This window comes from Neobacillus sp. (assembly GCF_031988165.1).
Classification (GTDB): domain Bacteria; phylum Bacillota; class Bacilli; order Bacillales; family Cytobacillaceae; genus Neobacillus; species Neobacillus rhizosphaerae.
The window spans coordinates 45,630-103,300 of record NZ_DALZYO010000017.1 but is presented as its reverse complement, the minus strand read 5'-3'; the positions used below and the strand labels follow the sequence as shown (position 1 = coordinate 103,300).

Genomic DNA, 57,671 nt, shown 5'->3' with positions numbered 1-57,671 from the left:
GAGTTTGAAGGAGGTAACCCAAACAATAAGAACTCTTTCCAAATCCTTTGGAAGGATGATCAGCATGTATCGATTGATGCAAGAGCATACAATAAATCAATGGAAATAGAATTCAAATAAAAAGAGCTGATAGATTTCACTCCAAGTAGGTGGTGCGAATCTCAAAAATCTTACTAAGTCTTTGTGTTTGTATACTTGGATCAAGATTTTCATTTGAAGAAATAGGAACAATCGAAGTTTATGAAGGTAAAATAGGTTTTATTGAAATATTCCCAAGTGATTTTGGTTACAAAATACGTTCATTACTAAAGAAAAACAGTGTACTTTATTGAGGTAACTGGGGATGAGTTCATGATCATAATGAGTTGCAGCGGCAGCTCGTTTTTTTATTTTGTTAATGGGGGAGGCGCAGGTTAGTAGAACAAGAAATTTTTCTCTCCAACAAGACTAGTAGGGATTCACATATTAGCCTTACTAAAGGGGGCATTCCTTCAATAGGGATGCCCCTATGTTTTTTATCACTAGGCACAGTAACCAATTGAAGCCTAAGTCATACACTATGACAAAAGATATTTCCTTAATAAACCCTTAGAGGAGCATACTGATGGACAAACGAACTATAAATCCAGTGGGTGGAAATGTACCTCAACCTATCCGAATTGATGGAGCTGGAGGGATTGATTCCGGCCCGCGTAATGTTATGCGGGATCTTCAAAATCCGAATATGCTCGTCCCACCCATTACGGATGCAGGGTTGCTTCCTAACTTGAAATTCTCATTCTCAGATACTTCTATGAAATTAGATCACGGGGGATGGTCCCGTGAGATCACGGTGAGAGAACTTCCGATTGCGACCACACTTGCTGGAGTAAATATGAGCTTAACGGCCGGCGGAGTACGTGAACTCCATTGGCATAAACAAGCAGAATGGTCTTATATGCTGTTAGGACGGGCACGCATAACAGCAGTTGACCAAAACGGACGAAATTTCATCGCCGACGTTGGCCCGGGTGATCTTTGGTATTTCCCTCCAGGAATCCCCCATTCGATTCAAGGGTTGGAGCATTGCGAGTTCCTGCTCGTCTTTGATGACGGAAACTTTACCGATCTTTCCACCTTATCCATTTCCGATTGTTTTGCACATACTCCAAAAGAGGTTCTGTCGGCTAATTTCGGAGTGCCAGAGAGTGCTTTTAACTCCATTCCTTCTGAACAGGTATATATCTATCAGGGGGAGGTACCAGAAGGTTCATTGGAAAATCAAGAAGTCCAGTCTCCCTACGGTGAAGTGCCTTTAAGCTTCAAGTACGAGCTGTTGAAACAAACAGCCATCAAAACGCCTGGTGGTAGCGTACGAATTGTGGACTCTTCTAACTTTCCAATTTCAAAAACAATCGCAGCAGCACTCGTTGAGATTGAGCCTGGTGGAATGAGAGAACTACATTGGCATCCCAATAACGACGAGTGGCAGTATTACCTTACTGGACAAGGGAGAATGACTGTATTTATAGGAAACGGTGCAGCTCGTACATTTGATTATAGAGCTGGTGATGTCGGATACGTACCATTTGCTACTGGACACTATATTCAAAACACCGGTACTGAAACATTATGGTTTCTAGAGATGTTCAAAAGCAACCGCTTTGTAGACGTGTCACTAAATCAATGGATGGCACTTACTCCTAAAGAATTAGTTAAAAGCAACTTAAATGTTGGCTCAGAATTGATCGATTCTCTTCGGAAAGAGAAGTGGCCTGTTGTCAAATATCCAGGGTTTTCATACTACCCAAAAAACAGGTAGATAATTGTAAAATTTAACTGACTACCGACCTACTTAAACCGATACATTTGAGCATTTGGTCATCCATAGAGTTGTGGAGGTGATTGCGATGTACAAGACAATTTACGACTACGCAGCTGAAATTACACAAGATGTTATAAAAGCAAGAGGGGAAGCTATAAATGGCGAAAAGGAATTAATAGAAACTTACCTAAGTGATGAAGCTGTTTCCAAGTTATATAAAAAAATATTCAAAGTTCAATATGACCATTTAATTCTTTATGAGGTTGGCGTGGGAAAGAATTATTTTCTCCCGCAATCAAACTACTGTCAACCAAGTGTTGGTTTTCAAAATTCAACCTTTCTATGAATTTCCTAGTTGTTTTACATCTACTCTAAGTTGTATTGTGAAAATTTTCACTTAAACTCCCATGAAAGTAAAAAAGCTCAAACCCAAAAAAGAGCATAACAAAATTGACCCAGTAAAAACGCTTTTTAAAAAAAGGCTGAGCCTTCTGAGTGTTTATTATTGAGTTGCAACCCAAGATAAATTTTGGGTAACTGATCCAAACGGAAATGAGTGGGAATTTTTCTATACAAAAACGGATGTAGAAAATATGAATCACAACGAATCAGTTTGTTGTAAATCTTCAGTTGAACTAAAAGAAGAACAGTTGAATTCTTCATGTTGCATATCAAATGTGCAAAAAGTAGAAATTGTTGTTGACTCTTCAAAGTGATGCTCTCAAATTTCATTTTTCCCCTTAGGGCCACTTTTTCTTAATAAGATGGCCTTTTTATTATGAAAAAAGTGTGGCTTTGAAATAAAGTTTGATAATTTATAACAAAGTACGATAATTTTAAAAAAAGTTTGATCATTTATAATAGAGATTGTTAAAAACCCTGTATTAATAGGGTTTTTCTTTTGACCCTAAAACTCCATGTGTATTGTTCAATTAAAGGGCCATTTAATGGAGTAAGGCTCTCAAACAAAACTGGATATTTATGTTAGAATTGAGGTGAGGTTGTGAAGAAATATACTTAAACTAAAGGGAGTTTAGTTGAACAAGAAATACGACTTAATATTTAATATATTTAACAAAAGTGTATTTAAGAAAACGAAAAACACCGACCTGCTATAGTCGGTGTTTTGTTTACAGCGCCAAGGGGGATCGAACCCCTAACCTCATCACTGCCTGAAATGTGCTCTCCCACTTTTGTGGAGTCTGCAAGGGTTTCAACGTCCTTTGCAGATGGTTCTTTTTTCAGTAAGAAAGTAAAGTAAGGCTAAAAGCGGCATAACAACTCCAATTAGAGATGTGAAACTCCAGCCGCCATGGGCATAAGACCAACCGCCCAAAGAAGAGCCAATTGCTCCGCCAATGAAGAATATAGACATGAAAAGCCCGTTCAGTCGGCCTCTTGCTTCACTCCCCAATGAATAAATCACACGCTGTCCAAGCACAAGATTTCCCGATACGGCCGCATCCAGCATAATAGCGGCAAGAATGAGCAGTGCGAGAGCCGTTGTTGAATTGCCTTGAAAAAGATATGCCAGCAAAAAAGACAAGGTGGCAATAACCATTGCCAGTCCGGTCAAAAATCCGGTCCAGCCTTTATCCGCAAGTCTTCCAGCTATCGGTGCTGCTATCGCTCCTCCCACACCTGCCAACGCAAACAATGCGATGCCTTGCTGGGACATTCCGAAATCATCCGCCAATCGTAAAGGAACCACAGTCCAAAACAGGCTAAAGGCTCCAAATAAATAAGCTTGATAAATGGCACGGCGGCGCAATATAGGCGTTTGTTTTAAGAGGGCGCCTAAAGAGACAATTAATTTAACGTAGTTTATCGTAGGTGAAGGTCTACGCTCAGGGAGAATACGTGACAACAGAACCGTCAATAGAGCGATAACAATCGCCGACAAAGCAAATACTGTTTGCCACCCCCAAATACTGGTTATAAAGCTTGCCACCGGTCTGGCAAACATAATTCCGAGTAAGAGTCCACTCATCACGTTTCCGACCACGCGGCCGCGCTGCTCTTCAGACGCTAAATGGGCGGCATAGGGAACCAGTATTTGGGCTACCACAGATCCCAGTCCAATAAACAGGGACGCAGTCAGGAAAAATAGCGCATTGGGGGCGAATGTTGCCGCAAGCAATGCACATACCACAACAATTAGTGATACTGCCACGAGGCGCCGATTTTCAATAATGTCACTAAGCGGTACGATAAACAGCAGCCCTGCAACATAACCGATTTGTGTTAAGGTGACAATTAATCCTGCTGCTGCGGAAGAAAGCCCTGTAGAGACACTGATAGGTCCTACCAGGGTTTGCGCATAATAAAGATTGGCAACAATAAGACCGCATGCAGACGCTAACAGAAACATAATCCAGCTTGAAATGCGTTTACCCTCGATAAATTGATTCGTTTGCATTGTAATCCTCCCTATTTTCATTTTTTTTGTGTGCGGCAGGGCTAGCAATATTCAGTACTGCCATCACAAATTAAATAATGAACGTATAGTTTAGTAATTCATGTTTAAATGATATACTGAACGTACAGTTTTGTAAATAGTTTATTTTTTTCTTTTCGTTGAATATTTAGTATAATGACCGTATAGTTTTTATTGTAAAGGGGAGGATTCGTGTGAAGGCCAAAAGAGGACGTCCACGTAATGTTGAAACGCAAAAGTCTATCCTTTCTGCTTCATATGAATTGTTGCTGGAAAATGGCTTTGGATCGGTAACTGTAGAGAAAATTGCTGAGCGGGCCGGGGTTAGTAAAGCCACCATTTATAAATGGTGGACCAACAAAGCAGCCGTTGTTATGGACGGCTTTCTATCTGCTGCTGCGGCAAGACTGCCGGTGCCAGACACGGGTTCAGTATTTAATGACATACTAAACCATGCCACTAGTTTAGCTCGGTTTTTGACCAGTCGAGAGGGTAAAATCATTAAGGAGCTGATTGGTGAAGGGCAATTTGATTCAGGGCTAGCGGAGGCATACCGGACCAGATACTTCCATCCTCGCCGGCTTGAGGCTAAGCATCTTATGGAACGGGGGGTTCAGCGCGGGGAATTGAGAGAAAATCTCGATCTCGATTTAAGCATTGACCTCATTTACGGGCCAATTTTCTATAGATTGCTAGTGATAGGTGAAAATTTGGATGATGTTTATGTTGAAAATTTAGTGAAATATTCATTTACAGGAATTAATTCGATTGAATAGATACTCTAATCTTACCCTTTGCTTTACTGACGAGGTGAATTCAAGGAAGCAGATCGTTAAGGTAGATTTCTGCAATAACTAATGATATTAAATTTCAGGTTACTCAAGTTATGATATGCCATAGGAAAGATGTTGTTATCTACTGGTTAAGAATGGAAAAATTCAAAGTAAGAGACTTTCCCTTGGAGGAAAAGGTGTTTGTTAGGGATTTTAAATAAATCAAGAAGTAGTTCAGAGTGAGATTTTTCGTGGTTTTCCAATTGTTGCATTTTGGAAAGAAGCTGAAAATGATTTTTTGAAAATTGGCATTCCCATTTCGAGAAGAAGAACCTACTGATTAGTTTGATACTAAACTAAACCAGCTAATAGAAGCTTTAGTAATCTTCCACAATCGGGCGCTTTCCTGTAGCAAGGATATGCGCTCATTTTTCATTTCAAGTCCATTTTCTGGAAATTTGTGATTGTGCAAATTATCAAACTCTAAAATAATTGTAAATGAATTAACGGGCAGGATTATGAAGTAGATGTAAAAACAAAATACTTAAATGGGGGAATTCCATATGAATAAATTTGGAGTTTTATCAATTCTAATGGTTTTGATAAGCGTACTTATGTTTTTTATTCTCAGAGGACCGAACCGAGATTTGCCGTTAATAATTATAATTTTAGGTTCTCTTTCACTACTCGGAATAATTTTTGCTGTAATTTCTAAGAGGTGGTTATCGGGGGCAATTGGTGTATTATCTAATGGTGCGGTGTTAGTTTGTGTATATTTCTTATTATTAGCTTACGGAATAGCTGGTTAGGTTTTCCATAGATGTATTCCATTAAAGGGCGCTTTCCTTGAACAAGGATAAGCGCTCATTTCCATTTAAGGGCCATTTAATTGAATATGGAAATTGATAATCTTCTCTTAAATATAAAAAGGTTAGAAAAAAGGGTGAAAATAAACGTGCAGTTTCTGAAATTAAGTAAAAAGGAGATAGAATTAATTTCTATCCCCATTTGTTTACTTTTTAAAAAATATCATCTACAACGAAATTATTTCTTCATAATCCCCTTTTAGTGAGACGGTAGGTAGCCACCCAAAATACAAGTGCCATAGCACTGACAGAGACACCAAATAAACATACCCCATTCCATCCATCGTTTGCGTATATGTTGGTTGAAACTATTGAGCCCGTTGCACTGCCAATAGAATAAAAAACCATGTATGCAGCAGTAAGTCGACTTCTTGCTTCAGGTCGCACTGTAAAAATCAAACTCTGATTGGTGACATGAACTGCTTGTACAGCAAGGTCAAGAAGGATAATGCCAATAACTAATACGAGAATTGAATAGTTAATAAAGTTAATAAAGAACCATGATGAGATTAATAACACTAAGGCTACGCCCGTTGTCAGTTGTCCTAATCCTCTGTCAGCTAGTCGCCCAGCACGTGCGGCAGCTAATGCTCCAGAAACTCCAGCCAGACCAAATGCTCCAATAGCAGTATGTGAAAATGAGTAAGGTGGAGAACTTAGCGGTAACACCAATGAAGTCCAAAAAGTACTAAAAACAGTAAAAATCAAAAGTGCCAATATCCCACGAATAAGCAGAATCCTTTCTTGAACAAATAACATTAGAACAGAATGTAACAACTTTGGGTAGGATAGAGATGGACGCTTGTAAACAGTACCCGGAAGTTCTTTGTGTAATAAGCCAATCAAAATCAGAATTAACACAGCTGAAGAAAGGTAGACAGAACGCCAACCTCCAAGATCAGCCATTATACCAGCAAACGTCCTTGCCAGTAAGATGCCAATGACAACTCCACTTGTAACGAAACCAAGTACTCGTCCACGTTCAGCAGGAACAGCCAACATTGATGCATATGCGACTAGAGTTTGTGTAACAGTGGCAAGCAAACCTACCACTGCAATACCAATGAAAAACACTATACTGGTAGGAGCTATACCAACAACAACTAAAGCAACAACTAACATTAACATTTGACCAATAATCACACGTCGTTGATTTAATAAATCACCCAGAGGGACCAATAACAGCAGTCCTAGTGCATAACAAATCTGAGTAATTGTAATTACGATTCCAATGGTCGAGGGTTCAATAATGAATTCACTTGCTATTGAGTCGAGTAATGGATGGGCGAAATAGATGTTAGCAACAGCCATACCACAAGCTATTGCTAATAATAGTTCTGTATATCGAGACATGGTTGAACTGGATGCTAATTGTAACTCATCCGTTTTTGTAGCAAAATCTTCAGTAATTTTTATTTTTTTTTCTTTAACCTTCAATTTATTACATCTCCTTTTCTTTTATTTTACCGTTAAGTATAATATACCATTCAGTACAAAATGATGCCTTGTAAATATAACTCTTAACTTAATTAGGTGTCAAGTTAGTTTTGAATTTTATCTATTGTTCATTAAAGAATTTGGCCAATTAACATATCAATAGAAGCACATCTTTTATTATTTCAAGTCGAGAGTTTAAATGAAAAACCATCCAATATTGACAAAAAGGATGTAAATGAATAAAATTAAAATGTACTGATTGGTATAATATAAAGAGGTTTTGATATGATTGAAAAAGGAAAATTTGATACGGACGTAGCAATTGATGAACTGAATCAATCAATAGATATAAATGAATTCAGTGATGAAACTTCTTTAAAAAATTCGCCTTCACCAATACAGACAAACGAACAGATTATAAAAAGATTCTTCGAAGTTGTCAGATCAGGTAACAAACCGGAACAAGCTGAAACTTTTATGGCAAAAGAGGTAAAAGCTCATCAAATGAATTCAGAAAGTATGGTGACAATAATAAGATCACCCAAGAATTATGCAAACCATATAAAAGAAATGTTGGATGTATGGGGAAACTTTAAAATTGAAATTCAAGAACCACTCACTCAAAATCAAAAAGTTTATGTTAGATGAAACAGGTTGGAATGCATATTGGAGAGTATGAGGGTTACCCTCCTACAAATAAAGAAGTTATTGAAATAGGTAGTGCCATATACCGACTAGAAGAACAAAAAATTGTGGAATATTGAATTCAAGTGGATAGATTTGGAGTTATTGAACAAATAAAAAATCATAAAGAACAAGATTAGATATTAGTGAGATACTCATTTTTTGTAAAGGAGGGTTACCGTGGTTCGACAGCGTGAATTTGATAAGGAAAAAGCATTGGATGATGCTATGGAACTTTTTTGGGAGAAGGGATATGCTGCTACATCGATTAGCGATTTAACGGCTAAAATGGGTATACAACGACCCAGTTTATACGCAACTTTTGGAGACAAAGAGGGATTGTTTGAAGCTGCATTACGTAAATATACAAATTTGCATGCCTCCCTCATAAGAACAAAACTGCAAAACACTAAATCTGTGAAGGAAGCATTTCGTTATCTATTTGAAGAATTGATAGAAGAAGAGTATAAGGAAAAAGTAAGTAAGGGTTGTTTTTGTATTAATACAATGGTAGAACTTGCCCCTCACGATGAAAAATTTGAAATACTTACAAGGGAGCATGAGATGTATCTTTCAGTCATATTTCAAGAAACCCTTCTAAAAGGTATTAAATCAGGTGAGTTAGAGAGCAATCTAGATGTTAAAGCCTTAGCCCAGACATTAGTTGTTACATTAATTGGAATTACTGTGTTATTGAAATCTCATCCAGAGCGATCATTCGTAGATAAATCTTTATCTATGCTATTATCATTAATAAAATAAATAGAAGAAAGTACCTGTTTATTTTCTAAAAAAAATGAAAATGGAACTAATTTACTCACCATTCATTACACATAAAAAAAAGGCAACCCACATATAAGTCATGACTAATATGTGGGTTGCCTTTTTTTAAAAACGTTTTTGGTTCTTTTATTTAATGGATGATTTTTATATTTACGCAGATTGAAAAAACCACTAAATTTGTTATAGCGATTTGGAAAAGGAAAGCGATTCCTTGTTATAAAAAGTAGTTTTCAGGTTTTTTTAATGTGCTTGCAATTTTCTTAATACCTTCTTCAATTCGATGTTCGTCAACATTCGAAACATTCAACTTCAAAATCCGTTCATGGTAAAAGTCATCTAAATAGTTCCTTTCAACTAAATCCAGATATATATGCTGTTCATGCAAATGATGTATAAATGATTTCATATTCACTTGCTTAGGCAACACAATATGACCGTGCATAACAATTTCTGATGATGAGTCGTACATAGATAAATGATTTTGTAGAGATTGATGCAGGATTTTCGCGCGTTCATGATAAATGTTACTTACATTCGTTTTATTATGTTCAAACATACCACTTTTCAAATAGAGATATAATGCGGCTTGTGAAATCATAGAACTGTCGATATCCGCTGTCATTTTGAAATTTTGAAAGGTATTAATGATAGCTTGTGGAAGAACTGCTAGACCCACTCTTAACCCCGGAAACATAATTTTTGAGAAACTTTTTAAATAGATGACTTGTTCGTGTAAATCCTCTGCAAAAAGAGGATCGTTCTTCAGATTGTATTCAAAATCTGCTAAATAATCATCTTCTATAATAAACACATTATATTGGTGAGCTAACTGTAAAATAGCCTCTTTTTCTTTTTTGTTGTATGACGTCCCTAAAGGATTATGAAAACGTGGCATTGTATAAAAAAATTTAATATCTTCTTCATGAAATATTTGTTCTAGTCGATTTAAATCAATACCTTTCGCTGTACGTTGGATGCCTACTGCTGGCAGGCGATAGGTTTTTAGCATATCCAAATATAAATGATAGCTTGGTTGTTCAACTAAAATGGTAGAACGATTATTTGGAAACGGCATAATACTCAGCAAAGAAAGAGCCTGTTGAACACCGGAAGTGATGAAAATCTGTTCAGAACGCGTGAATACTTGATAAGATTCTAAGAGTTTTTTAGCTTCTGTAATTAGTAAGGGCAAACCTTTTGGGGTGCCATAGCGAAATAATTCTTCTTGATAGGTATCAATTGCTTTATTAATACAATGTTGAAAGTCTTTATAAGGAAATGCGTGCCATGTTGGAGATGATGTGGCAAAGTCAATGCTGTCAGTGAATGATGGTGTTGTGAAAACTTGATTTTCCACAACATAATATCCACTTTTTGGTCTGGCATAAATAATATGTTGATCCTCCAATCTTTTTAGAGCAGCCAATATCGTGCTTTTACTACAAGAATAATGCTGTGATAAATTTCGAATAGAGGGTAATTTTGCACCTGCCGGTAAATCTCCAGATTGAATTTGCAGAAGAAGTGATTGATAAATCCATTCATATTTGAGCATAATATTCCTCCACGTACACATCTGTATCGGTACAGATGTGTATTTTTTATATCGTAAAAATTGCTAATCTCTCTTACGATAATGCTACCGGCCGGATAAATATAGAGGGAGTAATCGATATGATTGAAAAAAGAAAAGCATATATTGCAGCAACTATCTATGCAATAATTATCGGATTATCATTTATGTTTGTCAAAGTGACATTAACGGTTGCAACACCACTAGATACATTGGCTCATCGGTTTACAATTGCATGGATCGCTGCCACAGTGTTAATGGTGTTTAAAAAAGAATCAATAAAAGTAACAAAAAAGGATGTACTGCTAATTGCCATGTTAGCCATTTTATATCCGACATTCTTTTTTACTTTTCAAGTATTTGGACTAGTGCATGCGTCATCATCTGAAGCTGGACTTATTCAAGCAACAGTACCAATTTTTACGTTAATTTTTTCAAGTATCTTCTTAAAAGAAACATCTACACGTGGTCAAAAAATAGCTATTAGCTTATCGGTACTCGGTGTGATGTATATTATGTATATGAACGGGGGAGGGGACAAAAATACAAGTCTACTCGGGAGTGGTTTAATCTTAATTTCAGCACTTACAGCCTCACTATACAACGTATTTGCCAGAAAGTTAACACAACGCTATTCGTTATTCACCATCACATATATAATGACCTTGTTTGGGTTTATTGCTTTTAATGGACTTGCACTGACAAACCATTTGATAAATGGTACAATCCATCAATTTATGCAGCCTTTTGGGCACCTAGATTTTGTGGTTGCCATTTTATATTTAGGTGTACTATCGTCTTTAGGAACGTCATATCTCTCCAACTATGCATTATCAAAAATAGATGCGTCTAAAATGAGCGTTTTCAGTAATTTTGCTACGCTCATTACAATTTTAGCAGGTGTAATTTTTTTGAAGGAAGAATTTCATCTATACCACCTAGTTGGAACAATTGTTATCATTATAGGAGTCGTTGGTACAAATTACTTTGGTGCAAGGGGCAAATACAATGAAAAAGTATAGCCTCTTACTAGTAATAAGTTGCATTTGGGGTTCTCAATTTTTCTTCGTAGAATTAGTAACGAATGATTTAGGTTCGATTACATTGTCCGCTTTGAAAGCACTCATTGGTGCAATTTGTTTAACAGTTATTAGTCTGTTCCTACCAAAAGAAAACAACACAGACAATTTTAAAAAATATTTTTGGATTGCACTTTTTGAAGTTGTGTTGCCTTTTATTCTTATTGCGCAAGGTCAAAAATATGTATCAAGTAGTATTGCATCTATGCTCATCGCAATGGTTCCAATCTTCACTTTAGTATTTTTCGCATTGTTCTTCAAAAAGATAGTAAGGAAGTTAGAAATAGTTAGCATCATTCTAGGATTTATAGGAATTGTTACCTTATCGTGGCCAACTCAAGGAATGATGAATCTTTCAGGGAATATATTTGGAAATGTGTTACTCATTCTTGCTGCTATGAGTTTTGCGGTGTCTTTGATTCTAATGGAAAAATTGGAAGGTGGTTCTCCTGTGGTCCATATGAGAAACGTTTTATGGATTGCAAGTATCGTCTTATTACCATTGGTATTTCTTTTTGAACAGCCGTTACAAATGAACATAAATAATACACAAATATTATATATTATCATTCTAGGTATGTTCCACGCAGGAATTGTCTACATGTTGTATAATCTTTTGATTCAAGAAGAGGGAGCGCTATTTGCATCTTTCAGCAACTATATTGTCCCAGTTATTGGCGTGATTTTAGGCTATTTCATTTTAAATGAACCATTACTTTTGCAACATAAGATTGGCATATTTATCATTCTTTTAGCTGTTTTATTTTCGAATAAGGATATTTTTGGAAAATAGGCTATAAAAGATCATTAAATGCGAATCTCTTTGCATAAAGTAGATTTTAGTGGTTGAAAAAGTTTGGTTACCTTTTTTGAGCGTCTTAAAATTGCTAGCGTATTAATTCATACAAGTTTCTTCTTTTTTGCTTTTGTTGATGTTTTATATCCCTAGTCATGGTATTCCATTAAAAAACCAATCTTATATCTGCTGGAGAAGAATCCATTTTGATCAATTTTTTTCAAAATGGATTCTTTTTATTACTCATAAAATATGGGTTTACGAGGTATTTTTTATCAAACTTTATTTCAAAACTACAAAAAGATAAACATTTCAGTTCTAGAATGTAAAAAATATCTTTTCTATTTTACAAAAAATACCCGTTGTAATCTTTATATAAGTGAAATATTATATAAGTAAATAATTATGTAAAAGGGAGGAAAGATAATTTGAACAATATAGAATTGATGGCGAAACAATTAAAAGCCGTGAGTGATCCTAATCGCTTAAAGCTGTTAGCCTGTCTTAAAAAAGGGGAAGTATGTGCTTGTGATTTTGTTGATGTTTTAAATATTTCTCAACCTGCTGTCAGTCAACAATTGAAAAAGTTAAAAGAGGCTGGAATTATTGTCGAAAGACCAGTAGGAACATGGAAGCATTATCGATTAAATGAAATGCAACCACCATATATTCAAGCCATTATTAATCAGTTGGAAGAAATATCAATCATAAAATGTGATTGTTAAAGAACACCTAGAAGGAGTGAAGAAGATGTCAAATGAAAGTGTCACGAAAAAGTTATCCTTTCTAGATCGATATTTAACACTATGGATATTTGCGGCCATGGCGTTTGGAATCATTATTAGTGTGGTGTCACCAAATTTTAAAACCGTATTGGATACCTTTTCTGTCGGAACAACGAATATTCCGATTGCCATCGGATTGATTATTATGATGTACCCACCACTTACAAAAGTAAAGTATGAAGAAATGTGGCGCGTTTTTAAGGATTGGAAAGTCCTTCTGCTTTCTTTATTTCAGAACTGGTTGTTAGGACCATTCTTAATGTTCTTTTTAGCGATTATCTTTTTACATGATAAACCAGAATATATGGCAGGTTTAATCATGATAGGTCTCGCTCGTTGTATTGCCATGGTCATTGTCTGGAATGATTTAGCTCGTGGAGATCGTGAATATGTAGCGGGATTAGTAGCATTTAACTCTGTGTTCCAGATCTTATTTTATTCTGTTTTTGCTTATTTCTTTTTAAATGTCCTTCCTGGCGTATTTGGATTAGAAAATATGGCGATCGTGATTTCGATGTGGGAGATCGCAAAAAGTGTCCTTATTTATTTGGGCATCCCGTTTGTTGCGGGAATGTTAACACGTTTTATCGGATTAAAAATAAAGGGAAAGGAATGGTATGAAGGCAAGTTTTTACCGAAAATCTCTCCTTTCACGTTGATTGCCTTATTATTTACGATTGTCATGATGTTTTCTTTAAAGGGTGATCAGATTATTGCTTTACCACTTGATGTGGTTCGAATTGCGATTCCATTGCTTATTTACTTCTTAATTATGTTTACTGTATCTTTCTTTGCATCACGTAAAGCGGGTGCTTCCTATCCAGTTACAGCTGCACTTTCCTTTACGGCTGCAAGTAATAACTTTGAATTAGCGATTGCTGTTGCTGTAGCCGTATTTGGGATTAACAGTGGTGCAGCCTTTGCTGCCGTAATTGGACCGTTAGTGGAAGTTCCTGTCCTCATTGCCCTTGTTAATGTAGCATTACGGTGGGGAAAGAAATATTTTGAAACTATTAAATTATAGAGAGCTCTTATTTACTTAATCATAAATGGAGAATCAGGAGGGATTTTTTTAATGGGAAATAAAAAAACACTTTATTTTTTATGTACAGGAAATTCTTGTCGAAGCCAAATGGCTGAAGGTTGGGCAAAGAAATATTTAGGTGATGAGTGGGAAGTACGCAGTGCGGGTATTGAAGCACACGGGTTAAACCCCAATGCTGTAAAAGCGATGAAAGAAGCTGGAATCGATATTTCAAATCATACTTCTGATATTATTGATGTAGCTTATTTAAACAATGCAGATTTAGTTGTAACGCTATGTGGTGACGCAGCTGACAAATGCCCAATTACCCCCCAAAAAGTAAAACGAGTTCATTGGGGATTTGACGACCCAGCAAAAGCACAAGGAACAGATGAGGAAAAGTGGGCATTCTTTCAGCGTGTCCGTGATGAGATTGGAGATAGAATCCACCGTTTTAGTGAAACAGGAGAATAATATAACCAATAACCAAGAGTGCATTCTTTTGGTTTATTCTTTAAAGAAATAATAAAAACTGATGGAGCTAAACAACTATTAGAAAGTTTTTTAAATGAAAAGGGAATGGCAATTGTTTATAAACTTGTTCATGCTCATAAGGTACAATCTCTGTAGATAGTGAACCTTCTAAAAGGACATCATTCGATAGTATATTGCCGAAAAAAGGACGTTCATAAGACAATAGGTCTTAAAACGTCCTTCTTTTATTATTTAAAATTCTTCAAATGGAATGAAATGACCAGGGTACATTGGCAATTGTTCAAAGCCAATTTTTTCTGCTGTAATGATTGAATCTTTTCGTAAAAAATTGCTGATATGACTGATAAAATTTAAACTACATTTTGCAGAACCTGTCCATCGCTCATTTTAATGATAGAGTCAACATAAGAAAGCATTTCTTCATCATGTGTAACCATTAAGGTAGTAATGTTTAGCGTTTTAGTTAAATTTCGGATTAACATCATAACATCTTTAGACCTTTTTGAATCTAAACTTGCAGTTGGTTCATCCGCAAAGAGAACTTTTGGTTTATGGATAATCGCACGAGCAATGGCAACCCGCTGCTTTTCCCCGCCAGATAATGAAGAAGGATAAGCATTTTTTCGATGGTCCATTTCAACTAATTTAAGTATTTTGTCAACTTCTTTTTTCTGTTCTTGTTTCTTTAATTTAGATTCAGATACATCCAGCATGAGCATCAGTTGCTCTTCTACTGTGAGAAAAGGAACAAGATGCGCAAATTGAAAGACGAAACCAAATTTACTTGCTCGTACTTTCCGTACTTGTTCTGCACTCATATTAATCATATTTGTTCCTTCGAATATTACTTTGCCATCTGATGCGGGTTGAAGTCCTGCTGCTATTGTAAGGAGTGTACTTTTACCAGATCCTGATGCACCCACTAATGCTGTTATCTCTCCTTCTCTAAGGGAAAGATTAATTCCTTTTAGTATTTCTTCCTTCACTTCACCATTAGTAAATGTTTTTCTAACTTCATCTATTGTAAATATTGCCATATTAAACCTCTCCTTGTTGAATTGCTTGTAATGGTTCGACTTTTTTTATTTGAATACCTGATAGTGTAGCTCCAATAAAACCGATAATTAAGAAGACTATCGATAATTGTACTGTTGTATCAGTAGTTAAGCTAAAAGGCATTCCTTTAGGTGCAATCATATTAAAAACTTGACTGAGTGAAACTGATAAAACAAGTGCAATAACGGTAATAAACAACATTTGTGTCCACATCATTTTAAACAAGGCACTTGTTTTTACACCGATTGCTTTGAGAATACCGTATAAACCAATTTTTTGAACGTTCATCATATAGAAAAAGATTGCAAACAACATTCCACTAATGATAACCAAAAACCAAACAATCATATTTAGGGACATCTGCTCTGCTTTATAACTCGCAATTGTATTAAGGAACTGATTATTCGAAAATGATTGTAAGCCAGCGACTTGAGTTGAATCTCCTCCCGGTACGAAAATCAATTGCATTTCATTGACCCGGTAAATTTCTTTGTAGGCATCCATATTAATATAAGCGACAGGTGCATGGCTGAATTTACGCTGGTCCACAAAACCTTTTACAATAAACTTGCCACTGTACTGATTATTCGTTAGGGTATCTCCAATTTTTATACCTTTATCTTCCATAGATCGATCTAGTACGATTTCCCCTTTTTTAACATTTTTAAACAAACTTGAATCGGTCGATGTAACAAAGGCGACGCTTTGTTGCTTACCAGCACGATCATTCAAAAATCCCATTTGAATTGAAAATGCTACAGCATCTTTCTGTTTGCTTAACATTTTATCTTGAATACTGCTATCTATTCTGGACATATTATAGGTTTCGTTTGCATCTTTCGACATATAAAATTGTCCGTTGGGTAAATCTTTAATTAACGCAGCATTGTCCTGTGATAATCCATTTGCCAAACCAGATATAATAAATGTTAATAAACTAACAAGAAAAACGATTGAACCTAAAATCATAAACCGTACTTTATTTTTTTTAATTTCTTTCCATGCTATGTTCATCTTAATTCCTCCAATGTCTTTTGACATCCTTAGTTTATAATCGTTATGTGAATAGAAGATGAACATGAAATTACATTTAAAGCGAAATTGAAATGATATTGAGTGGAGGTAGGTTCTATTGATTTGAAACTAGCGTTACGGGATATGAAAACCTAGAGAAATATTAGAAGGTAAGGAAGTATTTCTAAACGGAGTCAAAAAAGGAAATCTAGGTTATATTCTAAAGACACAAATGATATTAAATGGGTTGAACTGTTAACAAGCGATGTCGTAAATGCTCAAAATCCTGTATTGATCATGCAGGATTTTGTTGTTTTTATTGTATTGAAGGGGCAAGTTAGTGATAGAAGAAGGAAAATAAAGCATATTATTTCAGTTATACACTAAAAAAGCGTGGATTCAGGACAAAACCGATAGAAAAGACAATAAATTCGTTGACTCTCCCCTTAGGGGAGGGTTTACATTATGTTTTGTAAGGTTTTTTTAAAGGAGTAGAACAATATGCAAAAACAAAAAATGACGTTAGCTATAGTATTAATGAATCTATTCATTGCCTTTTTAGGAATTGGCCTTGTTATTCCAGTTACTCCTACAATAATGAATGAGTTAAATTTATCTGGATCAGTTGTCGGCTATATGGTTGCTGCTTTCGCTGTCACACAGTTAATTGTGTCACCAATTGCGGGCCGTTGGGCAGACCGATTTGGGCGAAAAAGAATGATCATTAATGGTCTAATAATCTTTAGTATTTCAGAGTTTTTATTCGGAATCGGAAATACAGTTGAGGTTCTTTTTATTTCTCGTATGCTCGGTGGTGTCAGTGCAGCCTTCGTGATGCCAGCTGTAACAGCATTTATTGCAGATATTACAACAGTTGATACACGGGCAAAAGCGCTAGGATATATGTCGGCAGCTATTTCAACAGGTTTCATTGTTGGCCCTGGTGTTGGCGGTTTTTTAGCAGAGATTGGTTCTCGTTTACCGTTCTTCTTTGCAGCAGGCTTAGGATTATTCGCGGCCATTTTATCTATTATCGCACTTCGTGAGCCAGAACGATATACTGAAAATAAAGAAGTAACAGGGAAAAAAACAGGGATTAAACGTATTTTTGCACCGATGTATTTTATATCCTTTATGATTATTTTAATCTCACAGTTTGGTTTAGCAGCCTTTGAATCGTTATTCGCACTATTTGTCGATCATAAATTTGGCTTTACATCGAAGGATATTGCCATCATGATATCAGGCGGAGGCATTATAGGTGCGATTGTTCAAGTTGCATTATTTGATAACTTTACTAAATGGTGGGGTGAAATTCGTTTAATTCGTTATAGCCTAATTCTCTCGACGATCCTTGTATTTTTAATAACATTCGTGAACACATACTTTACGATTTTACTTGTTACCATAACAGTATTTCTCGGATTTGATTTAATACGACCAGCTTTAACAACGTATTTATCAAAAATTGCTGGCAATGAACAAGGATTTGTTGGCGGTATGAATTCGATGTTTACAAGTATCGGTAATGTAATTGGACCAATTATTGGCGGGATTTTATTCGATATCGATTTAAACTATCCGTTTTATTTTGCAACAGTCTTATTAGCATCTGGTATTGGGTTAACCCTTGCTTGGAAAGGGCCAGCATATCGTCCTGCTTAAGTAATCAAAAAGCGTATTCTTTGTTTACCGAAAAGAATACGCTTCTTTGCTATACTTAGAGTAAGGAAGTGATAGAAATGAAGGAAAAGCTTTACACAACCGGTGAAGTCTCAAAACTAGTGAATATCTCGATTAAGGCCCTGCGTTATTACGATAAAATCAACTTATTTAAACCCGCTTATATCGATCCGGATACTAACTATCGTTATTATAAAGACTCTCAAATTTACCTTCTGGATCTAATTAAATCACTAAAATATATTGGTACACCATTAGAAGAAATGAAAAAAGTACAAGGATTAAAGAGAGATGATTTTTTCGCCTTTTTAACGGAACAAGAAAAAAATGTAAGGAAAAAAATCGATTTTTTATTAGAAATCGAACAAATTATTGCGAATGCTAAAAAGGGGTTGCAAAGGCAAAAAGAATATCCTGCACTTGGTGAAGTGTTTCTTTCGTATGAAGAAGAAATACAAATTATCCAGACAAAGGCAGAAGGAATTGATCCGAAAAATATTTTACATGCTTCTTACAGTAAATTGAAGAAATTTGCTGCGTCGACAGAAGGTTTTAGAAACAATGGTTATGGTGCCATTTTCTCCTATCAGCCTTATACACATATTGATGAAGTTACTTATCAATATTTATTTACACCTGTTTTATCAAATAAACAGATTTCATTACTTAAGCAAGATACGGAAGTTGCAAAAATTCCACAAGGTAAATACGTATGTATTACGTTTAACAGCTTATCAACCGAAGATTACTTTTTAAACTTACAAAAACTAATTAATTATGTTGCGGTCCATCAATTAACGGTTATCAGTGATATATATGAGTCCTTAATATACGTTCATAATTCTCCGAATCAACAAGAAGAATTTCTGATTGAAATGAGAATGCGCGTGACAGAAGCTACGAACAAAGGAAAGTTGAATAAGGAGTATAGAAGTGAATAAATTTTATAGAGCGTTAACTCATGTAAACAAAGTAATTTATGAACCTAATCATTTAACTTTAAAATCAATTCAAGAAGAAAATCAAAATTCGGATTACGGTGCTGGAACCTTTCAATTAAATTCTAGATCAGTTCGATTTAGAGTCGCAAAAATAACACCTAATAAAGTAGGGCAGTTTGTTGCCTTTTGGGAAAAAGACGAAAATAATAAGAATCAAGCCTTTTCATATGAAAAGGCTCCTGAGTTATTGGTTATCAATACTTCTATGAGTAATAATCAGTTTGGGCAATTTATTTTTCCGAAAGAAATTCTTGCCAAACGAAATATCCTTAAAACGAGTATTACAAAAGGGAAAATGGCAATAAGGATTTATCCTAGTTGGGATAATCCAACTAGTAAACAAGCGATAACAACTCAAAAATGGCAGTTACCCTATTTTGTTGATTTGAGTACTTCGAATAATTTACCCATACAAAAAATATTAGAACTGTATTCTCAGTAAACTAGTATCGCTAAATAAAAATGAGTAAGTATGATTGATGTTGGTATGAATAAAGTTGAACTGGTTATAAAAAAGTCGCACTGTTTTAAATAAAATTAAACCGAAATATCTTATCTTTAAAAGATGGATTTTCGGTTTTTCTTATTGTAAAGGGTCTGGTAGTTTTGAAAATGGTGATGGGAAAAAAAAGAACACCTTTACAGGTGCCCTCGTACACAAAGGATGTTAAATAGCTGATTACTGGGCATCAGCCAAAACTAAAAGTTGTTGATTGGCATTTTCTTTGATCACGCCACCATGGTAACAAATCACTGTTTCAATATCGTAGTTCGTAAATTTCTTAATCGAATGTAGTGCCGTCTCCATATCGGGTGTCGCATGTGGATTAGGACCCATGAGGATTCCGTTTGCTGCCACAAGAGCATCCCCTGTGATTAGTGTCTTGCTTTGATGATGATACAAACTGATGTGGCCAGGGGTGTGTCCTGGGGTAAAGATAACGGTGATTCCTCCACAGAAAGGCAATACTTCCCCGTCGCTAATGGTTTTATCCACTTTTGCAGTAATTGGTGTGGCAAACAGAGTTTTTATTTTCTGACGCTGTTCCTCCGGAAGAGATTCCAACCTTTTAGCTACCCGTTCTGGGTTCATCTTAATTGAGGTTTTTTTACCTTCGATATAGGGCTTGTCTTCTTCATGGGCCAAGACTTCAATTTTATGATCAGCAGTCTTTAGTATTTCGGGAAGACTGCCAATATGGTCGAGGTCCTGGTGTGTAAGTATCACTTTGGTCAGCTTGTTAAATGACACCCCAGCCTTCTCGATTGCTTCGCGAATCTCTCCAAGTTGACCAGGAATTCCAGTGTCCACTAAGATGATTTCGTTGTCATCCCAAATTAGCGTCGGATGAATCACACTTTGCTGCCCCATCATGTTCATAACCAATTCGATTGTTTCTATATCTTTCGCTATTTTCATTTCATGGTAAAGCTCAGAGAGCCTTACCGCCACCTCCTTTTTTTAAATCATATCCTTGGTTTGTCAGCGCTAAATAAATTTGTCATTGAGAGTACCGTTATCTATTTTCTCGAAACGGACAAAATAAAATCATCGATCATCAATTGAAAGCTGTCTTCTAAATTTACTGGATTCTGGAAAAATCCAAGGAAATTTAAAGAGACAAAACCATGTAATAAACTCCTTAATGCTCGACTTTTATGAATCACTTGCGTTTCATCCTTGATATAAAAATCTAAAACCTGATGAATAATACCGGCAGTTTCTTTTGCTAAACGCTTTACTTCCTCATCTTCTGTACTTTGAATATTCATAAAAAGCCCATAAGCAGTCTCGTTTCCAAAAGCAAAATCTCGATAAACATAGGCAAACTCTCTGATAGCATGTTCACCACTTTTACCAATTAATCTTTGCATTAATTTCGCATTCAAGTTAGTTAAAAGGTATACCGTCATTTTTATTTTGAGATCATCCACATTAGTGAAATGATTATATAAAGATGGATATTTTATATCCAGTTTTTCTGCGATTTTTTGGAAGGTAACTTGGTTAAGACCTACTTCATCAGCCAATAAAAAAGCAGCTTGAATAATTTTTTCCTTGGTTAAATTTCGTTTTTTTATCATTCAATCCTCCCACAAAGTTTATTTAATAAAAATAGTTTAACATGATAAATTATATTTAACAAACTATAAAATATAGTTTACAAATTATATTTTATAGTTTATTTTTATAAGTATCGTATCAAATAACAGATAATTATTTGCCACTTAGTTGTTTATGGATTGGCATTTTCAGGTGGGGGGATAGTATGAAAATGTGGAAAAGAAATTTAATCGTTTGTTGGTTTGGAATGTTTGTATCAAGTGTAGGAATGAGTCAAATTGCCCCAGTATTGCCTCTCTATATAAAAAACCTCGGCGTTCATCTTACCCCTTTAATCGAGCAATTTTCAGGGATTGCTTTTGGAGTTACCTTTATCGTTTCAGCTGTTTTCTCGCCAATTTGGGGGCTGGCCGCTGATAAATTCGGACGAAAACCAATGCTTTTGCGAGCTAGTCTTGGTATGGCGGTAGTTGTCTGTAGTATGGGCTTTGCACAAAATGTATATGAACTAATAGGATTAAGAGTATTGCAGGGCGTAATCACAGGTTATAGTACCGCCTGTACTACATTGATCGCCACTCAGACGGATAAAGAACATGCGGGATGGGCTTTAGGTACACTTTCAACTGCAGGTATTTCGGGTTCTTTGCTTGGACCAATGATTGGCGGTTATATTGGAGAGAATTTTGGTCTACAAAATGTATTTTTTATTACAGGTGCCATGCTGCTGATTGCTTTTATAACAACTGCCTTATTTGTTAAGGAATCCTTTACTCGTCAAGATAAAAAGGTGCTTAGTGCGAAGGAAATATGGAATAGTATTCCGGAAAAAAGTTTAACTATCATCATGTTTGTGACCTTTTTCGTATTAACCATTGCATTATATTCGGTAGAACCAATCATAACAGTATATGTTACCCAGTTATATCATAACACCAGTCATGTAGCTCTGTTAGCTGGAATGGCATTTTCAGCCTCGGGGCTGGCAAATATAATTGCCGCTCCAAGACTGGGAAAAATCTCTGATAAAATTGGAGCACAAAAAGTTATGTTAGCAGCACTGGTAGTGGCAGGATTAATTATGATACCACAAGCCTTTGTAAAAAATCCTTGGCAGTTAGTGGTGCTTCGATTTTTATTAGGATTAGCAACGGCGGGGTTGATTCCTTCTGTTAATACCCTAGTTAAGAGAATTACACCAGATTCTCTTACAGGTAGGGTTTTTGGTTTTACCATGTCGGCAGGGTATTTAGGCGTATTTGGAGGTTCCATTTTAGGTGGACAAGTGGCAGCCTATTTAGGTATCAGTTATGTTTTTTTTACTACAAGTGCATTGTTACTGATAAATGCAGTGTGGGTTTATTTTAAAGTGTATAAAAAACTTAGTTTAAAAGAAGAAGCATCATACAAATAGTTAAATGAATAGAAGAGAAGAAAATGAAAGATTTAATATCAACAGAAACTGAATTAATGAAAGCGGCAAAAACAGACTTATAAAAAATCCTGTGTTGATATACAGGATTTTTTCATGTTCCGCAAACGGGCCAGATTGTTTAACAAGCTTTTTAAACGGATCAGTTTAGTTTTCATATTAATTAAAGCCGCCAAAAGAATTAATGGAATTTTATGATAAACTAAAATTAAAAGATAATGAAAGGACTTGATTAAATTAATGGATATTAGAAAACCTATCGATTCGGAACTCAAAAAGGTTTTGGAACTTTCTCCTCAAGCTGTATTTGAGGGTACATTGGGTGAAGTAAAACCTACTAATGAAAAAGTAGAAAAACTTGTTGAACCACTACTGGAAAAGGGAAGCTATTACTTAATAGCTACAGAAGACGATAAATTAATGGGCTGGGTTCTTATAGGAGCAAGTAAAGATCAGTTTACTGATAAGATGAACGGATTTATTTATGAACTATTTGTTTTAGTAGAATACAGAGGAAAAGGAATTTCTAAACGATTAATGAGAACTGCCATTGACCATCTAAGGCAACATGGATACCATGAAGTTCGTCTTAGTGCTTTTTCAGAGAATAACGCTATTAAACTGTACGAAAAAATGGGCTTTGATATAAGAACAGTTACTATGAGTTTGCCGTTATAAAAGAAAAATTCTTTAATTTGATCTATGGTTCCAACCTTATTTATAAGAATGAAAGGAAATATAGAATAATTCTTTATTCAATAAAAGGGCGCTTTAATGGAAGAAGAGTCACAGAAATGATCAATCCTTTTTAAAAGAATGCTTCAATTGAAGATAGAAAGATCATGTTTTGATTACTCTTTTTCAAAACATGTCCGTTTTGTTCCATGGTATGGCACTCATTATGTCACGGGACGAAGAGTGATTAAGTAAATGGATAGAAAGGTCAGAAAATAATCTGCCTTTCTATCCAAGAATTTGGGGTCGGTCCCCCGCTGCGTTAATGTGGCGGGAGACCGATCCCTTTTTCATTTTTTTCCAAAAAATAATACCACTTCGTGCTTTGTAAAATGTGCTATAATTTGTCGTAAAAAGGTAAGTTATTTAAGCCTTACAATAAAGGATTCATTATGTTTTTAAATGTGCGAAAATTTTGAAATAAATATATTGTTTGAAACGTTAGTGTAAAGGGACAATGTAGGCAGGAGGCCGTATGAAATTTAGGACAAAGCTCTATACGAGCATAGGATCAATAGTAGTTTTAATTTCAATTTGTGTAATCGTTTTAATGAATATGCTTGAACAGTCTATGGTCAATATCGATGTAGTTGTTACCGATAAATACGAACGAATCAATATGGCGGCAACGATTAAGTACGAGACGGTTAATATTGCTAGAGAGTTAAGAGAGATTACAGTCAATCAATCTAATGCAACGCTGACTACGTCGATTAATGCTTTGGAAGAATCGAACATCAATATCAACAGAGCGATGGAGTCGCTTGAAAGAATAGATAGTAAAGGAAAATCACGTGAATTAATGACAAAATATAAAGTACTTCATGAAACCTATCTAGCTACGGCACAGCAAGTGATTGCTATTAAAAAAACCGACCCTAAAGCTGCAATCCAACCACAGCTGTTGAATGATTTGAAGCTTACCGGGGAAAGAATGGTTCAACTTGCTGAACTTCTACGTGGATTGCAAGAACAAGAGATGAAAAATGAGCTTTATCGATCACGAGATACATACCATTGGGCGATCTCAACGATTTATTTTTATCTTGCAGTCTGTTTGTGTTTAGGAATAGGCTTCATTATTTGGATCATTAGAGGGATGACAAAGGATCTCAACCATGTAACGACTGTCATGAAAAGTGTGACCAATAGCAGCCTTGATGCCCTGCCGCGGATAGAGATCTTTTCTAAAGGTGAAATTGGTGCCATCGCCGCTGCTTTTAACAAAATGGTTTCAAAGCTAGAGGCACATAGCAAACGAGAGAAACAATTAAAAGAAGAGGCAGGAGAGCACAACTGGCTTAAATCGAAAATTGCTGAAATTCTAGCGATGTACCCAGAAGCTAAAGATGTGCAGATGCTTGCTGAATTGTTCATTACAAAGCTTGTACCAATGGTAGGAGCTTGTAATGGCGTGTTTTATATAAAGACAGTGGAAGGAAACGAGCAGTATTTGAAAAAAATAGCTGCTTACGCTTTTTTTAATCCTAATAGGGAATTTGAATCCTTTCGTATGGGAGAGGGTCTGATTGGGCAATGTGCGTTGGAAAAACAGCACATCTTTCTAAATCAAGTTCCAGATAATTATATAAAAATACGTTCTGGTATTGGGGGAGCTACACCGAAAAATATTATCATCTTACCTATCCAATACGAAGATGAGGTACTTGCTGTTATCGAAATTGCCTCCTTTGAATCCTTTAGTCCTTCTCAAATCAAGTTGATTGAAGAAGTCATTCCGACGACAGGCATTACGCTAAAAAGTATGTTAAATCACATGAAGGCGGAAAGGTTATTACAAGAATCACAAAGCTTAACAGAAGAACTACAAGCTCAATCTGAAGAACTCCAATTACAGCAAGAGGAGTTAAGGTCAACAAATGAACAACTGGAGGACCAATATGCAGCATCAGTCCATAAAAAAGAAGAGTTAGAGAAAGTAAGAGAGCAACTTGAAGAAAAAGCGCAACAATTAGAAATTAGTTCCCAATATAAATCAGAGTTTCTTGCTAATATGTCCCATGAGCTTAGAACGCCACTTAATAGTTTACTCATTTTAGCACAGATCCTTTCCGAAAACGGTGAGGGCAATCTTACAGCCAAACAAGAGGAATATATTCGGACCATTTATGCATCTGGGAATGATTTATTACATTTAATCAATGATATTCTCGATTTAGCAAAGGTAGAATCAGGGAAATTAGACGTGATTCATAGCGAAGTAGATTTACATGGTGTAGAAGATTACATCATGATGCAATTTTCACCAATTGCCTATAAGAAAAATATTCAATTTATCGTTCATGTGGAACCTGATTTACCATCAATTTTCTATACGGATGAACATCGTTTACAGCAAATTCTAAAAAATCTGCTTTCAAATGCTTTTAAATTCACTGAAAGTGGCAGTGTGACACTACTTGTTCAGAAGGTAATAAAAGAAACCGCTCGGCAGCCAATTCTTGTGAATAATTATGAAGAAGAATTTATGCTAGCCTTCTCCGTGATTGATACAGGAATTGGCATAGCTAGGGAAAAACAAGGGACGATATTTGATGCCTTTAAACAAGCAGATGGAACGACAAGTCGAAAGTATGGTGGTACAGGACTCGGATTATCTATTTGCCGAGAAATAGCCTATTTATTAGGTGGGTTTATGGAGTTAACGAGTGAGGTAGGAAAGGGCAGCAACTTTACTTTATATCTGCCTTACGACCAAGTAAACGAGCCAAAAGAGGTGAAATCTTATATGAAGGAAGCTTCTGCAGGCCTCGAGAATAAGTATTACCTACCGGAAGTTACTAACACAATGGATGAAGAAGATAGTAGTAATGAACAACTCGGAAAATCTTCGCTAAAAGATAAAAAGGTCCTCATTGTCGACGATGATATTCGAAATGTGTATGCGCTTACGATCGCGTTAGAGAAGTATGAAATGGAAATTATTGTGGCCGACAATGGCCGTGAAGGAATTGAAGTTTTACATAGTAATCCAGATACAGATATTATTTTAATGGACATAATGATGCCTGAAATGGATGGATTTGAGGCAATACGTACAATTCGAAGCAATCATAAGTTTATATCCTTACCGATTATTGCCCTTACGGCAAAGGCGATGAAACATGCCCGAGAAGAATGTTTAGATGCAGGAGCAACAGACTATATCAGTAAGCCATTAAACTTAGATCAGTTATTCTCGCTTATGCATGTATGGTTGTATAGAAAGGAAGGATAAGCGATTACGATTCAAAAAAGGGAAAATTCACAAAAGCAAACACCGAGCCAAGTGATAGAAAATATTGAAATCGATTTACTCCTTGAAGCGATTTACCGCTATTACGGCTACGATTTTCGAAATTATGCCCGTCCCTTCATTCAGAGGAGAATTTTGCAACGTGTTCAAAAGGAGAATCTAACAAGTATATCTGCTCTGCAAGAAAAAATATTGCGTGATCCGATCGTCATGAATGGTTTATTTTCTGATTTTTCTATAAATGTTACCGAAATGTTTCGTGATCCTAGTTTTTTTAAGTCTTTACGAACAAATCTTATTCCATTAGTAAAAGATTATCCTGAAATTCGAATTTGGCATGTAGGCTGCTCAACTGGTGAAGAAGTGTATTCAATGGCCATTCTGTTACAAGAAGAAGGTTTATATGAAAAGACAAAAATTTATGCAACCGATATCAACACAAGTGTGTTAGAAAAGGCAAAGAAAGGTACTTTTTCTTTAGCTGATATGCAACTTTACACCAAAAATTATTTATTAGCTGGTGGGACGAGGGCTTTTTCAGAATACTACCAGGTGGTTGCGGACCAAGTTGTTTTCCACCCTGATCTACAAAAAAACGTGGTGTTTGCAGAGCATAATTTAGTAACAGACTCTTCATTTCATGAGTTTGATATGATTATTTGTCGAAATGTCCTAATTTATTTTAATAAGTGTTTGCAAAATGAAGTCCATCAGCTTCTCTATGAAAGCCTAAGTTTATCAGGCTTTCTTGGGCTGGGTAAAAGAGAGGGGATTAGATTTACTAGTTATGGAACCTGTTACGAAGAATTTAACCAGGCAGAAAGACTGTACCGTAAATTTAAATAGTACCACTACTCAAAAAGTCAATATTTTAATGGTGGATAATCAACCTGAAAATCTACTGGCATTGGAAGCAGTACTCTCTTCTCCACACTATAATTTAGTTAGTGCAACCTCAGGAAACGCGGCGCTGAAATGTCTGCTTAAACAAGAATTTGCTGTTATTTTACTAGATGTACAGATGCCGGGACTAAATGGCTTTGAAACAGCTAAACTGATTAGGGCAAGAGAAAAAACTAAACATATTCCCATTATTTTCATTACGGCAATTAGTCAAGATATGGAGCATGTTCAACGTGGTTACTCTGTAGGGGCAATTGATTATATTTTTAAACCATATCAGCCTGAAACATTAAAACAAAAAATAGAGAAATTTGTTGAAATCTATCAAAAATATAAAGAGGAAATTAGCAAGAGTGAGTCGCAGCGTTCAGCTGAATTAAATGAAGTAAATAAAAAGTTAGATCAGACAACCTTGGATTTGCAGAGGACAGAAGCATTAGCAAAGGTGATTAGTGAAACGTTAATTGATACCATTGTTACCTTTAACGGTCAAGGGTCTATACTTTCGGTGAATTCAGCTATAAAAACCATGTTTGGCTATCATCCGGATGAATTAGTAGGACAGCCTATTGGCAATCTATTTCTAAAAGTAAAGGGGGACAATGGAAATAGCTCTCCGTATTTGTTCTTTTCTTTAATCAACTCATGTCTAGGTAGTGTGATCGAATCGGTTGCATTAAGGAAGGATGAAAGCCATTTTCCTACGGATATTCAAATTGGCGAGACAGCAGTAGAAGGTCATCCAATTTTTGTTTGTACCATTCGTGATGTGACGGAAAGAAAGCTGATGGAAGAAGTTAAAAAGCAACAATTCAATCAGATGGAGAATATGGTGAAAGACCGCACATTAGAGCTCTTATTAGCAAACGAGCGGCTGCAAATAGAAATTGAGGAGCGAAAAAAGATTACCGATTATCTTTTTGTTTCTCAAGAACGGTTTCGGAAAATCTTTGAGTTTTGTCCTAGCTTGGTAGCTCTTATTTCGCTAAAAGATAAAACCTATTTAGATGTTAATACAAGTTGGATAAACGTTACGGGTTATAGTTATGATGAATTACATCTTCAAAAAATAAATTTACTAGATTTTTTTGACGAACAAGGTAGTAACTCCATTCATCTAGAGCAGCCATTTCGTAGTAAGAAAATCCACTATAAGACAAAACATGGGGAAATCCGTGCGGGATTATTATCTACAGAAATAATTGATGTCCAACCTGAACCTTGTATTCTATTTGTTTTGACAGATTATACGGAAAGGGTTCTTATGGAAAGGGAGATGTCCAGACTAGATCGGTTGAATTTAATTGGCGAGATGGCTGCCGGAATTGCCCATGAAATTCGTAACCCGATGACAACCGTTTCTGGATTTTTGCAAGTAGCAAGAAGCAACCGTGAGGGATTACCAAAAGAAATTGTTGACCTCATGTTAGAAGAATTAAGCAGGGCTAATTCTATTATTACTGAATTTCTTAATTTGGCTAAAAATAAAGTAAGTGATAAAAAAATCCAAAACTTAAATACGATTATTGAAGCATTATTTCCGCTTATTCAAGCTGAAGCCTTACGTTCAAGAAAACAAGCTGTGCTCGATTTACATGATTGTCCCAATATCTCAGTAGATGAAAAAGAAATTCGCCAATTAATCTTAAATATTGTATTAAATGGGCTCGATTCCATGTCTTCTGGAGGGCAGCTTACGATAAAAACATATGCAGAAGAACAGGCAGTCATTTTGGAAATAAAAGATCAGGGGATAGGGATTAGCTCGGAGATTTTAGAAAAAATAGGAACACCGTTCTTCACAACGAAGGAAAATGGAACAGGGTTGGGTCTTGCGATCTGCTATAGTGTAGCAGAGCGTCATCAGGCAGATATTGACATAGAAACCGGAGACGCGGGGTCAACCTTTTCCATTCGTTTCAAACCATTCTAGGGTATTTCAAAATAGAAAAGGACGGTTTGCATGTTAAAAAGGAGCAAGCTATTTCTTCTTATTTTCTTTATGATTTCTGCCATATTAATCGTTATTATATATAAGCAATTTGTCGTTGAAAAGCCAAAAGTCGTCTTTGTTTTCCGAACGTTAGATAATCAGTATGATGAAATTATTCGAGCGGGTGTAGAGCAGGGATGTAAAGATTTTGGGATAGACGGTTTGGTAATGGCACCGAAAAATGGAACAGCCTCAGAACAAATGAAGATATTAGAGAATGTTCTTAAAGAACATCCAGATGTATTAGTTGTCTCTCCGGCCATGTCACCTGATATCATTCCTAAATTAGTAGAGTATGCAAAAAAGAACATTCCCGTATTGCTGATCGATACAGATGAACCTTGGAAAAATAAAACGGCTTATATTGGTACCAATAACGTTGAATTAGGGAGAAAAGCAGGGATATTGATGGCCACGATGCTACAGCCTGGAGATAAAGTGGCTCTTATCGGTAGAGAATCATCCGTGGAGAGAGAACGGATAAAAGGAGCTAAAGTTAGTTTAGAAGCTGCAGGGATCAATATAGCGGCAGAAACGTTAAAACTATCAATTGAGGATAAAGAGGATAATCAAAACGTGATCAAGGTAATCGAGACGATTTTGCAGCAGCATCCAGATCTTAAAGGTGTTATTACTTCAACAGATTATCTTGCCATACCTGTGGTTAAGCTTCTTCAGGAACAAGGAATTACTATGCCTGTTACAGGAGCAGATGGAATAAGCAAAATGGTTGAGTTAGTCGAAAAAGGAACATTAACCGGTACAGTAGCCCAAAACCCTTATGATATGGGATATTTAAGCGTTCAAGCTGCATTAAAAGTTACAAGGGGAGAAAAGATAAAAAGAAACATTGATAGTGGTGTAGATATTATCACGGAAGACAATGCGAAACAGAAGCTAGACTTCTTAAACAAGGTATTAAAGTAAATTACACTAGTTACGGGCATACCTGGGGTTAGACTTCCGTTGCGCTTTAAAGAGAGATAATATTTTTAAGCGCAGTATTTCCCTTAAGTTTCACATAGCAAAATAAAGGGCATAAAATTTTTTAGAATAATAGTAAAAGGAGCTAAACTTTAAATACAGCTTAGCCCCTTTTATTTACAAATTATTTTATAAAAAAGGATATAATCCCTAAAATTATACACAAGATTCCACTTAAAAATTGTCCTAGTCCAGAAGCTTCTCCCTTTATTAAAAAATTAAAAATGTTTTTTCTTTTTTGGGTTTTTCCGACGAACGCATCATCCGTTTTCATTCTATATCTACCCCATAATACAAGGACTACTCCAAAAAGTATAAACAATAGTTTTAAAATGATCATATAGTTACCTCTCTTTATTCTTTTTATTTTACTTTTGTATTAAAATCTTTCTCAACAATTATATTTGTACACTATTAGCATTGATCTTCTTCTTCAAAAATAAAAGTTTCTTCAATTGGTAAGTTAAAAATTGAAGATATTCTATATGCTAGTAAAACAGATGGATTATATTGTTGTTTTTCTAAAGAGATTATTGTTCTTGAAGATACACATATTCTATCCGCTAATTCTTGTTGTGTAATTCCATGTTTTAACCGCAATTCTTTTACTATATTTTTCATATAATTCACCAAATTAAAGAAAATGATTATAATATTTTTTAGCTAAAGTGCTAGTAATTAGGGTAAGTACTATAATGATCATTAAAGCAGTATTTGTTGGAATTGTAATCCATTTTGAAAGAAACATCATCAGGATCGCCACAATCATTAGAATGCTTATGGTAAAGTGAGCAGCTTTACCTTCAATTAAATCATCGCGTTCATCATATTCTTTTGATAGCTCTCTTTCTAATTGTTTGCGATTAGTATTAAATTTAACGTGAGAAGTTATAGCGAAGATTAAAAGCATTGCTCCTACGAATAAATATAAAATACCAGAATAAGATCCTTCTGTAGTATTAGCTTCAGTGTAATTGAAAAATATTTCAAAAAAACCGAGTGCAATCATTGCAAATGAGCATAAATAAAGCTCTGTAAATTTATTTTTCAAACAAATCACTCCTAACATAGCGCAATGTGAAGTTTGTTTCACGTGAACTTAACTTCATATTACTCGATCTTACAGGGAATGTCTAGAATTAATTTGTTGAATTCTCGAAAATTATAAATCGAAAGGAAAAACTATTCCAAGTACTACCGAATTATGTTCTCTGCAAAAAACGAATAAACTTTGTTAGACTTTGCGGTTTCTGTTTTCTACGTTTGATTATAAAATCTATCATGATTGTGTCAGACAGTTCTTGATATTGAACCGTTTTTATTTCTTTTCGATTATAAGCAACATCTGCCGGTAATATTGTGATTCCAAGTCCATCATGAACCGCTTGCAGAATAGATTCTAGAGAATCAAACTCCATAATAGTAGGATCATGGAAATAACTTTTGTTAGCGAAATCTATCATTTTGTTTCTGTAGATACAATTTATGTCACTATTAACAATTAACGTTTGATCATGTTGCTTTTCAAGTTGACTATGTTTAGGTGAAATGAGTACGATTTTCTCAAAATAACGATAAACGGTTTCAAACTGTGAGGAATTATACGCACTATTTATAAAAACACCATCAAGTTCTCCATAGGAAAGCATTTCTTGTAACCTTTGTTTATCATTCGTTCGTACCTTTACATCCATATTTTTTTGCTCCTTCAAAAAAGAAGAAAACAGCTGAGGAATTCTAACCGCAGAAATGGTTTGGGATGCACCTATTGTTATGGATTCTCTCCATTTTTGAGGACTAATGACTGACTTGGCTTCATCCATTAATAATATGATTTGATTTGTATACTCTAATAAAACGTTTCCCTTTTCGGTCAAAGTAACCCCTCTATTGTTACGCATAAATAATTTAACACCTAGTTCATCTTCCAAACTCTTAATTCGCTGACTGACATTAGGTTGTACGTAGCCCAATTTTTCAGCAGCTTTTGATACTGATTGCAGCTCTGCAACATGTTTAAAAATCCACAAATCATGACTTTCCAAGAATATATTCCTCCACTGGTATTATTTAAAATGATACCTACTTCATTTTTCAGTATTATATCCTTTATGTGTTCAAAAGTATAATTGAGCATATAAATCAAACAAAGTTAGGATGATTTAGAATGGAATTAAAGGATAAAGTAGTTATTGTAACTGGCGGTGGTACTGGTATAGGAAAAGCAACAGCTTTGAAATTAGCAAATGCAGGTGCAAAAGTGGTTATTAATTATAACCGTTCGGAAAAAGAAGCCGTCGAGGTTCTCAATGAGATTACACAACTAGGTGGCATAGCAATCGCTTATAAAGCGAATGTAGCGATAGAAAAAGAAGTGAATGATATGGTATCCCAAACGATTACATCATTAGGGACGGTGGATGGTTTAGTAAACAATGCAAGTATTACAGCTCAAATTGCTATGAATGACTTAGATGCCGTAACAGATGAAGTGTGGGATTCCCTTTTTAGTGTGAATGTGAAGGGAATGTTTCATTGTGTAAAAGCTGTTGTTCCTTATATGAAGAAGCAACAAGCGGGTGTAATTGTTAACATGGGCAGTGTAGCGGGAATGACCGGAATAGGTTCATCCATACCGTATATAGCCACAAAATCAGCTATTCACACAATGACAAAGTCATTAGCTATCGCATTGTCACCTTATATCAGAGTAAATAGTATAGCTCCTGGTGCAGTTGATACAAGGTGGTGGTCAGGTCATGAAGAGAAGATGTATCAACTTGCAGGTAACCTACCACTTAAAAGAATTTCAACGCCAGATGATATTGCGGAAGCTATTCTTTTTCAATTGACTCAAGAATCTGTCACAGGTCAAGTATTTACAATTGATAATGGTCAAACATTGTAAGATTAAACTTAACTCATTACACCCTTATACAATAATAGGGTGTTTGGTCTATTTTTATAGCTCATACCTCTATCTCTTCTTTAGTAACCAGCCGAATTCCCTTAAGGGAATTCGGCTGGTTGACGTACTTTCACTTAACATTACATTTCGAGGAGAAGCCACTTTACAATCATTGTTTAACCTACAATTTTACCGCTACTTAAGCTAAAATGTGACCGCCTTCTACATGAAGGACGGTTCCGGTCACGAAACTATTTTGGAGCAGGTATAGTACGCTTTGTGCAACGTCTTCAGCCCTTCCTATTCGTTTCACAGGAAGTTTGTTTCCGACCGTTGCATAGAACTGATTACGATCTTCTTCTAGCATTTTGCTGCGGGAAGGTGTATCAATGATACCGGGTGAAACGATGTTCACTCGAATCGGAGCAAGTTCTAAAGCCAAGGTCTGACCTAGATTCGAAATGGCCGCATTGACTGCACCCAAAATTGACGAACCAACCATCGATTTGTAGGCTACTACCCCAGAGAATAAAGTGATCGAACCATGTGGTAAGATTTTCGGTGCACCGTATTTAGCTGTGTAGTATTGGCCCCAAAATTTGTTTTCAAACAGTTGTCTGGCTTGGGCTGTATCCATTTGGAGGAATGACCCGCCGGATGTTTCAGCAGCGCTCACCACAAGATGGTTGAACGGGCCGACTTTTTCAAAGAAAGACTGAACTTGCTGTTCTTGTGTTGTGTCCAGCGTAAAAGCCGTAGCTTTATCGCCTAGTTGCTCAATTGCATTCTGTAATTTCCCTTTGGAACGGCTGGCAATAATAACTTTTGCTCCTTCGGCTATTACTTGTTTAGCTGTTTCAAGACCAATCCCCGAGCTTCCGCCGATAATTACCACTTTTTTATCTTGTAACATGTTTGTACCTCCTTGTAATTTTCCTTTATAGATTAAAAGTTCAATTCTTCTTTCAAATGTAGTTCAAGTTCTAATACAAATTTTCCAACTTTCGGATTTTTGATTACATCATAACAAGTGAAACTCTTTAAAGGTTTCATTCCGATGAATTTCTGCATGAGGTGCAAATGGCTTAATGCATCATCCAGGCTGTTCCCTTCAAAAAATTGAGTTGGATCATTAAATGCTTTTTCAGGAGCATTCCAGGTAGTCGAAAACATATATTTCTTTTTGGTCAGTAAACCTCCGCTTCCATATTGATCAGCACCCTTAAAAAACAAACCATAAGCATAAACCTCATCCATATACGTTTTCAATAAGCCTGGAACACTGAACCAATAGACAGGTGTTTGGTAAATGACAATATCAGCCCATAAAAACTTTTGCTGTTCTTCGTCAATTTTATATCCGTTTTGAACAATGGTTGTTTTTATATTGTTTTTTTCACTTAACAAGCTGACCATCTTGTCCATTAATGTTTGGTTTAAATTACCTTCCGCTGTACTATACCTTTGATGTCCGTTAATAATAAGTATATTTTTCATCTTTTTTCTCTCTCCTTTGATTGTTGGATTTCTCTCACTTATCAATTCCTCAAGAATGTGATGGAATAATAGGTTTATTGATATTATAAATATAGTAACTTTATTTAGGGAAGTAGTGATAAATAATTCATAAAGTTACCGAAAGTATACTTTTTTGATATGATAAAGAAAATTAATTAAAAAATGTTTTAGGAAGGATGTTTCAGATGAGTGTTATGGAGCCTGTCATACTGACCAAAGGAACACCAGGTGAGATTTGCCCTATAGCTAAAACGCTTGACGTAATTGGAACTAAATGGACATTTTTGATTATTCGGGATCTGCTTATCGAAGGAACAATGCGATTCAGTGAGCTATTGAAATCAATGGATGGAATTAGTCCAAAAACACTTTCACTACGCCTTAAGGAACTGGAGGATCATGGGATATTGGAAAGAAAGGTATTTCCGGAGGTTCCCCCTCGTGTGGAATATACATTAACAGAAAAAGGAAAACGATTAGAAAGTATTTTCATTGAATTAAAGAGGTTTGGATTATATTTATAAAAGAATTTACGAATGATTGAATCCATTTGTGAAAAATTAGGTTTTCCACTAGATAAAACACTAACTAGTGTGGAATATACGGGGAATACCTCTTCTGTTTCCATTTCATTAGCCTTACAGATAGCGATAAACGAAGGAAAGTTAAAAAATGGGGACACTCTTTTACTATAGGGATTTGGAGGTGGTCTTACACATGCTGTACATATCAATAAGTGGAATTTGGCAAAGGAATAAGAATTAAATCAAAAAAGGCTGAGCATAAATCAGATTTTTTCTGACTTATGTCCCAGCCTCTTTTTGCATCTTTTGTACTTATTCAGTCACGTCCTGTTCCATAGCTCTGATGGATTCAGCTACCTTAACCATCATGGAACATTCGATTCTCTTACGGAAGATGTCACAACTGAAGTCGTAGGTTCCGTTTAGGGAGCCGGTTGCATGCAGCGCGTTGGCAGGGCAGCCGCCACTGCAGTAGAGTTTCGCCCAGCAATCCTGGCATTCCGGCTTCGAGTAGCAGTTGCTCTCTTTAAATTGGCATTGCGTCTCTGGTTTTGTGATTCCATCCCAGATGTTGCCCAAGCTGTATTCTTCATCCCCAACGAACTGGTGGCAAGGGAAGAGCTCACCCCAGGGTGTAACTGCGAGATATTCGGTTCCTGAACCGCAGCCGGAAATTCTCTTTTGGATGCAAGGGCCTTCTGAGAGGTCAAGCATGTAATGGTAGAAGGTAAAGCCATTGCCTTTTTCCTCGCGACTCAGCATTTCCTTGGCGAGAATCTCATACTGGTTGTAAATCTCTGGGAGGTCTTCCTCGGTGAGCGCATAAGGTTCTCGTGGATCACAGATGACCGGTTCCATCGAGAGTTTGTCGAAACCAAGGTCTGCGATGTGAAAAATGTCATTGGTGAAATCGACATTGTTGTGGGTGTATGTCCCACGTACATAGTATTCTTTGTCTCCACGCTTTTCGATGAATTCCTGGAATTTCGGAACGATATGATCGTAGCTGCCCTTTCCAGTGATCGTTTTGCGAAGTCGGTCATGGACCTCTTTTCTTCCATCAAGACTCAATACGACATTGTACATTTCCTGATTCAAGAAATCGGTGACCTCATCGGTGAGCATCATGCCATTCGTCGTGAAGGTGAAGCGAAATGTCTTTTTGTACTCTTTTTCTTTGATTCTTGCGTAAGTGACAATCTGTTTGACAACCTTCCAGGCCATTAGTGGTTCTCCGCCGAAGAAGTCAACGTCGAGGTTTCGGTGATGACCGGAGTTTTCCAATAGGTAATCGATGGTTCTTTGGCCAACCTCATAGCTCATGATTGCTCTGTCTCCGTTGTATTTCCCCTGGCTTGCGAAGCAATATTCGCATGACAGGTTACAGGTATGCGCGACATTGAGGCAGAGGGCCTTTACATAAGTCTGGCGATTTCTCAAATCAATTGAAAGATCCTTATATTCATCCTCAGTAAAGAGTTGCCCATCATTTGTTAGCTTCTCGACGTCCGCGATGGTGTCCCGAATGTCCCCTTCGGAGATGTCGGAATCATATGCGTATTTTTCCAGCATCATTATCACGATTTCTTCCGTAGGAGTATTCTCATAAAGCGCGATGATTTCATAGGCGAGGTCGTCGACTACATGCACCGATCCACTGTAGGTATCGAGCACGATGTTGTATCCGTTTAGTTTATATTGATGAATCATACTTGATAATCAATCTCCTTTTGTCCATAAAAATTGCCGCCCATCTAGAAAGCAGTTGGGCGGCACAGTTCCTGTTTCCTATCTGTTTATTGTGTTTTCACACTTCTGATTTGCAATTCCGCAAGAAGTTTTGCAAGCCGACTGGCAAGATGTCTGGCATGCACCGCATCCACCGTGTTTTGCGGTATCCTTCAGATTACGAGTGCTCAGTGTTACGATTCTTTTCATAACGTGAAACCCCTTTTGACAGTATTTTTTAGTAGAATAAGAGTTAACCCTTGTGAATGATTTCACATAAATTCCAACAATAATTTTAACAACATCTTGGGGTCAAGTCAATCATTTCCAATGCCTTGATACTGCGGAAAATCCACTTGATTTGAATTTTCATTTCCTTCTCCGGTTACGCCATGTTTTTTGGCTAATGCAATGCCTTCACTATGGCGTTACTATCGTTCCCGAGAGAAGGGCTTTTGCAAATCGGTAGACTTCCATTGGCCGCTCGTCATAATTTGCACTTTTACCTCTACCTCTAAGGATGATGGCGAAAGTGAGATAGCGCCGTTCTTTTCGAGTTTTTTCCATGCTTCTACATTATTACGATATAGTATTTGCGAAAGCTGATAAGCATCAATTCCTTTTTTTAATCCAATTTTGTAGGTTCGTTCGACTTCCTTTTTCAGCTCTTGGGCAGCTAATGTATCTAAGGTTTTCACCGGCAAATATTTTACAACCTGAAAAATATCTCCTTCGATGTTAATCTTCATCCGAAAATGCGGTTCATGGTTCTTTATGTAGGCTTGTGTTTGGATTTTTGGTTTTCTCAATACGATTTCTGCAACGGGCTTCCCCTCTTTTTTTAATAGCATTGGTGCGCGTTTAAAATTTTTTTCCGTCCATTTTAAGCCTGATAAGTCCTTCTCTGACAAGTACCCTTTGTAGCGCTTCGATGCGACAAAAGCTGACCCGCTATACTTTAGTAGCGGAAAATCCTTTTTGTTTGATTTCCATTTTTTTTTCACAATAGATAAGTAAGGTATTTGTGTGGTCATCCCCGGCTCATAAAAGTAGGCCCGAAATTTGAAAAACTTCAAAGGACTAAAAAGGGAATAATTTTTTGTCATTTCATTTGGGATATCCATAACGGTAAAAAGGGGTGAGAGATTTAGGATGGTCCCGGTTGCCAACACATCCTGAACCGGTTCCTTTGTTCCAAACACCCACATCGTATTTCTAAACTGAAAGAAACGTGCTAAGAATTCATCAATTTGTCGTATATCTCCATTTTTTAGTACATTCTCAGAGAATACGATGGTTTTTATATGCTCCCAAGACACACTTTGTTGGGTCGTTTTATAAAAATCGAATGCTGAATGGTCTAAAATCTCCCCGCTTCCTTTTCCGATAAAAATTGGCTGTGGTGTTCGCATTGTGATTTCTTGTTTTGCAAAAGTTGAAAAATTGATAAATTGAGGGTATAGCACGTATTGATTGTCTTGAAAGTCAATTCCTAAGGCATTTATGTACCATACATGCTCCACTTCTCGTGTATCCCAACATCCGGTTAACAAAAAAACAGATGCAAATACAATAAGTAGCTTTTTTTGAAATAGAATTTTACTCATCCTTTTTACTCATCCTTTTTTTTCGTGCTATCGTTTGTATGAATCTCTTTCGGCCGTCTTAGCATCTTTTTAAAACGAACTCGGAATGTTGCAGGTATAACACTAGATGGGACAAGTGGAGAGTAGGGGGCCATAAACGGAACCCCAAAAGAGCGTAGGTTCACGAGATGAATAAAAATGATAAAGACTGCAAAGATGAGCCCTACTACTCCAAGTAAGGATGAGAGTATATAGACAAAATATCGGAGGATACTTAACGTTCCAGTTAGTGACTGATTGATCAAAGTAAAGGTTGAAACGACAGAAATAGCCATCATCACGACAATACCTGGGGAGGCAAATCCTGCGCTGATGGCAGCTTGGCCAATAATTAACCCGCCTACAACTGATAACGTTTGACCAACAGTAGTTGGGATCCTAAGTCCAGCCTCTCTCAGTAACTCAAATAAAAAAATCATCATGAAGCCCTCTAAAGTAGTAGGAAACGGAACTCCCTCTCTTGACAAAGCCAGTGTTGCCAACAACGTATAGGGAATTTGATCAGGATGATAGGCAGCTAAAGCAATCCAAAATCCTGGTAGGAAAACGGCTATAAGTAAGCTGAAGATCCGGAGGACCCTTCCGAAGCTTCCAAAAGGGGCCGTAGAATGCTGGTCCTCGGCATTATTTACGAAAAACACAAGGGTGACAGGTCCAACGGACGCAGTCGGTGAACCTTCCACTAATAGGAGGAAGCGACCATATAGTAAGCAATTTGTAGCATAATCAGGTCGTCCGGTGTATTCCAATAAAGGAAATATGGTGAAAGTTCGGTCGGTAATAAGCTCTTCAATTTGCGTAGCCGAAACCACGGCGTCGACATTAATTTCATTTAGTCGGGATCTTACTTGTGCTAAAATATCCTGCGAAATAACATCCTTCAAATAAAGAACAGCAACCTTCGTTTTACTTCTAGTTCCGATTACAAATTCTTCATAATTAAGGGAGCTTGTTTTCAATCTTTTACGAATTAGCCCTATATTGGTTTCCAGTTCTTCAACAAAACCATCCCTTCCTCCTTTCAGAGTTACTTCCGTACTAGGAGCTTCTACTGATCTTGCAGGTAGTTTAGCTAATTTGATTGAATAAGCCAGCTTAAATTCAGGGAGGAAAAAGAGAAATTCACCTTCAAAAACCATTTGGGCGAGTTCCTCCTGTGATAAATCTGACTTTATGGAAGCTATAGGAAAAACCATTTTCGACTCCAATTCTTTTGCATCACCGAAAAATCCATTTTCCAATATCTCATGAAGATGAGGCAATATCGTTCTTCTCAATTCCTTTGTATCAATAAGACTTTGACAATATACAGATAAAATAGAGAAAGAAAGTAAGCCTTTGCCGATTTGCTGTTTTTGGAAGAGGACATCTTTGGAACCTTCAAACCATCCCTTTAAAACTTCCTCATCACACTTGATCTTCATCTTATCTTGATCAGCTCGATTATTGCGCCTCATTCGATTTAACTCCTTTCTTTCTATTCACAAACATGGAGAGGATGGTCAAAAGTACAAAAAGAAAGAGCATTAATACAACCGTGCCAGGTAAAAATAGGCGGGATAAAAACGTATAAAAAGTGGTATCGTTAATGGACAAAATCGATAGCGCAGTGATCCATCCAAGAATAAAGAGCTGTAAGCCTGCATTTACCTTCTTATTTGTAATTTGAAGAAGATCTGGGATTAAAAAAGAAAGAAGAGACAAGCGGATGAAAGCTCCAACAAACCACTGATAAACGGATAAAAAGTCGAGATGCTCAATATAACGACCGATAGCAACAAGTCTCCATTCCTCAAAAGCTGGGTATCGTTGCTTAGCAGCTACGAACGGTCCAAACTCTGTGATAGCCCCGATCGTTGGTCCAAGAGTAAGTATTAAAAAAATGATTCCAATCCAAATCAAAGAAGTGAATTTTATTTTTGTCTTTATGTGATGCTGAATAAATAGGATAAAACCAAACTCGATAAATCCTGATATTGGATAGATTGTGCCTTTTATGACAGGTGAGATGCCATACTCCATATATGGTTTTAAAAAAGAGAAGTCTTTATTCGGGAAATTCGCTGTCATGACAAATAAACCTAAAATAAAAACGATCGGTAGAAGGATACCCGCTGTTAACCCAATGGATTGAATCCCGTGCTTGGCATTATAAAAACAGATAATAGAAAATGTAGCACCTAGAACTAGTTTAGGTGTCATCGGGAGATAAAACGATAAAAACGTTAATGTTTCCTTTAAAGTGACAACACTCAAGGAAAATAGGTATAGGAGAATAATAGCTGATAATGGATAGGCAACAAAAATCCCGAAGTTCCGCTTAATCCAAATAAACAGCTGTTCTCCATTCATACGTTTTTGGATAAAATAGAGAATCGGTAACAAGAATAGAAAAGAAATGCATGAGAGCAATATAGCAATCCAGGAATCACGGCCCGAAACGTCTAAAACCATAGGGATGATAATGACATGGTTAACAAGTCCGGTGCTGCCAATCAGGATCAATGACATTTGAAGTAAGCTTATGGTTTGGTTTTTCATTTATATTCTCCTAGAAAGCAACTTCGTTACCAGGATAGTGTAACCCTCTGGGATATTTTTTATTATTCCTTGGGTCAGCCCTTGACTTTATTGTCACAGCGAAAGGTGGAATACGGATTTGGGTGAGGGGGAGTCGAAAGTGAATTTTTTTCTTTCACATTCCAAGGAGTTTTACAAAAAAGATGGAATATATATATCTAATTATAATCTTTATTTAAGGCAGGTATAACTCAATGGATAAAGATACTCTTCGAACAGATCTAAGTAAAGAATATATCCACATGAAAGAACTGCTTCAGTCTCATGTCGAAACCACGACTGACACTATTTCTATTAGGGACTTGCAGGGAAATATACTTCTTGTAAATAGTGCCTTTGAAAAAATTTATGGCTGGATATACCAAGACCTGATAAATGACCCCTACTGCCTGGTACCTGAAAATTTAATAAACGAGACGAAAGAAATATTTCAACAGATTAAATTCTCTGGAAAGAAAATTTCGGGATATGAGACCGTACGTAACCGAAAAGATGGTACGTTTGTTCAGGTAGGTCTAACAGCTTCCCCAATACGAGATACAGTAGGGAATATCGTTGGCACCTCTGTTATAGCCAGAGATATTACAGACCGTAAAAAGGCTGAAGAAGCATTGCTTGAAAGCGAGGCCAAATACCGGATACTAATTTAAAAGAGATTGTAGCTGTTTTAATCAAACGTTTGGTTAACAATTTTGAGGCCAGAATCCTGTCGATGTATGTAGATTCACTTAATCCAATGACTCTATTTGAAATCTGGAAAAGTAAGTAAATCCTATCAAATAAAGCTAAAATAGGCACGATTGGAGATAAAGAGTTAAACAATCGATTCCGAGCAGTTGTAGTCTTTTAGCAATGTGAAAAGAGTACGCAGAAACGGAATTTTTTTTTACTTTATTTTCAACTTCCTGCTTTTTTTTTATAAAAAACTGTTTATAATTATCTTAACATTTTATACTTTAATACCTTTCAGATACTTATCACTCAATTTAGGGGCGCTGAGCATGGGGATACCGACACTGTTAATAAATGCCTTTATTATTATCCTTTGTATTTTTTTCTACCAAATATTTTGGTTAGATAAAGATGGAAAAGAAGCACGTAATGATGTATTAATTTCCTTTCTTGCATCTATTGCAATCGTTCTTTGTATGACGTTCCCCTTTAAGTTTAATTCCGGATACATATATGATTTACGGCTTATCCCAATCCTTTTAGCCGTTCTCTATGGTGGATTTAGAAGCTTTATTTTCATCACCTTTGTATTTGTTTCTTACCGTTTTTATTTGGGTGGAAACGGAGTATTCCCTGCAGTTATTGTATATTTTATGGCCACTTCCATTACTATGCTATCACAATATTTTCTAGCTGGTTTTTTAAAAAAAAGAAGAATATTGTTCAGCGTATTGCTTATTTCTCTTTGCACTATTTCCTTTTCCATCTTCGCTTTAATGAACCAAATGCGGATAAGCGCTAAAGTTCATCCTGATTTTATTCACTTTTTATCCAACTTTATAGTAATCAATATTCTCACTGTTTTGTTATCTCTTTATCTAATTGAAGGAATGATCGAAAGGTTTAAAATGAAAGAAAAAATTCACCGTACAGAAAAATTTATTGTCACTAGTGAATTAGCTGCGTCTATCGCTCATGAAATAAGGAACCCGTTGACTACGGTATATGGATTTATGCAAATGTTTAGTAATAACGAAATCTCCGAAACACAAAAAGACGAATATATGCAAGTCATACTAATGGAGTTAGAAAACACCCAACTCGTTATTAACGATTATTTATCCCTTATAAAACCACAAAATGTTGTGAAAGAATTATTAGATATCAGATCAATCGTCCATCAAGTAATAGATGATATATTACCGATGGCTAGCCTATATAATGTTAAAGTTGAATGCGATATTATTAGTTCCCTTTATATTAATGCCAACACAGTTAATATAAAACGGTGTTTAATTAACATTGCAAAAAATGGGATTGAAGCCATGACTAATGGAGGGAAACTACGAATTAATGTGAGAAGGATAAAGAATAATATTGTGATTGATATTATTGATTCAGGTATTGGAATGTCGCTTGAGGAGATAAAGCGAATCGCTATGCCGTTTTATTCTTTAAAAGAGAAGGGAACCGGGCTAGGCACTATGATTTCATACGGGATTATTAAAGAATTAAATGGAGATATAGAAATAAAAAGCGAAAAAGGAAAGGGAACAAAGTTTTCTATTATTCTTCCTTCTTCATAAAAGATGTCGATAATAACTTACAAATTATCAATCTTTATTATAAATAACTCAACTTTCGCAGAGTGAAATTGGTAAATAAACCTTGATATAAATAGGAGGGCCAGAAATAGTTGTTCAATTCAACCGAAAAAGGTATGGCGCAGTCCTTGGTCGCTAAAAGCCGACTTGAGTTTAGGAGGAGATCAAATGGAAATCAACTTACCCCATGCTAATTTAAATTCTTTGCTAAACATAGACCTATCTCTGAATGAAATTACGGATATAAATCTTTTTGATAATAATTTCAAAGAAATTCCAGAAAAAATCTATAAAATGAACCATTTAAAAGTGTTAAATATTTCTGCGAATAAGCTTGAAAAAATTTCTGCTAATATAAAAAATTTGAAAGAACTTAGAATGATGGACTTAGGACATAATCTGATTGAAATAATTCCTTCAGAAATAGAATATCTTGTGAATTTAGAGGATTATTTATATCTTCACAATAATAAATTCCAAACGATACCTCCTGAAATTAAAAGCCTTAAAAAGTTAAAATATTTAAATCTAAGTGATAATAATTTGAGTGAGTTACCTAGAGAAATTGGTGAATTAACCAACCTGATAGAGTTACGCTTAATGAATAACAATCTTAATAAAATACCTGAGAGCTTTAGCAGGTTAACCAATATGAGAGAGCTGCATCTGAAAAATAATCAACTCAGCATTCTCCCAGAAATATTTGAAAATATGACGTTATTGCGAGTTTTAGATATGGAAGAAAATAAAGTAAAACAACTTCCGAATTCACTCAACCAATGTAAAAAATTAAGACGGTTGAATTTGAGAAATAATCAATTGACTACTTTACCCGATGGAATTGGAAAGCTAGTAAATTTATTGGAATTAGATTTAAGGAGTAATCAATTGATTGAATTGCCGGATTCTTTGATGGAAATTAAAGGGTTAGAACGCTTAGATTTAAGATGGAACCATAACTTGAAAATCCCGAAATGGTTAAAAATGTTAGAAGAAAAAGGGTGTATAGTTTATTTATAAACAAGCTTTCATTAATATATTTAACAAAAGGGTGCACCAGTTCTATATGGAATTTAAAAATAATCAAACTTAATCTAAATATACCATTTTCAAAATGCATCACCTAAAAAACCCTTTAACGGAATGTTCAACTTTCCATTAAAGGGTTTTTTTACAAGTATCAATAAATTTGGTTACTAGCAAGCTTTGTTTCTCGCTTTTTCTTGTGCAAATCGCTATTTTATGGGTAACATGGATGTCTTGGACATGTACTCTTGCTAATTGATTATTTTCAACATATTCACGTACAACAAGGGATGATATAAAATTTGCTCCATAGCCCGCCATTACTGAACGAATTGTTTCATTTAATCCGTTGAATTGCAACGCTACCTTGGGTGGTTTTACTTGGTAGGTTTGACATAGTGAAAAAAGATGTTCTCTCATTGAGCTTCCTTCTTCACGCATAATAAAAGGTTCCTTCACCATTTCAGCTAATGAAATGCGTTGATTTGCAAATGGATGTTTAGGAGAAACAACAAACCAAAGCTCATCTTCAAGTAATTCTTCCCATTCAACTTCCTCTGGTCTTTCCGAAATACCTCCTCCATATATGGCAACATCTGCTTTATATTGCTTTAGTTGCTCAAATGCTTCTTTAGTATTCGTTGTTGTAATAACTAAATCGACATCTTCATTTGCTGCCTTAAAAGTAGCTGCCCATTTAGGAATCAAGAAATTAGCAGGTAAATAGGTAGCAACAATATGAATTTTTCCTTTCTTGGCAAGACGATAATCTTCAATAAATGATTCAATATGTTCTTCAAAAGCAAAAAAATTATGTCCTTTTTCCGCTAACTCTTTCCCGAACTCCGTTAATAGAACACCTCGTCCATGTTGCTTAAATAAGGGAATCCCTATTTCCTGTTCGAACTTTTTTATCTGGCTGGAAACAGCAGGTTGACTGATTCGCATCAATTCAGCTGCTTTAGTGAAACTACCAGTAATAGCTACTTGGTAAAACAGCCTAAGTCCATGGATATTCATTTTATCACTCCGACTTATAAATAAAAATTATAGGTATGTAAAAATAATATATTATATTTATGATTTATTTTATCATAAACTATACTTATAAGAATGATAAAAAAGATAGATAAAGGAGATATAATCATGGGTAATGACTTAATATGGAGTGAAATGGATGAGTATTTCATTGATAAACTAATCCCATTTGATTCAACTCTACAACATGTATTAAGGACAAATAAAGAGGCTACCATACCAGAAATTGATGTGTCACCAACACAAGGAAAGCTGTTGTATTTATTAGCTAAAATTTCGGGAGCAAGGAATGTATTAGAAATCGGTACCCTTGGTGGTTACAGCAGTATATGGCTTGCACGTGCGCTACCTGAAACAGGAAAAGTATACACACTTGAAGTTGAACAAGAGCATGCAAAAATAGCTGAGCAGAATATTCGACATGCAGGCTGTCAGAATAAAGTAGAAGTAATTGTAGGAAAGGCACTTGATACTTTGCCTGACTTAAAAGAAAAAGGAGTAACCCCATTTGACTTAATCTTTATCGATGCAGATAAACCCAATAATCCACATTATTTAAAATGGGCATTAAAATTGGCTAAGTCAGGGGCCCTCATTATTGCTGATAATGTAGTACGAAACGGAGAAGTAATTGACGAAAAAAGTAAAGATGAACGAGTGCAGGGAATACGCCAATTTATGGATTTATTGGCAAACGAACCTCGAATCGAGTCTACAGCTATTCAAACAGTTGGTACTAAAGGGTATGACGGTTTTGTGATTAGCGTTGTAAAATAAACTCATATTAAGTGAATTTCTGATCGACATTAGAATATGAGTGGATGGCAATATTGAAGAACACTGCTAGAAAATTGATCAACTTTTTTCACAAGAATAATTTTTTAAAAATTTTAAGAGCATGTTTTACCCTTGATTAGAATAAATTAGCCTAGATCATAAACAATAAAAGAAACAAGTGAAATAACTTTTTAGATTAACTAAAGAATAAGCAAAATCCCTTCAAATTCAGAAGGGGTTTTTTAGCATTAACCTCATACCATTAAAAATCATTCCTGTTATATATATCTTTCTATTGATCAATTTATGAGATGAAGCTTGAAAGGCTACATTTTTCTTATCAAGTACCATTTTAATCCTAGTTATACGAGATAAATAACACCAACAATCTTAATGGTGTAAAATAATCCCTTTTTTTAATGGGACAAATCGTGAAGGTTTTTTTGTTATGAAGCCGAACTATGTAATAAAATGCATGTAAGAATATCTAACAGTGTTGTTGTAAGCAAATAGTTCTTCCAGTTAAATTGAGGTGGTAGGATATTATATGATGATGAGGTGTTTGTATTGGTTAGTGCTATTAAAATAGAACAATTAAAAACAGTTGGAGAACATCTTGATGAGCTTTCAGAACTTCTGATACAAGTAGTAGAAGATGGTGCATCTATTGGCTTTTTACCACCATTGAAACTTTCAGAGGCTAAAAAATATTGGGAAAACGTATTAAACCCTGAAATAATTCTATTTGTCGCTAAAATAAGCAATCAGATAGTCGGAAGTGTACAAGTACATTTATGTACGAAGCAGAACGGTGGTCACAGAGCCGATATCGCAAAATTAATGACACACCCTCATTATCGACGAAATGGTATTAGTAAATCACTAATGCAGAAGGCTGAGGAAAGAGCAAAGCAGGAGGACAGGTCATTATTAGTTCTCGATACAAGAGAGGGAGATCCTTCTAACCACCTGTATCTTTCAATAGGTTTTATTCGTGCTGGACGGATTCCCAACTATGTGAAATCGACAAATGGTGAATCACAGGCAACTATTATCTATTACAAAAGCCTCTGTTAACCTGATTGGGAATCCGAGTTTAATCACTTATTCTCTATCTTTCACGATCAACACATAGTTGGAATGATTTGGATTGCCAAGAGAATGTAAGTAGTTGAATAAGAGGAGGATGGTCTCGTTGGAGAGAAGAGCATTACTGGTATCTCCATTACCAGAATATGAACAAGAAATTGGCCGATGGATATGGTGTTTAGAAGATGTTCGCCGTACTCTTATAACAGAAATAACTGGAATCAGCCAAAGTGTACTCGATACAAAAATGGATGAAAGACAAACCATTGGCTCGCTGTTATATCACATTGCATTGATCGAGGCGGATTGGTTATATGTTGAAGTCCTTGGTGCTGAATGGGATCCCGAAATACGCTCGTTGTTTCCGTTAGAAGACCGTACTGAAGACGGCTCAATGACTCACATTGAGGGTCAAAGTTTAGAAGAACATTTTTACCGACTTAATAAGGTGCGTGAAGTATTTCTTTCCCACTTTCGTTCAATGGACCTAACGGATTGGCGTAAACCGAGGGTACTTGAACATTATGACGTTACACCTGAGTGGGTTGTATACCATTTGATTGAACATGAATCACATCATAGGGGTCAAATTTTCCAATTGCTTAGGAAGTATAAAAATTTATTATAAAAGCGATAAAATAGCATATAATTCGGGAATCCATTTTAATCAAGCCTTGATTATAATGGATTCTTTTACCTATCGTTAACATTTGAGCATTATTTGACTTTACGTGCAGGGGGAGCATGTAGAAACATTAAGTAAATTTGCTTTAGGGGTGGTGTGGGGAATTCCTGCAACAGTGGTTATGTTGGTGATTATTGGAATATCTCTACATCATTCTCTACATCTTTTTGTTTCGTTAGGTTTAGGGATGGGAGGATGGCTTATATTTTTATTTGCTCAATCCATGATCGTAAAACTTTTTGTTTAAATGATACTAAAATAATGGATTAGAAAATGTTTACGAATAATAAAGTTGATTCATTTATTATCAAGTCGTTTAAAAGATAATAAAGTTCTTTAATATGAAGCCGATACTTGAATATAGTGTCGGCTTTTTTAAACATTGATTATAATAATTGTATAGAAAATTCGGCAATCGAATCTTCAATAAACGGGCAATTTTATTCAAGATGAATCAGAATAAAACACCATAATATTCTTGCAAGAGTTTTTGCTATGAAAGAAGTGTCAAAAACATTAATTCAAGACTAGGAGAGGGCAATGTTAGCTAACTTAAATGACTACTTAAAAGATTTAATGGTGTATATTCCTGAAGGAGAAACTCGCCTACGAGATTTTCGAAACGAGCAAAAATGGATTAGTTCAAACTATAAATTTGGAATGCCGGGTATTAGAAAAAATTTAAAGGAAGTTATTTGGAATGTTGAGATAGAGCCATTTTATCTTGCCAAATATACGGTGACAGAAGAATTCTATGAGATTATTATGGGAAAGAAATCTGTAACAACGACTGAGGCTCGAAAACCTGTTGTTAATATTTCATGGATAGATGCAGTGAATTTTTGTAATTTACTGTCTGATGCGCTGGGCTATGACAAGTTTTATGATTTTGATAATGAAAGTAAAGAAGTTGTTTGCAATTATGGTACTAATGGTTTTCGTTTACCGACAGATGCTGAATGGCAATATGCATGTAAGGCAAAATCAAGAGGATATCGGTATGGTGAAATTGATGAAATTGCTTGGTATAAAGATAATTCTAACGAACGAGTACACAAAGTTGGTGAGAAAATGCCTAATGAATGGGGCTTGTATGATATGGTTGGGAATGTTTGGGAGTGGTGTTGGGACTTATACGATGAAGAGACCTTTGGTACTTACAGAATAATTCGCGGAGGAAGTTGGGCGGAAGAAGAACGTGGATGTGGAGCTACTTGTCGCCGTAAGAGTATGCCTGATTTTTATATAGATGATATCGGATTTAGAATTGCTAGATCAATCATTTGATTTCTGAATTAATATATATAATTAAAATTAAGGACTCCATTTGGAGCTTTGTGTGTCAGTTTGTTTTATGCTAAAGTATCCTTAATTAAAGGAAAAAACGTGCTAGAGGTGATGTAAAGTGTTAGAACGCTCTATGGAGAATGTTTGGGAATTAAGAGGAAGAAAGGAAGTGTTGTAAAGGAGAGCTTTTACTTTATTAGTAGCTCTTCTCAAAAAAAAAGAAAAGAGGACTATTACAATGAACAAATATCAAAGTATAAGCAGTGATGGATTTAAACTGAATTATTGTATAAAGGGAACCGGAAGACCCATATTGGTGGTAGGCAGCAGCGTGTATTATCCTCACCTATTCTCGGAAGATTTATATGAAACATTCCAGTTTATTTTCCTTGATCATAGAGGATTTGTGAAGCCGCCCCGGGTTCTGGAGTCAGAAGATTATACATTGGACAAAGTGTTAGATGACATAGAAATAGCAAGGCAAACTCTTTGCTTAACAGATTTTATTATATTGGGGCACTCAGGACACGCTTTCATGGCTTTGGAATATGCAAGAAAATATCCTGAACATGTTCAAAAAGTTGTCTTGTTAAATTCAGCACCTACAAATAGTCAGAAAAGGCAGCGTCAAAGCTTTGCATTTTTTAATGAGACTGCAAGCCCAGAAAGAAAGAGGCAGTTTGAAAAGGATATTGCTCTATTAGAAAGTGACATCCAGAAAGACCCTGAGCGGCGATTTGTCCACATGTGTATTCGTATGGGGGCGCAAAGTTTTTATGACTATACATTTGATGCAGCTTACATGTGGGAAGGCGTATATACGAATATGCCAATCATAGATTATCTGTGGGGAGAGGCGTTCGGAGAACTAAATCTTATACAGTCCCTGAACACTTTCAATAAACCAGTATTTATTGGTTTAGGAAGATATGATTATTTGGTAGCGCCTGTTTCACTTTGGGATGCTATTGATGACACGAATAAAAACGTGAAAAAAGTGATTTTTGAACATAGTGGGCATAATCCGATGTTTGAAGAACCTCAATCCTTTGACAGAGAACTAATCAAGTGGATTTGTGAGGGCAAATAAAGATTTCATCTATGATTACGAAAAAACACTAAGTAGATTTTTCTTAGTGTTTTTTTATGTTGATGGATGTTCCCTTTTGTTAGGTTAATCATGTTGTTTAGAAAACGAAAATCGTAATCGTCGCTGGTACAGATTTTAATTGCTTAATTAATTGCCATTTTTTCTGTAAAAATAGTGGCGTTGGTTTTTTCTATGCAACTTGCAGAGTAAAGAAAGAGCCAGTTTCCAGCAGCTTTAAAGCAGCAGGAAACTGGCTCTTTTCTCGGGACTTTTGGAATCAATCGATTGTCGTTAAGGTCTAAAATGCCCAGTCTCCATTACGGAAGATAGGAACAATGGTGCCATCCTGTTTGATGCCGTCAATATCCATCTTGTTAGAACCAATCATGAAGTCAACGTGAACAATGGAAGTATTCATACCATGTTCTAATAATTCTTCTTGACTCATTTTCGTACCACCTTGAATGGTAGTAGGGTAAGCTGCACCGATTGCTAAGTGATTGGATGCATTCTCATCAAATAGAGTCGTAAAGAAGGTAATGCCAGATTGAGAAATGGGAGATGGGTCTGGAACGAGAGCAACTTCACCCAAGCCAGTTCCGCCTTCGTTGTCAAAAACCAATTTCTTAATGGTTTCATCCCCTTTTTCAGCAGAAATATCTACAATTTTTCCATCTTTAAAGTGCACTTCAATGCCTTCAATTAATGTACCAGCATAGCTTAGTGGTTTTGTGCTACGTACAACACCTTCCATGCGATGTGTATCAGGTGCCGTGTAGACTTCTTCTGTAGGCATGTTGGCTATAAATTCATCCCCTTTTGGATTACTACTTTCTGCACTTGCCCAAATATGGTTCTTTGGTAAGCCTAAAGTTAAATCCGTACCAGGTGCTGTGTAGTGCAAAGCATCAAATTGGATTTCATTTAATTTCGCTGCTTTTTCATTCAACGTTTTTTTATGTTCATCCCAGGCAGCAATTGGGTCATCCGAATAGACACGACAAGTTTTAAAGATTTGATCCCATAAGGCATCGACTTGTTCTTCGGAAGTGTTCATGTCAGGGAACACTTGTGCAGCCCAACCAGCGCCAGCTGCAGCGGCAACGGTCCATTTCAAATCATCATTTTGCGTTGCAATACGTTGGGCATGGAACGCCTTTCCAGCAACATTTTGATAGGCAGCAATTTTAGCAGGATCGACTTCATTCAATAAGCCTGGATCACTTGATACAATAGAAAGACGACTTACGCGATGATTTAATACATGGTCTTCGGATTCTTGAATTTCGTATTCAGGAATGTCGGTCAACACTTCGACAGGTTGATGTAAGTAATGTTGTTTACTAATTTCATCGTCTGACCATTTGACGATGACCTTTTCAGCACCTAATGCATAAGCCTCTTTGGTGATTAAACGGGCTAAAGGAGCTTGATCAACGGTAATGGTCATTTTTACCCAATCACCAGGTTGAACATTAATGCCTTTTGCCACTAAAAGTTGTGCATATTTTTGTAAGTTTTCATTAAAATTTGCTAGGACCATTTTCTTTACCCCCAATAGTTTATTCCTATCAACCATACTAGCACAGATATACATAATTTTCTGCAGGTAAGTGAGGTAAAACGCAGTAAGTAATCGAGCGGAAATTGTAGCACGGCGTGGCTCACGTGGTAGCGATTGACCCTTTTTTTTCCATAGATGCTGGTCTTTTTAATATTCTTTTGCTAATAATAAGATAAAGAATTGAAAAGAAAGAAGGCATTAATTTGTTCAGAAAATGGGAATTTCTCCTCTTATTAGTCGTCATCATTGTAAGTGCTTGTGCGCCAAGTCAGTCTAAGAATCAGGCTCCAGCTGAAAAGACTATTCCGGTAACAGGGGTGCTTCCAAAAATTGATCATATCGTTATTGTTGTCGAAGAAAATCGGTCACAAAAAGCGATTGAAGGGAATCCGTCTGCTCCCTATATCAACTCACTAATGAAGCAGGGAGCAAATTTAACGAACTTCCATGCTATTGAACACCCAAGTCAGCCTAACTATTTGGACTTGTTCTCCGGGTCAAACCAAGGTGTGACAAATGATAAAGTTCCAAAAACGAAATTTTCTACAGATAATTTGGCCAGTGAGTTGATTGCTAAAAATTATTCATTTGTTGGCTATTCAGAAGATCAGCCTTCCACTGGCTATAATGGGGCATCAACTGGTCCCGGAGGTTATGCCCGTAAGCATAATCCTTGGGTAAACTTCACAAATGTACCAAAAGAAGTAAATCAGCCATTGACGAACTTTCCAAAGGATTTTACCAAACTGCCGACGGTTTCATTTGTTATACCGAATCTTCGGAATGACATGCATGATGGAACGATAAAGGAAGCAGACGATTGGCTGAAGGAAAAGATCAATCCTTATGTCCAATGGGCGAAAAATCATAACAGTTTATTGATTGTGACCTGGGACGAGGACGATTATTCACAAGACAACAAAATCGCGACCTTTTTTGTCGGACCAATGGTAAAGACAGGCCAATTTGATGAAAAGTTAAATCACTATAACCTTTTAAGAACCATCGAGGATCTATACAGTTTAGCTCATGCGGGGGAAAGTAAGACGGTCGAACCCATTATGAAAATATGGAAATAACACAAAAAAGTGCTTTTAAAAGAAGCACTTTTTTGCATTTAGATATCTGTAGAGTTCGTAATCCAGAGAATCTACGGCCAGCAATGGCAATGATTACTGGTAAAATTAATTCCATATGAATAGATAATCGTTCTATACGAGCTCTCAATCCTAAAATAAATTGAACAATTCTTCTTCCCCATCCATCTAATAAGCACAGAGAAAGGAGGGAAATATGTGAAAGCAATGGTTTTGAATGCTGGAAAAACAATAAATGGAAAAAATGATTATGTCTCTTTAGCTAAGCAAGGTGATAAAGAAGCATTTATATACTTAATCCAAGAGAACAAAACAAATTTATATCGCGTGGCCAAAGCCATGCTAAAACATGAAGCAGATGTCGAAGATGCTATGCAGATGACGATTATGAAAGCCTACGAACAAATTAAACGACTCAAGAAAGATAGGTATTTTAAAACATGGTTAATTCGCATCCTTATTAATCAATGTAATGATACATTAAGGGCCAAAAAGAAAGTCATATCACTTGAAAATGTATCTAAAGAAGTAGGCATTCATGAAGACTCTTATCAAGATATGGATATTCAAGCAGCTATATATTCTTTGAAGGATGAACTCAAATCCGTTACGGTTCTATTTTATTATGAAGATTTGACAACAAAAGATATTGCTAGGCTGCTAAAAATCCCTGAAGGAACAGTAAGATCGAGACTTTCAACAGCCAGAGTATTGCTGCAAAAACGTTTAAAATTTAGCGAGGGAGAAAAGGAGTGAACCCTGAATATGAGCAACGAATTTGATGAACAAATAAAAGAATGTCTCTTAAAGGAACGAGTGATGATTCCAAGCGGTACTGAAGGGAAAATCCTTACGACTTTAGAAAGTTTGCCTAAAAAAAAGAAAAGGAATCCAGGTAGACTTGTTGCTGCCTCGATTCTGGCGGTTGGAGCAGCCGTATTTCTGACAATCAACATTCAGACATTGGCCGATAATATTCCGATTCTTAATTCAATCCAAAAGCATTTCCAATTGGATAATGGGTATGAAAAAGTGATGGAGGAGTCTACCCTTTCTAAAGAAAGTAATGGCACAAATATCACCATTACAAACACTGTTTTTGATGGGGTTGAATTGTTAGTTTCCTATAAAGTGGAAGGCAAAACGGCATTTGTTACGAAACCAACTCTATTTTCAGATAGCACCTCTATTAATGGTGAAAGTGAAGGATTGGTAGAAGCGAGAGATGAATACGGGGAATTCCAGGATAAAGCTCATAAAATTTATGAGGGTGTCACCCGTTTTACAGTTACGTCGGGAAGCCTTGATCGGAAAGTCAGAAACGAGAAGAAACCGGAAACCATTGATGTTGCTAAACTTCCCGATCAATTTACCCTTCAGTTACATATCGACAAACTGGGGGGGCCAGATGGGGACATTTTTGGTAAATGGGCATTTGATCTGCCAATTGTAACGCAAAAAGCAAAGGACTTTGTAAAGGAAGTAACAATAAATAAGGATTTATCATCTCTTTTCCCGAATACAGAACTAGAAAAAGTGGTTGTGACCCCAATGAGGATCTATTTACAAGGTATAGTAGATGAGAAATATTCCAATCTTGATTATATTGTTGTGGATAATGACGGAGAAACAAGGAAATGGCTTGGTGGGCAAGCAAGAGAATATACTACTGGTAAGATGGCTAGCCAAAGTTATTTCGAAAATGCCGGAGGCGTACCAAAATCGATTACGGTCATTCCATATAGGCTAGATAAATTACACAGTGGTTTTGTCATGAAATCAGGTGTTCGGTTAAACAAAGAAGGGACAACGACTGTTCCTTTGAATCAAGATAAAAACCTAACGATTACAAAAGTATTCGAGAAAGATGGTAAAACCTATCTATACTATATTTCAGATTATCCTGTTAATGATTATTTGCCCATTCTATTAGTAGACGAAGATGGTATGATGCATAATAGGGTTTTAAACGAAAGCATTAAGTCGCCGAAAGGAAAGGAATCAGTGTTAGTTTTTAACGAAAGTCTTTTGAACAAGGAGCTCAATGTGTTTAATCCTAACACTGTTTACTATGACCAGGCATTTACTATAGAAATTAAATAATAAACTAAAAAGGTCAGTCCCCCGTTGCGTTAAAGTCGCGGGGGACTGACTCTTTTTCACGGATTAATACAACGAAATGGTAAATATTCCAAAAAGGAGTTGTGTTAGGATAAAATGTACATCGATGAATTGGAAAGTGAACCGTGGGTTGATAGCAATGGATCTTTAGATAGATAAATAATTTTTTAGTTCATTATTATGCAACGTTTCCACTTTCTCATTCGACTTAATGATGAAAAGGAGGGGAAATGCAACAATGGAAATAGCAAAATTAGTAGAAAAGGCGAAGAAGGGTAATGATGAAGCATTTGAACAACTGATTAGTTCTGTTCGCTCTAAATTGTATAGGACTGCCTATTCATACGTTAGAAATGAACAAGATGCTCTTGATATTTATCAAGAAACGATTTACAAAGCCTACATTTCACTAAAAAAATTAAAAAAGGCGGAGAGTTTTCAAAGTTGGATTACAAGGATACTAGTTTTCAAGTGTATTGATTTTGTTCGAAAAGAATCGCGGCATTTTACTACAGATAATGAGGAGATATTTGCTGAATTAATTTCTAAAGAAAGCGTTGATTACATAGCCCATTCAATAGATTTATCCAAAGCCTTAAAATATTTGGATCCAAAATACAAGACAATTATTTTATTGAGGTATTATCACGATTTTTCCATTAAGGAAATTGCCGCCATTATGAATTACCCGGAAGGAACAGTAAAATCACACTTACATCGAGTGCAAAAAGAATTAAGGCCAATTTTAAAGGAGGGCTATATTTATGAATAAAGAATACTTTAATCAATCTATCGATAAAATTGAAGTACCTCTTGAGAAATTAATAGCGAGAGAGAAGACAGCTATGTCCTATGCCAAGAAAAGGCATAAGGTTGGCAGAACAACGAAGCACTCGATTCTAATAGCATGCGGTTTATGTATTACCTTATTCGGCTCTGGATTTGTTTCATCGGGAATGGCTGCAGCGTTATCAAATATACCACTCATCGGGCCGATTTATGCTGAGTTCAGTGATATTGCATCTGACAAAATAAAGCGGGACAAACTTGCGACAGTGATTGAAAAACAGGATAGTCATAATGGCCTAACAATGACAGTGAAAGAAGCCGCTTACGATGGCGGCCGGTTAATCGTAACGGTTGTGTATACAGGAGAGAAAGAACTTTCACTCAAGGAAGGAAATGTCGGCTTTAATTATGTAACGATTAATGGACAACCATTTAAATCAGCGATCGGCTCAACTGGACAGGATTCCATTAACTCAAAAACGATTATTGAGCATCACCAATTCACGCTTGCTAATTACGATGAATACGGCGACAAAATTGAGATAGCTGTCCATGGGGAAGATTTGTTTGGCCATAAAGGTAAATGGAAGGTGGACTTCCCACTTGAAAAAGTAAAAGGTGATATGCACGAGTTCTATCCCGGTGTGAAAACTGAAAAGGGTAACGGAGTTTATACGTTAACAGCTGACAAAGTAACATTTACACCTCTTTCAACAAGAATAGACGTAACGGTCGATTACCCCACTGAATTGGACGAAAACGATACATGGAAATGGTTTGAATTCTCTGTAGTTGATAATCATGGCCGCGTATATGATCGACTAAAACTGCAAACAGGCATGGCTGGAAACTACGGCCACCATATGGTTCTGACATTGCCTCCAATGGATACGATACCAGAATCACTCACACTCAAGCCAGCAGATATAAACAATGAAGGGTTTAATGAAGAAATAAAGGAATTAGAACTTGTCGTTCCTTTGGATAAAAAGAAATAAAGGTAATTAGAATCAGTTTTCATATTTGAGCAAATGGTTGAGAGCATGGTGTGGAGAACTTCAGTATTGAAGGAACACAGAAAATGTTTCCTATTATCTTTCTTATAAGAATTAATGAAAAATTATCAGGACGTAAACAAGTAACAAACCAGTCCAAAAAACTAATCAAACGTTTGATTAAAACGCTGGAAGCGTTGGTATGACTGGCATGGAAAAACTAAACAAACGTTTGATTAAAACGTTGGAAGCCTTGGTATGTCTGGCATACCAAA

Annotated in this window: 55 protein-coding genes and 4 pseudogenes (1 of these 59 only partly in view); 38 read left to right on the top strand and 21 right to left on the bottom strand. The window is 36.0% G+C overall.

The genetic code is table 11. From position 1 onward, the window contains the following. The 4 genes and pseudogenes from RTR43_RS12390 to RTR43_RS12375 form a co-directional block, all read left to right on the top strand. Positions 1-120 carry the final stretch of a hypothetical protein gene (locus tag RTR43_RS12390; RefSeq protein WP_312472278.1) on the top strand. 612 nt of this gene lie to the left of the window's left edge, so the window shows 120 of its 732 coding nt (coding positions 613-732); its start codon lies off the left edge, out of view; it ends in the stop codon at positions 118-120. Between the two features lie 484 nt (positions 121-604). After that, a complete protein-coding gene (locus tag RTR43_RS12385; RefSeq protein ID WP_312472276.1) occupies positions 605-1,801 on the top strand; it encodes an oxalate decarboxylase family bicupin in 1,197 nt (398 codons plus the stop codon). An 88-nt stretch (positions 1,802-1,889) separates the two neighbouring features. Further along, positions 1,890-2,150: a hypothetical protein gene (locus RTR43_RS12380; protein ID WP_312472275.1), complete on the top strand. Its 261-nt coding sequence runs from the start codon at positions 1,890-1,892 to the stop codon at positions 2,148-2,150. A gap of 166 nt (positions 2,151-2,316) precedes the next feature. After that, positions 2,317-2,520: pseudogene (locus RTR43_RS12375) on the top strand (hypothetical protein); the annotation flags it as partial. Positions 2,521-3,017: 497 nt separating this feature from the next. On the opposite strand, the gene RTR43_RS12370 reads toward RTR43_RS12375, so the two are convergent. Beyond that, positions 3,018-4,223 (bottom strand): MFS transporter, encoded by a 1,206-nt coding sequence (locus RTR43_RS12370; RefSeq protein WP_312472274.1) that lies wholly within the window; start codon positions 4,221-4,223, stop codon positions 3,018-3,020. Between the two features lie 212 nt (positions 4,224-4,435). Here RTR43_RS12370 and RTR43_RS12365 point away from each other — a divergent pair, with 212 nt between their 5' ends. Next, positions 4,436-5,017, top strand: coding sequence for a TetR/AcrR family transcriptional regulator (locus tag RTR43_RS12365; RefSeq protein WP_312472273.1), 582 nt, complete (start codon positions 4,436-4,438; stop codon positions 5,015-5,017). Positions 5,018-5,577: 560 nt separating this feature from the next. After that, positions 5,578-5,823: a hypothetical protein gene (locus RTR43_RS12360; protein ID WP_312472271.1), complete on the top strand. Its 246-nt coding sequence runs from the start codon at positions 5,578-5,580 to the stop codon at positions 5,821-5,823. A 243-nt stretch (positions 5,824-6,066) separates the two neighbouring features. Here the strand turns inward: RTR43_RS12360 and RTR43_RS12355 are convergent, their stop codons facing one another. Next, a complete protein-coding gene (locus tag RTR43_RS12355) occupies positions 6,067-7,290 on the bottom strand; it encodes an MFS transporter (protein WP_396954570.1) in 1,224 nt (407 codons plus the stop codon). Between the two features lie 423 nt (positions 7,291-7,713). Here RTR43_RS12355 and RTR43_RS12350 point away from each other — a divergent pair. Together RTR43_RS12350 and RTR43_RS12345 are read left to right on the top strand one after the other, a co-directional pair. Further along, positions 7,714-8,081 (top strand): annotated as a pseudogene (locus tag RTR43_RS12350) (ester cyclase). Between the two features lie 100 nt (positions 8,082-8,181). Beyond that, positions 8,182-8,763 carry a TetR/AcrR family transcriptional regulator gene (locus tag RTR43_RS12345; protein WP_312472268.1) on the top strand — a complete coding sequence of 194 codons (582 nt, stop codon included), beginning with the start codon at positions 8,182-8,184 and terminating at the stop codon, positions 8,761-8,763. A 235-nt stretch (positions 8,764-8,998) separates the two neighbouring features. On the opposite strand, the gene RTR43_RS12340 is transcribed toward RTR43_RS12345, so the two are convergent. After that, complete coding sequence (locus RTR43_RS12340; protein ID WP_312472267.1) at positions 8,999-10,339, bottom strand: aminotransferase-like domain-containing protein; 1,341 nt, start codon at positions 10,337-10,339, stop codon at positions 8,999-9,001. 119 nt (positions 10,340-10,458) lie between these two features. Here RTR43_RS12340 and RTR43_RS12335 point away from each other — a divergent pair, with 119 nt between their 5' ends. The 5 genes from RTR43_RS12335 to arsC all read left to right on the top strand — a co-directional run bounded on the left by RTR43_RS12335 (position 10,459) and on the right by arsC (position 14,515). Continuing rightward, a complete protein-coding gene (locus RTR43_RS12335; RefSeq protein ID WP_312472265.1) occupies positions 10,459-11,379 on the top strand; it encodes a DMT family transporter in 921 nt (306 codons plus the stop codon). Beyond that, the gene (locus RTR43_RS12330; protein ID WP_312472264.1) at positions 11,366-12,229 is read left to right on the top strand and encodes a DMT family transporter; all 864 of its coding nucleotides are present in this window, start codon (positions 11,366-11,368) and stop codon (positions 12,227-12,229) included. The genes RTR43_RS12335 and RTR43_RS12330 overlap by 14 nt, the downstream gene beginning before the upstream one ends. 449 nt (positions 12,230-12,678) lie before the next feature. Continuing rightward, on the top strand, positions 12,679-12,957 hold the full coding sequence (locus tag RTR43_RS12325; protein ID WP_248734949.1) for an ArsR/SmtB family transcription factor: 279 nt from the start codon (positions 12,679-12,681) through the stop codon (positions 12,955-12,957). 25 nt (positions 12,958-12,982) lie between these two features. Further along, complete coding sequence (gene arsB / locus RTR43_RS12320; RefSeq protein WP_312472262.1) at positions 12,983-14,041, top strand: ACR3 family arsenite efflux transporter; 1,059 nt, start codon at positions 12,983-12,985, stop codon at positions 14,039-14,041. A gap of 51 nt (positions 14,042-14,092) precedes the next feature. Beyond that, the gene (arsC, locus tag RTR43_RS12315; RefSeq protein ID WP_312472258.1) at positions 14,093-14,515 is read left to right on the top strand and encodes an arsenate reductase (thioredoxin); all 423 of its coding nucleotides are present in this window, start codon (positions 14,093-14,095) and stop codon (positions 14,513-14,515) included. Between the two features lie 371 nt (positions 14,516-14,886). Here arsC and RTR43_RS12310 read toward each other — a convergent pair whose 3' ends face one another. Then, a complete protein-coding gene (locus RTR43_RS12310) occupies positions 14,887-15,573 on the bottom strand; it encodes an ABC transporter ATP-binding protein (protein WP_312472256.1) in 687 nt (228 codons plus the stop codon). A 1-nt stretch (position 15,574) separates the two neighbouring features. Further along, positions 15,575-16,606 (bottom strand): ABC transporter permease, encoded by a 1,032-nt coding sequence (locus tag RTR43_RS12305; protein ID WP_312472254.1) that lies wholly within the window; start codon positions 16,604-16,606, stop codon positions 15,575-15,577. A gap of 501 nt (positions 16,607-17,107) precedes the next feature. On the opposite strand from RTR43_RS12305, the gene norA reads away from it, so the two are divergent. The 3 genes from norA (at position 17,108) to RTR43_RS12290 (ending at position 19,732) form a co-directional block, all read left to right on the top strand. Then, positions 17,108-18,271, top strand: coding sequence for a multidrug efflux MFS transporter NorA (gene norA, locus RTR43_RS12300; protein WP_312472252.1), 1,164 nt, complete (start codon positions 17,108-17,110; stop codon positions 18,269-18,271). A 77-nt stretch (positions 18,272-18,348) separates the two neighbouring features. After that, a complete protein-coding gene (locus RTR43_RS12295; RefSeq protein WP_312472251.1) occupies positions 18,349-19,230 on the top strand; it encodes a MerR family transcriptional regulator in 882 nt (293 codons plus the stop codon). Beyond that, on the top strand, positions 19,223-19,732 hold the full coding sequence (locus tag RTR43_RS12290; protein ID WP_312472250.1) for a MepB family protein: 510 nt from the start codon (positions 19,223-19,225) through the stop codon (positions 19,730-19,732). Before RTR43_RS12295 ends, RTR43_RS12290 begins: the two co-directional genes overlap by 8 nt. 237 nt (positions 19,733-19,969) lie before the next feature. Here the strand turns inward: RTR43_RS12290 and RTR43_RS12285 are convergent, their stop codons facing one another. After that, positions 19,970-20,710 carry an MBL fold metallo-hydrolase gene (locus RTR43_RS12285; RefSeq protein WP_312472247.1) on the bottom strand — a complete coding sequence of 247 codons (741 nt, stop codon included), beginning with the start codon at positions 20,708-20,710 and terminating at the stop codon, positions 19,970-19,972. Positions 20,711-20,811: 101 nt separating this feature from the next. Further along, complete coding sequence (locus tag RTR43_RS12280) at positions 20,812-21,375, bottom strand: TetR/AcrR family transcriptional regulator (RefSeq protein ID WP_312472246.1); 564 nt, start codon at positions 21,373-21,375, stop codon at positions 20,812-20,814. A 185-nt stretch (positions 21,376-21,560) separates the two neighbouring features. Here RTR43_RS12280 and RTR43_RS12275 point away from each other — a divergent pair, with 185 nt between their 5' ends. From RTR43_RS12275 to RTR43_RS12250, 6 genes are all read left to right on the top strand, one after another. Next, complete coding sequence (locus RTR43_RS12275; protein ID WP_312472243.1) at positions 21,561-22,769, top strand: multidrug efflux MFS transporter; 1,209 nt, start codon at positions 21,561-21,563, stop codon at positions 22,767-22,769. Positions 22,770-23,027: 258 nt separating this feature from the next. Continuing rightward, positions 23,028-23,465, top strand: a complete 438-nt coding sequence (locus RTR43_RS12270; RefSeq protein ID WP_312472242.1) for a GNAT family N-acetyltransferase — start codon at positions 23,028-23,030, stop codon at positions 23,463-23,465. A gap of 532 nt (positions 23,466-23,997) precedes the next feature. Next, the gene (locus tag RTR43_RS12265) at positions 23,998-26,760 is read left to right on the top strand and encodes a response regulator (protein WP_312472240.1); all 2,763 of its coding nucleotides are present in this window, start codon (positions 23,998-24,000) and stop codon (positions 26,758-26,760) included. A gap of 54 nt (positions 26,761-26,814) precedes the next feature. Beyond that, positions 26,815-27,624 (top strand): CheR family methyltransferase, encoded by an 810-nt coding sequence (locus RTR43_RS12260; protein ID WP_312472302.1) that lies wholly within the window; start codon positions 26,815-26,817, stop codon positions 27,622-27,624. After that, entirely contained in the window at positions 27,527-29,614 is a 2,088-nt protein-coding gene (locus RTR43_RS12255; RefSeq protein WP_312472237.1) for a response regulator, read from the top strand. The genes RTR43_RS12260 and RTR43_RS12255 overlap by 98 nt, the downstream gene beginning before the upstream one ends. A 30-nt stretch (positions 29,615-29,644) precedes the next feature. Further along, positions 29,645-30,601 (top strand): sugar ABC transporter substrate-binding protein, encoded by a 957-nt coding sequence (locus RTR43_RS12250; RefSeq protein WP_312472236.1) that lies wholly within the window; start codon positions 29,645-29,647, stop codon positions 30,599-30,601. Between the two features lie 181 nt (positions 30,602-30,782). On the opposite strand, the gene RTR43_RS12245 is transcribed toward RTR43_RS12250, so the two are convergent. The 4 genes from RTR43_RS12245 to RTR43_RS12230 form a co-directional block, all read right to left on the bottom strand. Continuing rightward, the gene (locus RTR43_RS12245; protein ID WP_312472299.1) at positions 30,783-30,995 is read right to left on the bottom strand and encodes a hypothetical protein; all 213 of its coding nucleotides are present in this window, start codon (positions 30,993-30,995) and stop codon (positions 30,783-30,785) included. Between the two features lie 77 nt (positions 30,996-31,072). Then, the gene (locus tag RTR43_RS12240) at positions 31,073-31,279 is read right to left on the bottom strand and encodes a helix-turn-helix transcriptional regulator (RefSeq protein ID WP_312472235.1); all 207 of its coding nucleotides are present in this window, start codon (positions 31,277-31,279) and stop codon (positions 31,073-31,075) included. 13 nt (positions 31,280-31,292) lie between these two features. Next, entirely contained in the window at positions 31,293-31,718 is a 426-nt protein-coding gene (locus tag RTR43_RS12235; protein WP_312472298.1) for a DUF2178 domain-containing protein, read from the bottom strand. A gap of 142 nt (positions 31,719-31,860) precedes the next feature. Then, positions 31,861-32,703 (bottom strand): LysR family transcriptional regulator, encoded by an 843-nt coding sequence (locus tag RTR43_RS12230; protein ID WP_312472234.1) that lies wholly within the window; start codon positions 32,701-32,703, stop codon positions 31,861-31,863. Positions 32,704-32,825: 122 nt separating this feature from the next. Between RTR43_RS12230 and RTR43_RS12225 the strand changes: the two genes are divergently transcribed. Beyond that, entirely contained in the window at positions 32,826-33,566 is a 741-nt protein-coding gene (locus tag RTR43_RS12225; protein WP_312472232.1) for an SDR family NAD(P)-dependent oxidoreductase, read from the top strand. Between the two features lie 199 nt (positions 33,567-33,765). Here the strand turns inward: RTR43_RS12225 and RTR43_RS12220 are convergent, their stop codons facing one another. Further along, positions 33,766-34,479 carry an SDR family oxidoreductase gene (locus tag RTR43_RS12220; RefSeq protein ID WP_312472230.1) on the bottom strand — a complete coding sequence of 238 codons (714 nt, stop codon included), beginning with the start codon at positions 34,477-34,479 and terminating at the stop codon, positions 33,766-33,768. A 32-nt stretch (positions 34,480-34,511) separates the two neighbouring features. Continuing rightward, positions 34,512-35,063 carry an NAD(P)H-dependent oxidoreductase gene (locus RTR43_RS12215; protein WP_312472227.1) on the bottom strand — a complete coding sequence of 184 codons (552 nt, stop codon included), beginning with the start codon at positions 35,061-35,063 and terminating at the stop codon, positions 34,512-34,514. Between the two features lie 206 nt (positions 35,064-35,269). Between RTR43_RS12215 and RTR43_RS12210 the strand changes: the two genes are divergently transcribed. Together RTR43_RS12210 and RTR43_RS12205 are read left to right on the top strand one after the other, a co-directional pair. Next, complete coding sequence (locus RTR43_RS12210) at positions 35,270-35,608, top strand: winged helix-turn-helix transcriptional regulator (protein WP_283921184.1); 339 nt, start codon at positions 35,270-35,272, stop codon at positions 35,606-35,608. Positions 35,609-35,611: 3 nt separating this feature from the next. Further along, a pseudogene (locus RTR43_RS12205) lies at positions 35,612-35,842 on the top strand (3-oxoacyl-[acyl-carrier-protein] synthase III C-terminal domain-containing protein); the annotation flags it as partial. A 78-nt stretch (positions 35,843-35,920) separates the two neighbouring features. On the opposite strand, the gene scfB reads toward RTR43_RS12205, so the two are convergent. The 5 genes from scfB to gerXB all read right to left on the bottom strand — a co-directional run bounded on the left by scfB (position 35,921) and on the right by gerXB (position 41,523). Further along, positions 35,921-37,318, bottom strand: a complete 1,398-nt coding sequence (scfB, locus tag RTR43_RS12200) for a thioether cross-link-forming SCIFF peptide maturase (protein ID WP_312472224.1) — start codon at positions 37,316-37,318, stop codon at positions 35,921-35,923. Positions 37,319-37,396: 78 nt separating this feature from the next. Further along, positions 37,397-37,546, bottom strand: a complete 150-nt coding sequence (scfA, locus tag RTR43_RS12195; protein WP_248734889.1) for a six-cysteine ranthipeptide SCIFF — start codon at positions 37,544-37,546, stop codon at positions 37,397-37,399. Between the two features lie 221 nt (positions 37,547-37,767). After that, positions 37,768-38,943, bottom strand: a complete 1,176-nt coding sequence (gene gerXC / locus RTR43_RS12190; RefSeq protein WP_312472221.1) for a spore germination protein GerXC — start codon at positions 38,941-38,943, stop codon at positions 37,768-37,770. A gap of 5 nt (positions 38,944-38,948) precedes the next feature. Continuing rightward, complete coding sequence (gerXA, locus tag RTR43_RS12185; RefSeq protein WP_312472219.1) at positions 38,949-40,439, bottom strand: spore germination protein GerXA; 1,491 nt, start codon at positions 40,437-40,439, stop codon at positions 38,949-38,951. Continuing rightward, complete coding sequence (gerXB, locus tag RTR43_RS12180) at positions 40,426-41,523, bottom strand: spore germination protein GerXB (protein WP_312472217.1); 1,098 nt, start codon at positions 41,521-41,523, stop codon at positions 40,426-40,428. The genes gerXA and gerXB overlap by 14 nt, the downstream gene beginning before the upstream one ends. 233 nt (positions 41,524-41,756) lie before the next feature. Between gerXB and RTR43_RS12175 the strand changes: the two genes are divergently transcribed. The 3 genes from RTR43_RS12175 (at position 41,757) to RTR43_RS12165 (ending at position 44,858) form a co-directional block, all read left to right on the top strand. Beyond that, a complete protein-coding gene (locus RTR43_RS12175) occupies positions 41,757-42,212 on the top strand; it encodes a PAS domain-containing protein (protein WP_312472215.1) in 456 nt (151 codons plus the stop codon). A 351-nt stretch (positions 42,213-42,563) separates the two neighbouring features. Then, positions 42,564-43,820, top strand: a complete 1,257-nt coding sequence (locus RTR43_RS12170; protein WP_312472212.1) for an ATP-binding protein — start codon at positions 42,564-42,566, stop codon at positions 43,818-43,820. 186 nt (positions 43,821-44,006) lie between these two features. Further along, positions 44,007-44,858 carry a leucine-rich repeat domain-containing protein gene (locus tag RTR43_RS12165; RefSeq protein ID WP_312472209.1) on the top strand — a complete coding sequence of 284 codons (852 nt, stop codon included), beginning with the start codon at positions 44,007-44,009 and terminating at the stop codon, positions 44,856-44,858. 138 nt (positions 44,859-44,996) lie between these two features. On the opposite strand, the gene RTR43_RS12160 is transcribed toward RTR43_RS12165, so the two are convergent. Continuing rightward, positions 44,997-45,884: a LysR family transcriptional regulator gene (locus RTR43_RS12160; protein ID WP_312472208.1), complete on the bottom strand. Its 888-nt coding sequence runs from the start codon at positions 45,882-45,884 to the stop codon at positions 44,997-44,999. Positions 45,885-46,010: 126 nt separating this feature from the next. Here RTR43_RS12160 and RTR43_RS12155 point away from each other — a divergent pair, with 126 nt between their 5' ends. After that, positions 46,011-46,679 carry an O-methyltransferase gene (locus RTR43_RS12155; RefSeq protein WP_312472207.1) on the top strand — a complete coding sequence of 223 codons (669 nt, stop codon included), beginning with the start codon at positions 46,011-46,013 and terminating at the stop codon, positions 46,677-46,679. A gap of 267 nt (positions 46,680-46,946) precedes the next feature. Here the strand turns inward: RTR43_RS12155 and RTR43_RS12150 are convergent. After that, a pseudogene (locus RTR43_RS12150) lies at positions 46,947-47,086 on the bottom strand (LysE family translocator); the annotation flags it as partial. Positions 47,087-47,246: 160 nt separating this feature from the next. Here RTR43_RS12150 and RTR43_RS12145 point away from each other — a divergent pair. The 4 genes from RTR43_RS12145 (at position 47,247) to RTR43_RS12125 (ending at position 50,830) form a co-directional block, all read left to right on the top strand. After that, a complete protein-coding gene (locus RTR43_RS12145) occupies positions 47,247-47,756 on the top strand; it encodes a GNAT family N-acetyltransferase (protein WP_312472206.1) in 510 nt (169 codons plus the stop codon). 118 nt (positions 47,757-47,874) lie between these two features. Next, the gene (locus tag RTR43_RS12140) at positions 47,875-48,396 is read left to right on the top strand and encodes a DinB family protein (protein ID WP_312472205.1); all 522 of its coding nucleotides are present in this window, start codon (positions 47,875-47,877) and stop codon (positions 48,394-48,396) included. A 597-nt stretch (positions 48,397-48,993) separates the two neighbouring features. Beyond that, positions 48,994-49,740 (top strand): formylglycine-generating enzyme family protein, encoded by a 747-nt coding sequence (locus RTR43_RS12130; protein WP_312472204.1) that lies wholly within the window; start codon positions 48,994-48,996, stop codon positions 49,738-49,740. Between the two features lie 238 nt (positions 49,741-49,978). Continuing rightward, positions 49,979-50,830, top strand: coding sequence for an alpha/beta fold hydrolase (locus tag RTR43_RS12125; RefSeq protein ID WP_312472202.1), 852 nt, complete (start codon positions 49,979-49,981; stop codon positions 50,828-50,830). Between the two features lie 298 nt (positions 50,831-51,128). Here RTR43_RS12125 and RTR43_RS12120 read toward each other — a convergent pair whose 3' ends face one another. Beyond that, entirely contained in the window at positions 51,129-52,373 is a 1,245-nt protein-coding gene (locus tag RTR43_RS12120) for an aminopeptidase (RefSeq protein WP_312472201.1), read from the bottom strand. A gap of 224 nt (positions 52,374-52,597) precedes the next feature. On the opposite strand from RTR43_RS12120, the gene RTR43_RS12115 reads away from it, so the two are divergent. From RTR43_RS12115 to RTR43_RS12095, 5 genes are all read left to right on the top strand, one after another. Continuing rightward, the gene (locus tag RTR43_RS12115; RefSeq protein ID WP_312472199.1) at positions 52,598-53,473 is read left to right on the top strand and encodes an alkaline phosphatase family protein; all 876 of its coding nucleotides are present in this window, start codon (positions 52,598-52,600) and stop codon (positions 53,471-53,473) included. Between the two features lie 225 nt (positions 53,474-53,698). Next, on the top strand, positions 53,699-54,247 hold the full coding sequence (locus tag RTR43_RS12110; RefSeq protein WP_312472296.1) for a sigma-70 family RNA polymerase sigma factor: 549 nt from the start codon (positions 53,699-53,701) through the stop codon (positions 54,245-54,247). Positions 54,248-54,256: 9 nt separating this feature from the next. After that, a complete protein-coding gene (locus RTR43_RS12105) occupies positions 54,257-55,594 on the top strand; it encodes a DUF4179 domain-containing protein (RefSeq protein WP_312472197.1) in 1,338 nt (445 codons plus the stop codon). 256 nt (positions 55,595-55,850) lie between these two features. Then, complete coding sequence (locus RTR43_RS12100) at positions 55,851-56,384, top strand: sigma-70 family RNA polymerase sigma factor (RefSeq protein WP_312472194.1); 534 nt, start codon at positions 55,851-55,853, stop codon at positions 56,382-56,384. Beyond that, the gene (locus RTR43_RS12095; RefSeq protein ID WP_312472193.1) at positions 56,377-57,399 is read left to right on the top strand and encodes a DUF4179 domain-containing protein; all 1,023 of its coding nucleotides are present in this window, start codon (positions 56,377-56,379) and stop codon (positions 57,397-57,399) included. The genes RTR43_RS12100 and RTR43_RS12095 overlap by 8 nt, the downstream gene beginning before the upstream one ends. Positions 57,400-57,671: the final 272 nt, after the last annotated feature.

What these genes read in the sequence shown, in the direction of transcription:
- norA (WP_312472252.1), top strand. Translation starts at nt 17,108, where the DNA reads ATGCAAAAACAAAAAATGACGTTAGCTATAGTATTAATGAATCTATTC.
- RTR43_RS12325 (WP_248734949.1), top strand. Translation starts at nt 12,679, where the DNA reads ATGGCGAAACAATTAAAAGCCGTGAGTGATCCTAATCGCTTAAAGCTG.
- gerXC (WP_312472221.1), bottom strand. Translation starts at nt 38,943, where the DNA reads ATGAGTAAAATTCTATTTCAAAAAAAGCTACTTATTGTATTTGCATCT.
- RTR43_RS12385 (WP_312472276.1), top strand. Translation starts at nt 605, where the DNA reads ATGGACAAACGAACTATAAATCCAGTGGGTGGAAATGTACCTCAACCT.
- RTR43_RS12295 (WP_312472251.1), top strand. Translation starts at nt 18,349, where the DNA reads ATGAAGGAAAAGCTTTACACAACCGGTGAAGTCTCAAAACTAGTGAAT.
- RTR43_RS12220 (WP_312472230.1), bottom strand. Translation starts at nt 34,479, where the DNA reads ATGTTACAAGATAAAAAAGTGGTAATTATCGGCGGAAGCTCGGGGATT.
- gerXA (WP_312472219.1), bottom strand. Translation starts at nt 40,439, where the DNA reads ATGAGGCGCAATAATCGAGCTGATCAAGATAAGATGAAGATCAAGTGT.
- RTR43_RS12120 (WP_312472201.1), bottom strand. Translation starts at nt 52,373, where the DNA reads ATGGTCCTAGCAAATTTTAATGAAAACTTACAAAAATATGCACAACTT.
- RTR43_RS12380 (WP_312472275.1), top strand. Translation starts at nt 1,890, where the DNA reads ATGTACAAGACAATTTACGACTACGCAGCTGAAATTACACAAGATGTT.
- RTR43_RS12265 (WP_312472240.1), top strand. Translation starts at nt 23,998, where the DNA reads ATGAAATTTAGGACAAAGCTCTATACGAGCATAGGATCAATAGTAGTT.
- RTR43_RS12335 (WP_312472265.1), top strand. Translation starts at nt 10,459, where the DNA reads ATGATTGAAAAAAGAAAAGCATATATTGCAGCAACTATCTATGCAATA.
- RTR43_RS12270 (WP_312472242.1), top strand. Translation starts at nt 23,028, where the DNA reads ATGGATATTAGAAAACCTATCGATTCGGAACTCAAAAAGGTTTTGGAA.
- RTR43_RS12160 (WP_312472208.1), bottom strand. Translation starts at nt 45,884, where the DNA reads ATGAATATCCATGGACTTAGGCTGTTTTACCAAGTAGCTATTACTGGT.
- RTR43_RS12370 (WP_312472274.1), bottom strand. Translation starts at nt 4,223, where the DNA reads ATGCAAACGAATCAATTTATCGAGGGTAAACGCATTTCAAGCTGGATT.
- gerXB (WP_312472217.1), bottom strand. Translation starts at nt 41,523, where the DNA reads ATGAAAAACCAAACCATAAGCTTACTTCAAATGTCATTGATCCTGATT.
- RTR43_RS12250 (WP_312472236.1), top strand. Translation starts at nt 29,645, where the DNA reads ATGTTAAAAAGGAGCAAGCTATTTCTTCTTATTTTCTTTATGATTTCT.
- RTR43_RS12280 (WP_312472246.1), bottom strand. Translation starts at nt 21,375, where the DNA reads ATGATAAAAAAACGAAATTTAACCAAGGAAAAAATTATTCAAGCTGCT.
- RTR43_RS12125 (WP_312472202.1), top strand. Translation starts at nt 49,979, where the DNA reads ATGAACAAATATCAAAGTATAAGCAGTGATGGATTTAAACTGAATTAT.
- RTR43_RS12215 (WP_312472227.1), bottom strand. Translation starts at nt 35,063, where the DNA reads ATGAAAAATATACTTATTATTAACGGACATCAAAGGTATAGTACAGCG.
- RTR43_RS12170 (WP_312472212.1), top strand. Translation starts at nt 42,564, where the DNA reads ATGGGGATACCGACACTGTTAATAAATGCCTTTATTATTATCCTTTGT.
- RTR43_RS12130 (WP_312472204.1), top strand. Translation starts at nt 48,994, where the DNA reads ATGTTAGCTAACTTAAATGACTACTTAAAAGATTTAATGGTGTATATT.
- arsC (WP_312472258.1), top strand. Translation starts at nt 14,093, where the DNA reads ATGGGAAATAAAAAAACACTTTATTTTTTATGTACAGGAAATTCTTGT.
- RTR43_RS12310 (WP_312472256.1), bottom strand. Translation starts at nt 15,573, where the DNA reads ATGGCAATATTTACAATAGATGAAGTTAGAAAAACATTTACTAATGGT.
- arsB (WP_312472262.1), top strand. Translation starts at nt 12,983, where the DNA reads ATGTCAAATGAAAGTGTCACGAAAAAGTTATCCTTTCTAGATCGATAT.
- RTR43_RS12100 (WP_312472194.1), top strand. Translation starts at nt 55,851, where the DNA reads ATGGAAATAGCAAAATTAGTAGAAAAGGCGAAGAAGGGTAATGATGAA.
- scfB (WP_312472224.1), bottom strand. Translation starts at nt 37,318, where the DNA reads ATGATTCATCAATATAAACTAAACGGATACAACATCGTGCTCGATACC.
- RTR43_RS12165 (WP_312472209.1), top strand. Translation starts at nt 44,007, where the DNA reads ATGGAAATCAACTTACCCCATGCTAATTTAAATTCTTTGCTAAACATA.
- RTR43_RS12095 (WP_312472193.1), top strand. Translation starts at nt 56,377, where the DNA reads ATGAATAAAGAATACTTTAATCAATCTATCGATAAAATTGAAGTACCT.
- RTR43_RS12175 (WP_312472215.1), top strand. Translation starts at nt 41,757, where the DNA reads ATGGATAAAGATACTCTTCGAACAGATCTAAGTAAAGAATATATCCAC.
- RTR43_RS12105 (WP_312472197.1), top strand. Translation starts at nt 54,257, where the DNA reads ATGAGCAACGAATTTGATGAACAAATAAAAGAATGTCTCTTAAAGGAA.
- scfA (WP_248734889.1), bottom strand. Translation starts at nt 37,546, where the DNA reads ATGAAAAGAATCGTAACACTGAGCACTCGTAATCTGAAGGATACCGCA.
- RTR43_RS12110 (WP_312472296.1), top strand. Translation starts at nt 53,699, where the DNA reads ATGGTTTTGAATGCTGGAAAAACAATAAATGGAAAAAATGATTATGTC.
- RTR43_RS12360 (WP_312472271.1), top strand. Translation starts at nt 5,578, where the DNA reads ATGAATAAATTTGGAGTTTTATCAATTCTAATGGTTTTGATAAGCGTA.
- RTR43_RS12340 (WP_312472267.1), bottom strand. Translation starts at nt 10,339, where the DNA reads ATGCTCAAATATGAATGGATTTATCAATCACTTCTTCTGCAAATTCAA.
- RTR43_RS12285 (WP_312472247.1), bottom strand. Translation starts at nt 20,710, where the DNA reads ATGAAAATAGCGAAAGATATAGAAACAATCGAATTGGTTATGAACATG.
- RTR43_RS12305 (WP_312472254.1), bottom strand. Translation starts at nt 16,606, where the DNA reads ATGAACATAGCATGGAAAGAAATTAAAAAAAATAAAGTACGGTTTATG.
- RTR43_RS12225 (WP_312472232.1), top strand. Translation starts at nt 32,826, where the DNA reads ATGGAATTAAAGGATAAAGTAGTTATTGTAACTGGCGGTGGTACTGGT.
- RTR43_RS12330 (WP_312472264.1), top strand. Translation starts at nt 11,366, where the DNA reads ATGAAAAAGTATAGCCTCTTACTAGTAATAAGTTGCATTTGGGGTTCT.
- RTR43_RS12240 (WP_312472235.1), bottom strand. Translation starts at nt 31,279, where the DNA reads ATGAAAAATATAGTAAAAGAATTGCGGTTAAAACATGGAATTACACAA.
- RTR43_RS12210 (WP_283921184.1), top strand. Translation starts at nt 35,270, where the DNA reads ATGAGTGTTATGGAGCCTGTCATACTGACCAAAGGAACACCAGGTGAG.
- RTR43_RS12275 (WP_312472243.1), top strand. Translation starts at nt 21,561, where the DNA reads ATGAAAATGTGGAAAAGAAATTTAATCGTTTGTTGGTTTGGAATGTTT.
- RTR43_RS12155 (WP_312472207.1), top strand. Translation starts at nt 46,011, where the DNA reads ATGGGTAATGACTTAATATGGAGTGAAATGGATGAGTATTTCATTGAT.